The organism is Pararoseomonas baculiformis, from assembly GCF_017813395.1.
Lineage (GTDB): Bacteria > Pseudomonadota > Alphaproteobacteria > Acetobacterales > Acetobacteraceae > Roseomonas > Roseomonas baculiformis.
In genome coordinates, this window is the sequence record NZ_JAGIZB010000016.1 from 1 (window position 1) to 54,324 (window position 54,324).

The following is a 54,324-nucleotide window of genomic DNA, read 5'->3' on the forward strand; positions in this document are numbered from 1 at the left end:
AGCGCACCGTCGATGGCCTCTGGAACACCATCGGCCGCCTCATCCCAACCTTCACCCCAGCCGAATGCACCAACTACTTCGCCGCAGCTGGTTACGACCCAGACTTATGGGAAACCGCTCTAGCAGTCTGAAGCGGTTCGGCTGATGGCGCGCCTCAGGTTCATGGCCTGAGGCGGTCGCCAAGGGCAGGATGGGGATCAAGAGATCCCGTATTCTATCGTATCCGCGGCAGCCAGACGGGATTCTAGGGGCCTCAGGCCCTTGGCGCGCTCACACCGAGAAGATCCGCACCCGCACCGCTTCCGGCTGCCTTTCCCCGAAGCCCACGAACAGGCTTCGCTGCAGCCAGGCATGATCCGGCGCACTGGTCTCGAAGACCGGGGTGGTGCGGAAATACACGCGTTCCGGCGGCACGGGCTCCCCACGCAGCAGCCGGGCCATGTCCTCGGGCGCTGCGTGGCGGATGCCGCGGTTCACAACATAGACCAGCGCGCCATCCGCCAGCCGGATGGTGTAGCGGGCCTCGATCTCGGCGACGCCATCGGGGCGGATGAGCTGGAAATCGGCCCCGCCGGGCAGGATTTCCCCCTGCATCCGTGGGCCGGAAACGGTGCCGCCGAGGATGGGGATGATGCGGCGCTCCCCGGCCGGGGTGGGGCCCACCAGGATGGGGGCGGCCACCGCCACATCCACCTGCCCGACAGCTTCGAGGGCGGGGGCGTTCACGCCGGCGCCTCGGCCCCGGGCATGAGATCCGCGGCGCGAAGGCGATGGGCCTGGCCGAAGCCGAGAACCATCAGCGCCGAGCGGGGCTCGATCCGCCAGAGGGAGAAATCCGCGAAATCGGCATAGGGCGCGGCATAGGGATGGCGCGCCAGCCAGGCCTCCTTCAACGCCGGATCGTCGCTGCGGGCGGCCAGCCCGGCCAGGCTGATGCGCGGGGTGGTCTGGGGGTTCGAATCCTCGGCCGCCCCCAGGAAGAGCAGGGAGCAGCGCCCGTCCCGCGCCAGCTGCCGCGTGTGCTCGGACAGGGTGGAGAGCCAGAGCAGCACCGCCCCGTCCGGCGCGACGGCGGGGGTGACAAGGGCGGCGTGGGGGTGCCCGTCCTTCCCCAGCGTGGCCAGGGTGGCCGAGGAAGCCTCGCGCATCAGCCGCCCCGCCTCAGCGGCCAGCCGGGCCCGCCTTGCCCCGGCCTCCGCCAGGGCGGCATCTTCGGAAGGCTGCTCTCCCCCCTCGGTCTCGGCCATGGCATCCTCCCGCCATAATCGGGTGCGACGCCCCGGCGCTGCCGCCCCCGCAAACGCTTTAGGGACGCCCGATGCCCCATACCATCGCCCTGGTGGATGACGACCGCAACATCCTCACCTCCGTCTCCATGACGCTGGAGGCGGAGGGCTTCACCGTCCGCACCTACACGGATGGGGAGAGTGCGCTGCAGGGCCTCCTGGCCCGGCCGGTGGACCTGGCGGTGCTGGACATCAAGATGCCCCGCATGGACGGGATGGAGCTGCTGCAGCGCCTCCGCCAGCGCAGCGCCATGCCGGTGATCTTCCTCACCAGCAAGGATGACGAGCTGGACGAGCTGATGGGCCTGCGCCTGGGCGCGGATGACTACATCACCAAGCCCTTCTCGCAGCGCCTGCTGCTGGAGCGCATCCGCACCCTGCTGCGCCGGAACGAAACCAGCCGCGCCGAAGGCTCCGGCGCCCCCCAGGGCGGCGTGATCGCCCGCGGCGACCTGGTGCTGGACGAGACGAAGCACACCTGCAGCTGGAAGGGTAAGCCGGTGCAGCTGACCGTCACCGAGTTCCTGCTGGTGAAGGCGCTGGCCATCAGGCCGGGCATGGTGAAGAACCGGGACCAGCTGATCGACGCCGCCTATGGCGAGAACATCTATGTCGATGACCGCACGATCGACAGCCACGTGAAGCGGGTGCGCAAGAAGTTCCGCTCCGTGGATGACAGCTTCGGGCAGATCGAGACGCTCTACGGCATCGGCTACCGCTACAAGGAGAACTAGGGGCGAAGCCCCTCCAGCGCCAACGGGTCGGTCCGGATCCATTCACCGGACGAATGCAAGAAATCCGTCACATCAAGTGGAGTCCCTGAAAGGCGTGGCTCATATAGCCACCAACACCGGCGGCACGCTGCCGGCGCATTCATACGGGATATAGAACAATGTCCACTTTCAAGACCCTTGCCCTCGCCGCCGCCCTGATGGGCGCCGCCGTCACCCCCTCCCTGGCCGAGGGCTTCTACGTCGCCGGCCCGACCGCGCAGCCGCTCTGGACCCAGGCCGGGAGCCGCACCCCGCTGGCCAGCCCGGCCGCGACCCAGGGCAACGCCGCCCTCAACCTCCTCGAGCGCTCCGGCGCCACGGGCAATGGTGGGCAGCACCAGTAATCAGGAACCACGGGCCCCGCGGGGCCCGCCACCCCTGGCCGAAAGGGCCGCCGGCACTGCCGGCGGCCCTTTTTCATGCGCGGCTTGCGGCCTCACGGCCCATTCGCCCCATCATCGCCATCACACGGCCTCACGCCCGGCACGCAATCCGTCCTAGGATGTCCCCATGCCGGATGCCAGCGGCCCTGTTTCGACCGAAATCCTCCCGCCCGTTCCCCTGGAACGGCGCGGAACCAGCCGACGCATCTCGCCTCTCCTGAGGCGGATCCTGCTGGTGAACATGCTGCCGCCCTTCCTTCTCTCGGCCACGCTTCTCTACCTGGACCAGTACCAGGATGGGCTGCTGGCCGCCGAGGTGCAGGGGCTGCGCACCCAGGCCCGCATCTACGCCAACGGCATCGCCGAGGCCGGCGTGCGGATCCAGGACGACCGCGCCACGCTCGTGCCGGATGTCGCCCGCCCCCTGCTCCGCCGGCTGACGGAGCCGAGCCCGGGCACCCAGGCGAAGCTCTTCGACAATAACGGCCTGCTGGTGGCCGATAGCCGCGTGCGCGAAGGCCCTGGCGGCGCCATCGTGGCCGAGCCCCTGCCCCCGCCCAGCCAGCCCGGCCCCGTGGCCGGCACCCTCGGCCGTGCCTATGAAATGGTGCTCGACTGGTTCCCCCGGCCTCGCGTGCACGGCCCCGCCGTGATCGTGGACGAGGCGCCCGACGCCCCCTCCTTCGACTGGCAGCCCGATCTGGGACCCGACCGGCGGGAGGAGCTGCGCCTGGCGCTGGAAGGCGGGGTGAACCCCTATGTCCGCCGCACCGGGGATGGTCGCCTTCTCGTCTCGGTCGCCGAGCCGGCCCGCCGCGCGAACCAGCCCGTGGGCATCGTGCTCCTGACACGCGAGGCGCGGGAGATCGACCAGCGCGTGATGGAGGTGCGCGGCTCCGTCCTCGTCCTCTTCCTCATGGCGCTGGCGCTCACCGTCGCCCTCTCGGTCTATCTCGCCCGCACCCTCGCCTCGCCCATGCTGGAACTCGCCGCCTCCGCCGCCTCGATGCGGGCGGGCAAGGGGCGCGGCGGCTCGGTTCCCGCGCCGCTGATGCAGCGCCAGGACGAGATCGGCATCCTCGCCCGTGCCCTGCAGAGCGGCACCAACGCCCTCTGGGCCCGCGTGGACGCGAATGAGCGCTTCGCGGCCGATGTGGCGCATGAGCTGCGCAACCCCCTCACCTCCGTCCGCTCCGCGATCGAAACCCTGCGCAGGGTCGAGAACCCGGAACAGCAGAAGCGCCTTCTCGCCATCATCGCCGAGGATGCCGTGCGGATGGACCGGCTGATCGGGGACATTTCCGACAGCTCCCGGGTCGATGCCGAGCTCTCCCGCTCCGTCGCCGAGCCGGTGGATATCGGCCCCATCCTCTCCACGCTGGTGGAGCTGCACAACACCACCCATGGCGAGGGCGACCCGCGCATGGAGATCGACGCGCCGGCGCGCCTCGTCGTCCGCGGGGTCGAGGGGCGGCTCGTTCAGGTCTTCCGCAACCTGCTCGGCAACGCCGTCTCCTTCTCCCCACCCGCCGGCTTGGTGCGCGTGCGCGCCAGGCCTACCGGCGGCGTGGCCGAGATCTCCATCGAGGATGAGGGCCCCGGCATCCCCGAGGCGAAGCTCGAAGGCATCTTCGACCGCTTCTACACCGAGCGCCCGAGCGGGGAGCGCTTCGGCCAGCATTCCGGCCTCGGCCTCTCCATCTCCCGCCAGATCGTGGAAGGGCTGGGCGGCCGCATCATGGCGGAGAACCGGCGCAACCCCGATGGCAGCATCGCCGGCGCGCGCTTCGTGGTGCGGCTGCCCCTGACCTAAGCCCCAAGCCTCTTCCGCCGCCCCCTGCCGCATGACAGGCTCCGGACCGTGAAGCGGGACGGAGCCCGGGGATGACCATCGAGTTCCTTCTCACCTCGTTGATCATCGTCGCCTCGCCCGGCACGGGCGTCATCATCACCCTCGCCGCCGGACTTTCCCGCGGAAGCCGGGCCGCCATCGTGGCGGCCCTCGGCTGCACCCTCGGCATCGTGCCGCATATGCTCGCGGCGATCACCGGCCTGGCGGCACTCCTCCACGCCAGCGCCACCGCCTTCGAGGCGATCAGGTACGCGGGCGTGGCCTATCTCCTCTACATGGCCTGGATGACCCTGAAGGAGAGGGGCGCCCTGAGGATCGAGGCGGAGGGCCCTGCACGGCCTGATCGGGAAGTGATCCTCTCGGCCATCCTCGTGAACCTGCTCAACCCCAAGCTCTCGATCTTCTTCTTCGCCTTCCTGCCCCAGTTCGTCGGGCCGGATGAGGCGCGGCCCTTGCCGCGCATGCTGGAGCTCTCGCTCACCTTCATGGCGATGACCTTCGCCGTCTTCGTCCTCTATGGCTGCTTCGCCGCGGCGGTGCGCCACCATGTCACCTCGCGCCCGGCCGTGCTCGCCTGGATGCGCCGGGCCTTCGCCGCGGCCTTTCTCGGGCTCGGGGCCAGGCTCGCCGTCACGGAGCGCTGAGGCCGCGCCCGAGGCCAACACCGCCATCTTCCAGGGCCGCGGCAAGGGGCATCCCGGCCTGGGCCCCATGTGCCAGGCAGGCCAGCGAGGCACCGCGGCAGGCTCGGCCCAGCGCGGCAGGCAAGGCCATTCCCTCGGCCAGGGCGGCGGCAAGCACGCCCACGAAGGTATCGCCCGCCCCGGTGGTATCCACCGGCCGGATCGCCATGGCCGGTGCGCGCCAGGCCTGACCGCCGCCGAAGGCCACGGCGCCTTCAGCGCCGAGGGTGACGATTCCGGTCAGCCCGGCCCGTTCAGCCAGCCGCCGCATCGCGCCCACTGGATCGGCGGCATCCTCTCCCAGCAGGGAGAGGGTGGCGATCGCCTCGTGCTCATTCGCCACCAGAATGGTGGCGGCCGCGAGAAGCGCCGGCAGCAGCGGCGCATCCGCCTCGCCCGGGGCAGGGGCGAGATTCAGCACCACCTCCGCACCGCGCGCCCGGGCACGGCGCGCCATCGCCAGGGCCTCCGCGGCGGGGACCTCCATCTGCAGCACCAGCAGGCGCAGCCCTTCCAGCGCCGCTTCGGGCAGCGCCTCCGCCCGCACGGAGAGGTTCGCCCCGCTGGCGACCGTGATCGCATTCTCCCCATCGGCGCCGACGGTGATGAAGGCGCAACCCGTGGGCTCGGGAACCTCCCGCACCGCTCCCACCTCCACGCCGTTCGCCCGCAGGTTCTCCCGCGCGGCATGCCCGAAATCATCGGCGCCGACCGCGCCGGCCATCCGCACTGGCAGGGCCGCATCGCGCCGCGCCCGTGCCGCCGCCACGGCCTGGTTGGCGCCCTTCCCGCCGAACAGCCTGTCATGGCGCGGGGAGAGCACCGTCTCCCCCGGGCGCGGGATGGCCCGCACGCGGGCCACAAGGTCGAGATTGATCGAACCGAAGACGAGGATCACGCCACATCCCCGGGCGGCAGCGCGGCGAGCTCCCCGACCGTCAGCGGCTTGAAGGGCGCGCGGGGCCGCAGCGCGCCCGCTTCCGCGATGGGAATGCCCCGCTCCTCAGCGATCACGGCCGCGACGGTGCCGCCGCACATCCGGCCCTGGCACGGCCCCATGCCCGCGCGCAGATAGGCCTTGACCTGGTTCGGCCCCGTGGCGCCCAGCCGCGCGGCGAGCCGCACCTGCCCCGCTGTCACCTCCTCGCAGCGGCAGATGATGGTGGCGTCGTCGGGCGGCACCAGCATCTCCGGCGCGGGGGCGTAGAGCCGGTCCAGGAAAGGCCGCAGGGCCAGGGCTGAAGCCAGCCTCGTTTGATAGGGCCGGGCGCGGCGGGCACATTCCGCGGCGGGCAGCCGGTCCATGCGCCGCGCCGCGTCGATGGCAGCCAGATGGCCCGTGGCCACCGCCGCCTCCCAACCGCCAATCCCGCCGCCATCGCCCGCCACGGCCACGAAGCCATGGCTGCTGGCGCCCCATTCATCCAGCACGGGCCGCCAGCAGCGCTGCGCCTCGTCCCAGCGATGCTCCAGCCCCAGCGCGCGGCCGATATGGGTGGAGGGAATCACGCCCTCATGCAGCAGCAGCGTGTCGCAGGCGATCTCGCCGCCATCCCAGCGCACGCGCCGCACGCGGCCCTCGCCCCCGGCCTGCAGGTTCCGCACGCGGCGCACCACGCGCAGCCCGTGCCGCCGCGCCTCCCGCACCAGGGAAAGCCCCTTGCGGAGGAGGCGCCGCCCGGTCCAGAGCCCGCCGGCCCGCAGCGCATCCCACAGCGCGCCCTTCCCGCCTGTTTCCAGCAGCGTCATCGGCCCGGCGCCCGCGCGCAGGAGCTGCACGGCCAGGAGCCAGGCCAGCGGCCCCTGCCCGGCGATCACCACCGGCCCCCGGGGCACCGCGCCCGCCGTCTTCAGCAGGATCTGCGCGGCGCCAGCGCCCATCACGCCCGGCAGCGTCCAGCCCGGGACCGGCACGGGCCGCTCCTGCGCGCCGGTCGCGAGCAGAAGCCGCGTGGCCGCCACCTCCTCCGACACGCCGTCGCGCAGCACGGACAAAACGCCGCCCGCCAGATCCACATGCCAGAGCGTGGCGCGCGGCCAGTAGGCGATGTCCTCCGCTGCGCGGAAGGCGCGCACCAGGGCACCGCCGGCTTCCGGGAACTCTTCGGTCAGGGCCGGATCGCCACCCGCCGCCTCCACCGCGCGGAAGACCTGCCCGCCCGGCGCGGGCTGCTCATCCACCACCAGCACCGAAAGCCCGAGATGCGCCGCCTCGACCGCCGCCGCCATGCCCGCCGGCCCGGCGCCGATCACGGCTAGGTCGAAGCGCCTCATGCGCCCTTCCCCGCCAGCCCGGGCCGCGCCTGCCGCGCGCCGCGCTGGGGCGCGATGCGCATCCCGGGCGTCACCATGACCATGCAGGCCTGGCGGTTCGCCACGCCGTCGATCTCCGCCAGGCAATCGAAGCAGACGCCCATCATGCAATAGGGCAGGCGCGGCGCGCCGCTCACCGGTGTCTCGCGGATCGCGGGAATGCCCGCCAGCAGCACGGCCGCGGCGGCCGAGGCGCCTTCCGGCACCATCACCGGGCGATCCTCCACGAAAACCTCGACGGAGGCGGGACGTGCCTCAGGCCGCGTTGCGAACATGCTCGAAGCGCCTTGCGCTGAAGGGGGCCATCTCGGCCGGCAGCTCGCCGGCGACGATCATCGGGGCGAGGATCTCCGCATGCGCGCCGGCCAGCGTCACGCCCGAATGGCAATTGGCGGTGAAGGCGCCGGGAAAGCGCTCGGCCTGGTCGTAGATCGGCAGCCCATCCGGCGCCATCACGCGCAGCGCGGACCAGGCGCGGACGATGTTCAGCTCCGCGATCCAGGGAAAGGACAGCACGGCGCGCCGCGCCATCGCGCGCATGATCTCCGGCGTCTGGGTCTGCGTGTCGAAGCCCGCCTCCTCCTTGCTGTCCCCGATCATCACGGAACCCTCCCCGGTCTGGCGGATGGTCGTGGTGGGCATGGGCAGCAGCGGGCGCGTGCGCTCCGTCACCAGGATCTGCCCGCGTTCGGGCCGCACGGGCGCGGCAAGGCCGAAGAGCGGCGCCAGGGCGGCATTGCCCAGCCCGGCCGCGAGCACGATGCGCGGCGCATGGTGACGCTGCCCGCCGGCCTCCACGGAAAAGTCGTGCGGCGCGGCGGTGCCCTCCGCAACCCCGGCATTCGGAAGATAGAGCCCGCCCGCCTCGCGGAAGGCCGTGTGCAGGGCGCGCAGGAGGTGAAGCGGGCTGGCATGGCCGTCATAGGGCGTCCAGCTCGCGCCCACCACGGAGCGGCCGATGCCCGGCATCCTCTCCGCCACCTCCGAATGGGTGAGCATGCGGTATTCGAAGCCGAAATTCCCGGCCTCGCGCTGCATCCGCGCCATGGTGGCGGCGCGCCGCTCCAGCTCATCCTCCGAGAGACAGAGATGAAGCCCGCCGGGCTGGTGCAGCCCCGTGCCGATGCCGGTGCGCGCCGAGAGATCCTCCGCCAGCCCCGGCCATGCCGCGGCCGAGCCGCGCGTCCATCGCTGGTAATGCGGTGCGCCCAGCCCCTTCGTCTGCACCCAGACCAGCCCGAAATTGCCCCGGCTGGCGCGGTGCGCCACATCGCCCTCGTCCAGCAGCACGGTGGAAAGCCCGCGCTTCTGCAGCCCATAGGCGATGGCGGTGCCGACCAGCCCGCCCCCCACCACGATGGCGTCCTGCGTCCTGCTCATGCGCGCCGCTGTCCCATCAGCCCCGCCCGTGCCCCGCCTCACCACCCCATGCTAGGCCCGGCGCCGCCGCAGCGGGAGCCCGCGGCACGCCGGAATCGCGCCGCGCCGGCAGGAGGGCGGGGTTGACGCTCCGCCGGACCGGGGGGCAGGCTCCGCGCCGCGGCCGGGACATGACGGAGAGGCCACCGGCACACCCCACCGGCACACCCCACCGGCACACCCAGCCACCGCAGTGCTGAGTGCCCCATCCCCCGGTGCCGGGCCACCGGGCGCGGGCCTTCGCGCCGCTTTCCTTCCCGCCCTGCCCCAGCGCGCCTGACGAGCACAGCCATGACCATGATCCTCTTCCAGAACGCCACCCTGCTGGACGGCAGCGCCGACACCGCGCTTCCCGGCCATCATGTGCTCGTCGAGAACGGCGAGATCCGCGAGGTCTCCGACCGCCCGATCACCGCCGCCTCCGCCCGCGCCGTCGATTTGGCCGGCCGCACCCTGATGCCGGGGCTGATCGACTGCCATGTGCATGTGATCGCCACCATGGCCGACCTGGGCGCGAACGCGGAGCTGCCGAACACCCTCGTCGCGCTTCGCTCGGCGAGGATCATGCGCGAGATGCTGATGCGCGGCTTCACCACCGTGCGCGACCTGGGCGGCGCGGATCACGGCCTGGTCATGGCGATCGAGGAAGGAATGATCGAGGCCCCCCGCCTCGTCATCTGCGGCAAGGCGCTGTCCCAGACCGGCGGCCACACCGATTACCGCGGCCGCTTCCACCACCGGGACGTGGAGTATTACGGCGACAAGGCCGGCACGCTCGGCCGCGTGGTGGATGGGGTGGATGCCGTCCGCCGCGTCGCGCGTGAGGAGATCAAGGCCGGCGCGCAGTTCATCAAGATCATGGCCAATGGCGGCGTTTCCTCCCCCACCGATCCGATTGCCTTCCTCGGCTTCTCGAATGACGAGCTGCGCGCGGCGGTGGAGGAGGCGCGGAATGCCCAGACCTATGTTTCCGCCCATCTCTACACGGATGAGGCGATCCGCCGCGCCGTGGAATGCGGCGTGATCTCGGTGGAGCATGGCAACCTCATCACGCCGGAGACCGCGCGGCTGGTGAAGGAACGCGGCGCCTATGTCGTACCCACCAACGTCACCTTCGACTACCTGGCGAAGGAGGGCGCCTCGCTCGGCCTTCCCCCCGCATCGGTCGAGAAGATCGAGGCGGTTCGGGGCCAGGGCATGGAGGCCCTGCAGATCCTGCGCGATGCCGGGGTGATGATGGCCTATGGCTCCGACCTGCTGGGCGAGATGCACCGCCACCAGTCCGACGAATTCATCCTGCGCGGCCAGGTCCTGCCCGCCATGGAGGTCATCCGCTCCGCCACGGTGAACGCCGCGAAGGTTGTGCGCCAGGAAGGCAGGCTCGGCGTCATCGCGCCCGGCGCCCATGCGGACCTGGTGGTGGTGGATGGCGACCCGCTCGCCGATCTCTCGCTCCTCACCGGCCAGGGCCGCCACATGCCCGCCATCCTGAAGGCCGGGCGCTTCGTGAAGAACGAGCTGAACGCCTGAACCAGAAGGAACCGGCCCCATGCGCCTGTCCGATTTCAAGGCTCTCACCTTCGACTGCTACGGCACGCTGATCGACTGGGAGAGCGGCATGGTCGCCGCGCTGCGCCCCCTGGCACAGCGCGTGGAGCGGCCGCTGACGCGGAACGAGATCCTGCAGGCCCATGCGCGGCACGAATCCGCACAGCAGGCGCAGACACCGGCCAAGCCGTACCGGGACCTCCTGGCCATCGTGTACAAGCGGCTGGCGGAGGAATGGGGCGTGGTGGCCAGCCATGAGGAATGCGTGGCCTATGGCCGTTCGGTCCGCGACTGGCCGGCCTTCCCGGATTCCATGGAGGCGTTGCGCTACCTCAAGCGCTTCTACCGCCTCGTGATCCTCTCCAACGTGGACAACGAGACCTTTGCCTTCAGCAATGCGCGGCTGGGCGTGGACTTCGATGCCGTGGTCACGGCCGAGGATGCCGGGAACTACAAGCCCAGCCTCGTGAACTTCCACTACATGCTGGACCGGCTGGGCAGCATGGGGATCGCGAAGGGCGAGATCCTGCACACCGCCGAAAGCCTGTTCCATGACCACAAGCCGGCGAATGAGATGGGCCTCGCCAGCTGCTGGATCCATCGCCGCCACGCCGATGAGGGCTTCGGCGCCACCATGGATCCCGGCGGCCGCCCGCGCTTCGACTTCCGCTTCACCAGCATGGCCGAATTCGCCGCGGCCCATGCGGCGGAGCAGGCACAGGGCTGAGGCGGGACGAGGCGCCGGGAAAGGCGCCCCGTCCGGGCCGGATCAATCCACCCGCGCGCCGGAGGCCCGCACGATCGCGGGCCAGCGCGCCGCCTCGGCCCGCACCAGCGCCGCGAATTCCTCCCGGCTCCCCGTGGCCATCTCGAAGCCCTGGGCGCGCAGGTTGTCCGCCACCTCCGGCCGGGCCATGGCCGTGCGCGTCTCGGCATGCAGGCGGCCGAGGATGGGCTCGGGCGTGCCTGCCGGGGCCAGAAGGCCCTGCCAGGTTACCACCTCGAAGCCGGGATGGCCGCTCTCCGCCACGGTCGGCACATTCGGCAGGGCCGGGCTGCGGGCCGCACCCGTCACGGCCAGGGCACGGATCCGCCCCTCCCGGATGTACTCGATCGCGGCCGGCAGCGTGACGAGCAGGCTGTCGATATGCCCCGCCACCAGGTCCACCACGGCGGGCCCGCCGCCGCGATAGGGCACATGGGTGGTCTGGATCCCCAGGGCCTGGCCCAGCAGGATGCCGCCCAGATGGCCGATGCTGCCATTGCCCTGGCTGGCCAGCGTGGTGGCGCCCGCCGTCTCCAGCGCCAGGCGCCGGTACTCGCGCAGGCTCTTCGCCTCCAGCCCGTTCTTCACCACCAGCACCTGCGGCGCCCGCACCAGCTCCGCGATCGGGGCGAAGTCGCGCACGGGATCGAAGCCGATCTTCGCGTAGAGCGCGGGGTTGATGGTCAGCGGGTCGGAGCCGATCAGCAGGGTCAGCCCATCCGGCTTGGCGCGCGCCACCAGGTCGAAGGCGATGTTGCTGCCGGCACCCGTGTGGTTTTCCACCACCAGGGACTGGCCCAGCGGGCCGGTCAGCGCCTTGGCCACCGTGCGGCCCAGAATATCCAGGCTGCCGCCCGGCGCCACGGGCACGATCACGCGCAGCGAGCGGTCCGGCCAAGCTGCCTGGGCCGGGGCCTCGCCCTGGGCGAAGGCCGGGCGGGCGGCCGCGGGGCGAGCGCCGATGGCCAGGGGAAGGGGCGAAGCCGCCGCGAGGGCAAGCAGGCGGCGGCGGGAGAGGTCGCGCATGGGGCGGTCCAGAACGGGGATGAGGCAGTTGGAGATGGTTTTTCTCCACTCTCCCCGGTATGGACGCAACAGAAAGATTTTCCTGCTTTTCATGTCCAGAATCAGAGAAGGACTTGTCCCATGCCGAGCCCCCCGGAGTTGGACAGCACGGATCGGGCGATTCTCCGCCTGCTCCAGAAGGACGCCGCCCTCTCCCTCGCCGCCATCGCGGCCGAGGTCGGCCTCACCCCCACCCCCTGCTGGAAGCGCATCCGCCGGATGGAAACCGCCGGCATCATCACCGGCCGGGTCACCCTGCTCGACCCCGCCAAGGTGGGCCTGCCCCTGTCCGTCTTCGTGGCCCTGGAGATCGGCGACCACTCCGCCGGCTGGATTGAGGCCTTCGCGAAAACCGTGTCGGAGATGCCGGAGGTGCTGGAATGCTGGCGCATGGGCGGAGACGTGGACTACCTCCTCCGCGTCGCCGTGGAGGACATGCCGGCCTACGACGCCTTCTACCGCCGCCTCACCGCCACCGTGCCCGGGCTGCGCAACGTCACCAGCCGCTTCGCGATGGAGCGGGTGAAGGCCAGCACGGCGCTGCCGATCTGAACCCGCCGCCCCGGGGCCTTTTCCCTGGACAGCGCGTCAGCCGCCCAGGGCAGCAGCCCGCCCATGCGCGCCCTGCGCCTCCACCCGCCGCAGCAGCACCACCGTCCCCAGCACCGCCGCCCCCGAAAGCGCCGCCGCGATCCCGAACAGTGCCGGATATCCCAGCAGGTCCGCGATCTTCCCAGAGGCAAGCGAGCCGAGGAGATAGACGATGAGCTGGGCACAGGAGAGCACGGTGAAATCCGTGCCCGGCTGCTCGGAGGACGAGACGGCCATGAACAGGCTGTAGAGCGCCACGATCTCCATGTAGCGGATCAGCGTCTGGAAGCCGGCGGCCCCGAAAAGCGGCCACATCCCCGTCACCATCCCCGCCGCATGCAGGGCGAAGAGCAGGAAGCACAGCGTCCGCAGCCCCCCGAGCAGGGACAGCGTGTGGGCCACGCCCTGGCGCTTCACCAGGAGCGCCGCGATGGCCGATCCACCCAGCCCCACCGTGGCGGCTGAGAGGCCGGAGATGTAGCCGATAATCTCCAGCGGAACCCCGGCATCCACCAGGTACGGCCCCTCCATCGCCTTCACCAGCCCTTCGCTGGCCCGGTAGATCAGCGCCACCCACAGGATGGCCCGCGCCTCCGGCCGACGCAGGAAGGCGCGCAGCGAAGGGCGCGGCGCTTCCCCCTGCCTGCCCGGTGGCGGTTCCCGCATGGCGAAGGCGGCCAACAGCGGCAGCACCGAGATGGCGGCCACCACCCCCAGCATCGCGTGCCAGCCGAAGTGGCGGTAGATCACCAGCCCCATCGTGCCGCCGATCACCACCCCCGCCGCGATGGACCCGCCCTGGATGGCGTTGCCGATGCCGCGATCCGCCTCGGGCAGGTGCTTCGCGGCATAGCCATCGGTCGCGATGTCCTGGGTGGAGATCAGCATCGAAGCGACGAAGCCGATCGAGACGATCCCCACCACATCCGATGGCTGCACCAGCATCAGCGCCAGGATGCAGAGCACCGTGCCGCCCTGGGTGATCATCACCCATCCCGCACGATGGGCACGGGCGAAGGGCCGCACCCGGTCCACCCAGGGTGCCCAGAAGAACTTCAGCACCAGCGGCAGGAAGAGAATGCTGAAATAGCCGATGGCGGTGCGGGACACCCCGGCCTCCCGCATGATCGGCGGGATGGCGGCGACCAGCAGGTAGCTCGGGATGGCCTGCGCGACATAGAGCCCGGCCAGGACGGCGAAGAGGCGCATGCGCCCGGGGGCCGGGCCCTGCACAGCCGCGCTCAAGCCTGCCTTCCCGGGACATGCGGCGCGAGGAAGGCCTGCGCCTCCGCCTCATCCTCGAAGACCGCGACGGGGAAGGACCAGAGCTTGCCGAACACCTGGGCCGAACGCGCGGGATCGCCGGGCCGCACGATCGCCAGCGCGCGGCAGGTCTCGTTCAGCCGCGCCCGTGTCGCCTTGAACCACAGCGCCTGGTTCCGGTCCGCCTCCGGGGAGAGCTTGCCGCGCGCGGCGAAGACGGTGATGAGGGCGAAGGGCACGGGCCACTGCGCGATCCGGTCGAGTGCGCGGAAATAATCCACCTCGTCGTCCGGCGCATCGGGCGGCCCGAAGCGCAGCGTGACGACGCCGTCCGGCGCCTCGTCCAGCACCACCATCTAGAAGCTCCGCCGGAAGCCGACCGTCACCGTGCGGCCATAGGCCTCCACGGGCAAGTTCCGGACCGAGGTGGCGGTGGGGTTCTGGTAGGCGGCATCGAACAGGTTCTCCGCCGCCGCATAGAGCTCCCCGCCCAGCAGGGGCGTGGCAACGGCCAGGTTCATCGTCGCCCCGGCGCGGGTCTTGTAGCGCGTGCCGGCCTCGTTGATCGGCTGGTTGCGGCCGGTGAAGCCCACACCTTCCACCCGGAAGCTCGTGCCCTCCTCGAAGCGGTAGGTCGCGCTCAGCACGCCACGAATGGGGGAGGCGATGCGGTTGTTCGGCAGGTAGCTGTCCCGGCTGCCATTCCCGTCCGAATCATAGCGCCCCTCACGCCAGGCGATCAGCCCGGCCAGCACCAGCTGCGGCGTCACCTCGTAGGAACCATTCGCCTCGATGCCGTAGATGACCTCGGGCTGCTGGGAGATGGTGTTGGTCGCGGGCTCGAAGGTCACGCCCTGCTCGGACGTGCTGACAAAGCCCGCCAGCCCGGCCGTGTAGCGCTCCCCCCGGTGGCGGAGGCCCAGCTCGTAGTTGTTCACCACCTGCGCGTCGGGCCCGATCGAGGCGTAGCTGACGCTCGTGCCCGGCCGCAGGCAGTTCGGCGCGGTGGTGGGGCAGGTGAAGCTGGTGGTCAGCCCGGCGCGCCGGGTGAAGGAACCCACATCCGGCAGCGCGAAACCCTGGGAGAAGCCGCCATACAGCTCCGTTGCCTCCGCCAGCCTCAGCGTGGCGCCCAGGTTGAAGGTGACGTTGTCATATTCGAAATCGCCCCCCGTCACGCGCAGCGCGGGCAGCACGAAGCCACGCAGCCCGCCGCCGACGGGAAGGGCGGTGTAGGCGGCGGGGCGGATGAAGTCATCCACGGAAAGATCGAAGCGCTCGTAGCGCAGCCCGCCGCGCAGGGTCAGCGGCCCCAGCGGAACCTGCAACTGCCCGAAGGCCGCGAGCGTCGTCTGCTCCAGCGGCGTGAACACGTCCTGCCCCGTGGCCAGCACCTGCCGCGTGCGCTCATGCCCGACATCGCCGCCCCAGGTGAAGCGCGCGCCGGGCAGCACGTCGCCGACCAGCCCATCCAGCGGCGTGTCGATGGTGATGTTGGCGCCGAAGCGGCGGGAGAGCAGCCGGGTCTGGTTCGCCGGGCTGGTGGGGGAATTGGGGTTACCGGAATAATAGACGATGCTGTTCGCCGGGTAGCTGAACTCCGTGTAGTTAAACCGCTTGTCCACGTCGTTGTAGAAGCCGACGACGGAGAGGCTGCCGAGGGCGAAATCCGTATCGGTGTAGCGGGCGGAGAAGGATTCGGTGCGCTCGCGCACGCTCAGCCCCGTATAGGGGCGGTTGAAGTCCGGCACGGCCTTCCGGCCGGCGTAGTTGGTCAGGTAGTCCGGCTCCTGCTCCAGCCGGATGGCCGTCCCCGTCACCTCCAGGCGCCGCGCAGCATCCAGGTTATAGCCGAAGCGGGCGAAGAAGTTCCCTGTCTCCGTCCGGTCCGCGCCGCCCTGGCCCAGCAGCGCGTCGGAAGGGGATTCACGCCCGTTCCCGTCATAGGCACGCCCGGTAGCGCGGCCACTGATGACGCCACTGACGTCGAAGGGCCCGCTCCGCCCCTGCAGCCCCAGGGAAAGCTCCGGTGAGAGGGAGCGGCCGGGGCGGGCCGTGAAGGCGCGGATGGCGGCATTGGTGGTCACGCGCACCCCGTCCTCGGTGGGGCGGCGCGTGATGATGTTGATCGTGCCGCCCGTGGCGCCCGCCCCATAGAGGCTGGAGGCACCGGCAACCGTCTCGATCCGCTCCACCGCGTTCAGGTCCAGCAGCGCCAGGATCCGGGAGACGTCGCGCAGCGGCGTGTTCAGCGGCACGCCGTCCAGCAGCACCAGCGCATCCCGCCCGCGGAAATTCTCGGACGCGCCGGAGATGGTGCCGTTGGTCACGGAATAACCAGGCACCAGCCGCGCGATGGCATCCGCCGGGCTGGGGCTGAGGGTGATCTGGCGATCGATCTCCTCCCGCTCGATCACCTGGACGGTCTGCGGCACCTCCTCGATCGGGCGTGGGGCGCGGGTGGCCGTGACCGTCACCTCCGGAACCAGCACCGCGCTGCCCGCGCCGGAATCAACCGCCACGGCCGGGGATTGGGCTGTGGCCGCGGCGGGAAGCAGGGCAAGGGCGAGGAATCCCGTCGCGGCGAACGGGCGGGCAGGGCTGGCGGGCACGGAAGGTTCCCTGGCGGAGGCTTCGGCCCAATCTTCGGAAGTTGCAATTAAATCTCAATAGCCAGACGCCGGAACGAAGCTCGAACGGGATGCATCGCGGTCACGCTGTTGCAGTGGCAACACATCTGTTTCGTGACGAGCAAAGGCCATTCTTCTTGCGCCAAGTGGCCTTCTGGTGGCCGCACCGTGTTGATGCCCCAATGCCACTGCCGCATAACCGCCGCGTGACACGCTCAACCTCTCGCCCCGTCCTCATCGCCCCCTCGCTCCTCGCCGCCGACTTCACCCGGCTGGCCGAGGAGGTGGCCGCCATCGAGTCCGCAGGCGCCGACTGGCTGCACCTGGACATCATGGACGGGCATTTCGTGCCCAACATCTCCTTCGGTCCCGCCATCGTGAAGGCGCTGCGCCCCCTCACGCGCATGCCGTTCGACGTGCACCTGATGATCGCGCCGGCAGACCCCTATCTCGCCGCCTTCGCGGAAGCCGGGGCGGACCTCATCTCCCTGCATCCCGAAGCCGGGCCGCATCTCCACCGCTCCCTCCAGACCATCAGGGGCCTGGGGAAGAAGACCGGCGTGGTGCTGAACCCCGGCACTCCGGTGGAGAGCATCGCCCATGTGCTGGACCTCGTGGACCTGATCCTGGTGATGACCGTGAACCCGGGCTTCGGCGGCCAGTCCTTCCTGGAAAGCCAGCTGCCCAAGATGGCCACCCTTCGCCGCATGATCGACGAGAGCGGCCGCGACATCCGCCTGCAGATCGATGGTGGCGTCACCGCCAGGACCGCGCCGCTCTGCCTCGAGGCGGGGGCGGATGTCCTGGTGGCCGGCACGGCGGTCTTCGGCGCGCCGGACCGCGCCGCGGCCATCCGCGCCATCCGCGGGGGGCAGGGCGCATGAGCTGGCTGCGCGGCGCCCGCCGCACCCTGTCCGGCCTCAAGCCCGTCCGGGTGCCGGAATCCCCGTCCCGCGCCTTCCGGGACCTCTGGCCCGGCGATGCGCTGCGTGGCCAGCGGCTCCTGACAGGGGAGCTGGAGGTGTCCGGCACCACGCGCCCCCTGCCGGACGACCCCTCCGCCTTCGGCCCCGCCGCCGGCAGCCCGGCCTGGCGCGCCGCCCTGCACGGCTTCGTCTGGCTGCGGGACCTGCGGGCCCTGGGCACAGACACCGCCCGGATGCATGCGCGGGACATCACCCGCGCCTGGATGGAGGCCCCCGGCGCCGATCCCGTGGCCCATTCCCCGGAGGTGACCGGCGCCCGCCTCTCCGCCTGGCTCGGCCATTGGGACTTCGTCGCCGCCACCGCCGAGGACGGCTTCCGCCGCGCCATGATGGCCCGCCTGGCCGCCGATGCCCGGAACCTCGTGGCCTCCCTTCCCGCCGAATCCCGCCACCGCGGCGCGCTGGTGGCCCTGAAGGGCGCGCTCGCCGCCGCCGTGGCGCTGGAGGAGGAGCCCTGGCTCACCCGCTGCCTCAAGCTCCTGCCAGCCGAGATCGACCGCCAGATCCTGCCCGATGGCGCCCATGTGGAGCGCAGCCCGGGCATCCTGCTCCTGGCCCTGCAGGACCTGATCGAGATCCGGAACCTGCTGCATGGCGCCGGGATCGAGGCACCGCCCCATCTCGCCCATGCGCTGGACCGCGCCGCCCCCGCGCTGCGCCTGTTCCGCCACGGGGATGGCGGGCTGGCCTGCTTCAACAGCACGCGGGAGGAGACGGCGAGCCTGCTGGACCTCGTCCTCACCCAGGCCCAGGCCCGCGGGCGCGCGCCCCTCATCCTCGGCGATGCCGGCTTCCAGCGCCTGCAGGCCGGGCGCACCCTGGTCATCGCCGATTGTGGCCCGCCCCCGCCCAGGGGCGGCGGCACCACCCCCGGCGGCCTGCCCCGCGGCGCGGACCGCCAGCACCATGCCGGCACCCTTTCCTTCGAGATGTCGGTCGGCAGGGACCGGCTGATCATCAATTGCGGCTCGGCTCCCGCCGCCGAGGGCGCCTGGCGCGATGCGCTGCGCGCCACCGCCGCCCATTCCACCCTGACCCTCGCCGATACGAACAGCAGCGAGCTGACCGAGGATGGCCTGGGCCGCCGCCCCGAGCATGTGGAGGCCGAGCGGCACGAGGCCAGCGGCGCCCAGTGGCTGGAAGCCACCCATGACGGTTGGAAGAAAGGCTTCAACGCGATCCACCGCCGCCGCCTCTACCTGGCGGAATCCGGGGATGACCTGCGGGGCGAGGACCTGGTCGAGGCCGAGGAGATCCCGTCCTTCACCGTGCGCTTCCACCTGCACCCGGCCGTGACCGCCACGATGCAGGAGGATGGCAGCTCCGTCCTGCTCCGCCTGCCCTCGGGCGCCGCCTGGCGCCTGCGCGCCCGCGGCGGCCGCATGGCGGTGGAGGACAGCGTGCAGATGTTCGGGGAAGCGAAGCCGACCACCCAGGTCGTGGTCTCGGCGGAAGCCGGCTCCGGCCATGTGCAATGGGCCATCGGCCGGGTGGCGCCGGCGGAGGGCTGATCCTCCGAAGGGCCTGCCCCCAGCCGGCCGCGCCCAGCCGGCAGAGCCTGGTCATCCGATCCCGGCGAGCCGGCGGACCAGCTCGGCCGAGGATACCTCCCCGGCCAGCGCCGCGGCCTGGCCGGACCAGAGGTTGGAAAACTCGCCCGATCCTGCCGCCTCGGCCTTCGCGCGGAGCGGTGCCAGGGCGCCGCCGGCGGTCGGGAAGGCCGGGGCCAGTTCGGAAAGCGGCCCGACCTCCCGCATCACGCGGTTCAGCACGCCCCGGGCCGGCCGCCCGGTGAAGAGATTGGTCAGGGCCGTGTTGTCGTCCCGCGCCTCCCGCAGCGCCGCGCGGTGCACGGCGGGGATCCGCGCCTCGGGCGTGAAGAGAAAGGCGGTGCCCACCTGCACCGCCGCCGCGCCCAGCGCGAAGGCCGCCAGCACCCCGCGCCGGTCCGCGATGCCCCCGGCCGCGATCACGGGCACCCTCACCGCATCCACCACCTGCGGCACCAGCGCCATGGTGCCGACCTGGGTGGCCATGTTGTCCGAGAGGAAGTTGCCGCGATGCCCGCCAGCCTCCAGCCCCTGGGCGATCACGGCATCCACCCCCGCCCGCTCAAGCCACGCCGCCTCGGCAACCGTGGTGGCGGAGGCGATCACCTTGCACCCCGTGGCACGCACCCGCGCCAGCAGGGCGGCGTCCGGCAGGCCGAAATGGAAGCTCACCACCTCCGGACGGAATTCCTCCACCACGGCACAATAGGCCTCGTTGAAGGGCGCGCGGGCCGGGGCGGCACCCGCCTGGGCCGGGTCCAGCCCGGCCTCGGCGTAATAGGGCGCCAGCCGCGCCAGCCAGGCCGCCTGCCGGGCCGCATCCGGCGCGGGCTCCCGATGGGCGAAGAAGTTCATGTTCACCGGCCCGGACGTGCCCGCGCGCACCGCCGCCATGGCATCGCGCAGCCCGTCCGGCGTGTATTGCGCGGCGGGGAGGGAACCGAGGCCGCCCGCCTCGCTGACGGCGATCACCATCTCCGGGGAGGTCGATCCGGCCATCGGCGCCTGGATCACGGGAAGCGCGATCCCGAACAGCTCCTGAATCCGCCGGTCCGCCTGCTCCACCATGCCGTCCTCCATTCGCCCCGGGTGTTCCCCCATATCGCCAGAATGCCGCATCCCTCGCCCACCGGAACCCCCCATGGCCCTCGACAATGATCCCCCGCCGATGGTCGAGCTGATCGAATCCCGGCTCGAACGCCTCGACCTGACGCCCGAGGAGGCCTTCCGCCAGGCGGGCCTGCCGCCGGACCTCCTGCTCCGCCTGCGCGATGGCACCATGCCCGTGCCCCGCGGCGCCCGGCTGGTGCGCCTGGCCGAAGTGCTCGGCACCTCCGTTTCCTGGCTTGTGGGGCTGGATCCCGATGTCGCCCCCCCGCCCGAGATGCTGGAGGAGGAGCAGGGCAGCCTCGGCCTACTGGCGGGCGATGAGGAGGCATTGCTGCGGGCCTACCGGAGCCTCGATTTCCAGACCAAGGCGGCGCTGCTGGCGGTGGTGCGCAAAATGACGGGACCCGAGCCCGTGCCGGAGGTTCCGGCCAGGGGAAAACGCCGCCCAGGTAGCTGAATCTTCAAGAAAAACCGGCATGGCCGGGCCGCGCGACAGCCATGCCGGGGGCAGGGGTGCGGCGGCGTTGCGCCCCACCGGACAATGACCAGATGATACGCATCATGATCACCTTCCTCACCATCCTCGTCGGCCTTGGGATGCTTGCCACCCTCGGCACCCTCTTTGCCGGCATGGTCGGCATGGTGCGCGGCAGCGAAGACCTGCACCGCTCCAATGCCCTGATGCGCTGGCGCACCACGCTCCAGGGCGTGACGCTGGCCCTCTTCGCCCTGCTGCTCTTCATGATGCGGGGCTGATCCCCGCCCGGGGCGCTCCGATTACTCGGAGGCCCCTGCGAAGGACTGTTCGCCTTCCGCCTTCGCGCCTTCGTGGCGGGGTGCCCCCCGCCACGGAACCCAGGCCGCCTCCGCCCGCTTGCCGTGCCAGGGGACGGGGCCTATAGACCCTTTGATTTCGCGGATGCGAAGCCCGGCAACGGGTGGTCGCCCCCGCCTGTCCGGGGCCGTCATCGGTCCCCCAAACGCGCCGGTCCCCGCCTGAAACAGGGCGCCGGCGCCTTCCAGAGGACCCGTCGCGCGGCATGAAGCTCCTCGTCCCCGTCAAGCGTGTTGTCGACTACAACGTGAAGGTCCGGGTGAAGCCGGATGGCACGGGCGTCGAGACCGCGAACGTCAAGATGTCCATGAACCCCTTCGACGAGATCGCCGTCGAGGAGGCCGTGCGCCTGAAGGAGAAGGGCGTCGCGACCGAGATCGTGGCCGTCTCCATCGGCCCGTCCCAGGCCCAGGAGCAGATCCGCACGGCGCTCGCCATGGGCGCCGACCGCGGCATCCTGGTCGAGGCCGAGGGCACGGTCGAGCCGATCGCCGTGGCCAAGCTGCTGAAGGCCATTGTCGAGAAGGAGGGCCCGCAGATGGTCATCCTCGGCAAGCAGGCGATCGATGACGACATGAACGCCACCGGACAGATGCTGGCCGCCCTCCTCGGCTGGGGCCAGGGCACCTTCGCCAGCAAGGTCGAGGTGGCCGACGGCGCCGTGAACGTGACGCGCGAGATCGATGGCGGGCTGGAGACGGTGAAGCTCACCCTCCCGGCCATCGTCACCACCGACCTGCGCCTGAACGAGCCCCGCTATGCCAGCCTTCCGAACATCATGAAGGCCCGCAAGAAGCCCATCGAGACGATGAAGCCGGGCGACCTGGGCGTGGACACCGCGCCGCGCCTGAAGGTCATCAAGGTGGAGGAGCCGGCGAAGCGACAGGCCGGCGTGAAGGTGGCCTCGGCCGCCGAACTCGTCTCCAAGCTCCGCAACGAAGCGAAGGTGATCTGAAGATGACCGTCCTCGTCCTCGCCGACCACGACGGCAGCGCGATCAACCAGCCCACCCGCTCCGCGATCGCCGCCGCCGGCAAGCTCGGCGACGTGCACCTGCTGGTGATGGGCCCCGAGGCCGTGGCCCAGACCGGCGCGAAGATCGCGGGCGTGGCCAAGGTGCTGCACGCCGCGGCCGAGCATGTGCTGGCCGAGCCCGCCGCCGCCCTGATCCAGTCCCTGGCCGGCAACTACACCCACCTCCTCGCCCCGGGCTCCTCCTTCGGCAAGAACGTGATGCCGCGCGTCGCCGCGCTGCTCGACGTGCAGCCGATCAGCGACATCTCCGGCATCGTGGACGCGGACACCTTCGTGCGCCCGATCTATGCGGGCAACGCGCTGGCGACCGTGCAGTCCTCCGATGCGAAGAAGGTGCTGACCGTCCGCGCCGCCTCCTTCGACCCGGCCGCGGCCGAGGGCGGTTCCGCCCCGGTCGAGCCCGCCCAGGGCGCGGCCGATCCGGGCGTCTCCTCCTTCGTCGGCGCCGAGATCGTGAAGAGCGAGCGGCCCGAGCTGACGGCCGCCCGCATCGTCGTCTCCGGCGGCCGCGCCATCGGCTCGGCCGAGAACTTCAAGATCCTGGACGGCATCGCGGACAAGCTCGGCGCCGCCGTCGGCGCCTCCCGCGCCGCGGTGGATGCGGGCTATGCCCCGAACGACCTGCAGGTCGGCCAGACCGGCAAGATCGTCGCCCCCGAACTGTACATGGCCTTCGGCATCTCCGGCGCGATCCAGCACCTGGCAGGCATGAAGGACAGCAAGGTGATCGTGGCCGTGAACAAGGACGAGGAGGCGCCGATCTTCCAGGTGGCCGACTACGGCTTGGTCGGCGACATCTTCAAGATCATCCCCGAGCTTGAGGCGGAGCTCGCCAAGTGAGCGACGCGGCGCCGACCATTCACCATGTCGGCGTCATCGGCGCCGGCCAGATGGGCAACGGCATCGCGCATGTCGCGGCCCAGTCCGGCCTCGCCGTCACCATGGTCGACGTGAACCCGGAGGCGCTGGAGAAAGCCCGCGCCACCATCGCGAAGAACATGGACCGCCAGGTCTCCAAGGGCAGCCTCTCGGCCGAGGACCGCGAGGCGGCCCTCGGCCGCATCAGGACCGGCACCGACATGGCGATGTTCGGAGAGGCCGACATCGTCATCGAGGCGGCGACCGAACGGGAGGAACTGAAGAAGACCATCTTCAAGTCCCTCTGCCCGCATCTGAAGCCCTCGGCGATCATCGCCAGCAACACCTCCTCCATCCCCATCACCCGCCTCGCCGCCGCGACCGACCGCCCGGCGCGCGTCATCGGCATGCACTTCATGAACCCGGTTCCGGTGATGAAGCTGGTGGAGGTGATCCGCGGCATCGCGACGGACGAGCCCACCTACCAGGCCGTCGAGGCGCTGGCCCGCCGCATGGGCAAGACCACGGCGACGAGCGAGGACTTCCCCGGCTTCATCGTCAACCGCATCCTGCTGCCGATGATCAACGAGGCCGTCTACGCCCTGCATGAAGGCGTGGGCGACGTCGTCTCCATCGACACGGGCATGAAGCTCGGCACCAACCAGCCCATGGGCCCGCTTGAACTGGCGGATTTTATCGGCCTGGATACCTGCCTCTCCATCATGCAGGTGCTCCACCAGGGCATGGGCGACAGCAAGTACCGCCCCTGCCCGCTCCTGGTGAAATATGTCGAGGCCGGCTGGTTCGGCCGGAAGACCGGGCGCGGCTTCTACGACTATTCCGGGGACCAGCCCCGGCCGACGCGGTAACGGGTCCCGCAGGGGGAGCGCCGCTCTCCCTGCACCTCCTGTTTCTACCCCCTCACGGCACTTCGGAATGCGGCGGACAGCACCGCCAAGGCGTCACGCGGCCGGTCCCCGGCCAGCCGCGAGTGGATCAGGATGGGCAGCCGGGGCAGGGCGGGAAGTCCAAGCCTCTCCCCCACATCCACTGCGCCGAGCGGGAGCATGCGCGGGGCCAGGGCGGCGACGCCGATCCCGGCCGTCACCGCAGCCACCACCGCGGCCACCCCGCCGCCCACGAAGATCTCTCTCCAGGCTATGCCCGCCGCGTCGAGCACCTGGCCGGCCAGGACCCGCACGCCGCAGGGCTCAGCCAGCGTCGCCACGGGCAGGGGCTCGTCGGCACGGTGCTGCCAGCCGGGTGCCGCGAACCAGCCGAAGCGCTCCTCGGCGATCATCTCCCCATCGTCCCGGCCGGCATGCAGCCGGACGATGGCGGCATCGAGTTCGCGCCGGTCATAGCTCTGCAGCAGGTCGCCCGAGGACCCGATCCGGATCTCCATCAGCAGGTGCGGATCCTGGGCGTTCATGCGGGCGATCAGGGCAGGAAGCTCCGGCCCCGCGACATGCTCGCTGATGCCAATGGTCAGCCGCTGCCGTGCCCCGCCAAGGGCAGTGAGCGCGCGGTCATGCACGGCCCGGAGTGCGCGGGCGTGCTCAAGGAAGGCCATGCCCTGCGCCGAGAGCCGGACATGGCGGGGCGTGCGCTCCACCAGCCGGCAGCCCATCCTGTCCTCCAGCCGCTTGAGCTTGAGGCTGATCGCGGCCTGTGTCGTCCGCATCGCTTCGGCTGCCCGCGTGAAGCTCTCGCATTCGGCGATCAGGATGAAGGCCCAGACGGCATCCAGGTCGAGCGGGCGCTCTGTCATAACGGCACGTTATCTCTGAAATCAGAAACCATATTCTACGAATATGCGTGCGGGGCAATCATCTTCCGGGGCGGACAAGGAAAGGTGCTCACCCATGCCCCTGGCCCATATCGCGATGCGAGCCGGCAAGCCGGAAGCCTACAGGCAGGCGATCTTCGACGGCCTCTACCGCGCCCTGCACGAGACATTCGACGTGCCGGAGGACGACCAGTTCATGGTCATCACGGAGCATGACGCCGCGAGCTTCCGCTACGGCAGGTCCTATCTCGGCATCGCACGAAGCGACGATCTCGTCTTCATACAGATCACCGCTAATAACACCCGCACGCTGGAGCAGAAGAAGGCGCTGTTCCGGCGCGTGGTGCAGCTGCTGGGTGAGAGCCCCGGCCTTCGTGAAGAAGACGTGTTCGTGAGCCTTGTCGAAGTGGCGAAGGAGAACTGGTCCCTTGGCCGCGGCCTTGCGCAATACGCCTGAACCGGAAAGCGCAGCACGGTCGTATCTGCACAGAAATCCCGAAAGCGGGGTCCGGGGAGCCGGATGGCTCCCCGGTGGAGGGCGGCCTGGAGGAAGGCGAAGCCTTTATCCAGCCGGCCGCAGGCTCAGCTCCGCAATCCCCGCCGCCACGTTCACCCCCGTGCTGCTCTCGATCGAGAGCGGCTGCAGCGCCACCTGGTCGCCGCTGCCGCCGATCATCACCGCACTGCCCAGGCCAAGCCCGGCCGCGACGTTGGAGGAGGCACCGGCATAGACGCCGGCCAGGCTGCCCGGCCGGATATCGGGCCCGGTGTTCACCACCGTCCACAGGATCGTGCTGCGCCCGGTCACGCCGATATCCACGCCGAAGCGCCTGATCTCACCGACATAGCGCTCCACCGGCCCGTTGATGGGCTTGAACTCGCAGGACAGGCTCCGGCTGGAGCCGAACACCCAGCCAACGCCCCCGGCCACGTCGCATTGCAGCTGCCCCACCCGGGTATTGCCGCGCGGCTGCTCCTGCGGCTGCACGATCACCATCTGGGGCGGCGCCACGGGCTGGGGCTGGGCGATCGGCGTGCCCGGCGCGGGCGGCACATAGACCACCGGCGGCGGGCCGGACCGGTCCGGATCACCGGCGGGCGCCTGGGCCAGGGCGGGGCCGGCCAGGGCCAGCAGGGCGGCGGCCAGCAGGGGTGCTCGGATCATGCTTTGGTTCCTCGAAGCCTGACGGGCAGGGGCAACCAGGGGCAGATCACCCCGCCTCGCCAGCCGCCCCCGCCGGGTTCGAAGAACGCGTGGCCGGCGCGCGGGCTGCATCCCGCACGGCCCAGCCGGGCTGCGGCACCCGCACGCGCGCCCGCGTTGCCAGAGACCGGGCGGGAAGCCCCCGCACGGGAATGGCACCCTGCACCGTCTTCCGCGCCTCGATCACGGTCACGCCGCCCAGCTGCGGCGCGATCATCCTCCCCCCCGCCTCCCAGATCCGCGCGCCGCGCAGCAGGGGGCGGTAGCCGAAGGGCGGGATGAACAGCGCCGCCTCCCGCCGCTCCACCGTGAACATGGCGCGTTCCAGCAACCGGGCGAGCTGGCCGGGGGAATAGGGATGGCCATGGCCGAAGGGCGTGCGCTCCAGATGCGCCCAGACGGAGCGGCGATTCGGCACCACGGCCAGCATCCGGCCCTCGGGCCGCAGCACGCGCCAGGCCTCGCGCAGCAGGCGCCGGGCGTTCTCCGCCGCCTCCAGCCCATGCACGAGAAGGATGTTGTCGAAGGACATGTCGGGGAAGGGCAGCCGCTCCTCCTCCACCAGGGCAGCGGCGCAGTTCCCGTCCAGCGGCCATGGCGCCATGCCATCCCCGGCCGCGAGCGCCACGGGCGTGGCCGAGACCAGCCGCGCCGCCCCACGCCGCCACAGCCGCAGATAGGGCCCGGCATGGCCCAGCCCCAGCACCTCCTGCCCCGCCAGCTCCGGCCAGATCTGCCGCAGGCGTGCGCGCAGGATGCGCCGGGTCACCGCGCCCAGCGGCGCGTCATAGAAGCCCTGCAATCCCCAGGCGGTGAAGTGGACCTCGGCGCCCATGCCGTGGATATAGGACGTCCGACGCCGCCAAGACACCAGATAGGATGAAAGAGCCGATGAGCTGGACGATCCGGGCCGTGCCCAACCTCTCGGACAACTATGCCTGGCTGCTGCGGGACGAGGCCACGGGCACCGTTGCCCTCTGCGATCCCGGCGAGGCCGCGCCGAACCTCGCCGCCCTGCAGGACATGCCCGAGCCCGGCCGGCTGGACTGGGTGCTGCTCACCCACCATCATCCCGACCATATCGACGGCGTGGCCGAGGTGGTGAAGGCCACCGGCGCCAGGGTGCTCGGCGCCGCCGCCGATGCCCACCGCCTGCCGAAGCTGGACATCGCCGTCCAGCCCGGGGACCACATCCCCCTGGGCAGCGGCAGCATCGAGGTGCTGGACAGCCCCGGCCACACCATCGGCCACATCGCCCTCTACATCGCCGATGCCCATGCCGTGCTCTGCGGCGACACGCTCTTCTCCCTCGGCTGCGGCCGCCTGCTGGAGGGGACGCCCGCGGACATGTACCGCGCCCTGCAGCTGCTGGACGCCCTGCCCGGCGACACCCTCATCCTCTGCGGCCATGAATACACCGAGAGCAACGCCCGCTTCGCCTTGACGGTGGAGCCGGAGAACGCCGCGCTGCAGGCCCGGGCCGAGGAGGTGCGGCAGCTCCGCAAGGCCGGCGAGCCCACCCTGCCCACCACCCTGGACCAGGAGCGCGCCACCAACCCCTTCCTGCGCGCGAAGGATGTCGCCGAGCTGGCCGCGCGCCGGGCCGGCAAGGACGTGTTCAAGGGCTGAGGGGTTGTTCTACGAACCGCGCAACGGCCACGGCCTGCCCTGGGACCCCATGAAGGCGATCGTGGCCCCGCGCCCGATCGGCTGGATCTCCACCATCGATGCCGGGGGGCGGGTGAACCTCGCCCCCTACAGCTACTTCGCCATGGTTCATAACGCGCCGCCGATGATCGCCTTCGGCAGCGAGGGGCTGAAGCATTCGGCGGCCAATGCCCGTGCCACCGGCGAGTTCACCTTCAGCCTCGCCACCCGTGCCCTGTTCGATGCGATGAACGCCTCCTCCGGCAGCCAGCCGGAAGGCGTCAGCGAGTTCGAGGATGCGGCCATCCCGGCCGCCCCCAGCCGCATGGTCCGCCCGCCCCGCGTGGCGGGAAGCCCCGCCGCGCTGGAATGCCGGGTGGTCCATGCGCTGGAACTGCAGGACCAGGACGGACGCCCGAGCAACGGCTTTCTCACCATCGGCCAGGTTGTCGGCGTGCATATCGATGAGCGCTGCCTGAAGGATGGCCGCTTCGACATGGTCGCGGCCGGCACCATCGCCCGCTGCGGCTACCGCGACTACACCCAGGTGACCGAGCTTTTCGAGGCGCTGCGGCCGACCGATGGCGGAGCCTTCCCGCCGGTGCGCTGAATGCGCGCGGGAGGCGGCGCCGCGGCCCCCGGCGCCTTCTTCCCGCGGAAAGGACGATCAGCCGCGCACAGGCGCCGCGCTGCCATAGGTCTTGTAGCGCTCCCGCGTGGCGTCCATCTGGGCCCCGTCCAGCAGGCGCGGCGTGCCGGCGGAACGCGCCAGCAGGTATTGCCGCGCCAGCGTCTCCAACCGCAGGGCAGCGGAAACCGCGCCCTTCACGTCGCGCCCGGTCACGATCATGCCGTGATTGCCCAGCAGGCAGGCCGTGCGCCCGCGCATCGCCTCCACCGCCACATCCGCCAGTTCCGGCGTGCCGAAGGTGACATAGGGCGAGCAGCGCACATCATCCCCGCCGAAGCCCGCGATCATGTAGTGGAAGGCCGGCAGCCCCTCGCCCAGGCAGGCCAGCGCCGTGCAGGCATCCGCATGGGTGTGCACCACGCTTCCGGCCTGCGGAAAGGCCTTCAGGATGGCCGCATGCATCGGCCATTCGCTGGAAGGCGCCACCGCGTCGCGTGCATCGCCGTCCAGCGACATCCACACCGTGTCCCCCTCGGCCGTCGCATCCACGGTGGTGCCGGTGCGGGTGATCACCATCCCGCCCTCCACGCGGCAGGACACATTGCCGGCGCTTCCGAAGTTCAGCCCGAGGCGCCCGAGCTCCCGGTATCCCTGCGCAACCTCGTCCCGCGCCCGTGCCACATCGATCACGCGCGCATCCCCTCCAGCACGGTCGCGAACATGTCCACCGGCCCCAGCTTCCCCGATTTCAGGCACAGGGCCAGCGGCACCGGCGCTTCCGCCGCGCACAAGCCGATCCCCGGCGAGACATAGGGCGCCACCGAAAGCCGCGCGATGCCGAGGGACCGGATCACCGCCCCCGAGCTCTCGCCGCCCGCCACCAGGATCCGCCGCGCGCCCGCATCCACCAGCGCCTTCGCCAGCCCGCCCAGCAGCCCTTCCGCCGCCCGCGCCGCGCCATCGCGCCCGAAGCGCGCCTGCGCCGCGGAAACCGCCTGCGGATCGCCCGCGGTCGTCACGCAGACCGGCCCGCCCTCCAGCTTCGGCAGGGCCCATTCGACGGCCTCGCGCAGCGCCGCCTCCGGCGCTTCCATCCGCGCGAGATCGACCCGCATCACCGGATGCCGCGCGCCGAAGCAATCCACCTGCTCGCGCGTGCGATCCGCGCAGCTTCCCGCCAGCACCACCCCATGCCCGCCCGCGCCCAGCGGCGGCATGGCATCGGCGGGCGCCAGCAACCCCTTCTCCCGCCAGATCGCCGGGTAATGCGAGGCCAGGTTGGAACCACCCGTCGCCAGCCGCCAGTCCCAGCTCGCCCGCGCCAGGGTGGCGAGGTCCTCCTCCTCCCCCGCATCCGCGATGGCATAGGAAATCCCCTCCGCCCGCAGTGCCGCCACGTGCCGCGCGACGGCTTCCGCCCCGCGCAGGATCACCGGCAGGGGCAGCAGCCCCACCCGCCGCGATGTCTGCGGCGCCAGCACCTTCACCAGGTCCGGCTCCGTCATCGGCGTCAGCGGGTCGAAGCGCTTGGGCGAGTTGGAGACGAGCTGCGAGCCGACAAACAGGTGCCCCATGAACACCCGCCGCTCGGCTTCGGGAAAGCTCGGCGCGAAAAGGGTGAAATCCGCCCCCACGCGGTCCATCAGCAGGTCCGCGCAGGGCCCGATATTGCCCGCCGGGGTGGAATCGAAGGTGGCGCAGTACTTGAAGAAAAGCCGCTCCGCCCCGGCGCCAAGCAGCGCATCCGCCGCCCGCCCGAAGGCAGCGACAGCGTCCCCCACCGGCGCCACGCGGGATGGCAGCGCCACCACGACAGCATCCTGCCCGTGCGGGATGGGCGCGTCGTCCAGCACCAGCGCCACCCGCATCCCGCCCGCGGCCAGCATGCCCGCGAACTCCACCGCCCCTGTCAGGTCGTCCGCGATCCCCCCCAGCAGCATGGGCGCGAGCTAGACCTCCACCTGCCAGAACATGGGGAAGCTGGACTGGATCAGGTTCTTCAGCCGCGTCCGGTACCCGGCCGGGCGCGAGAACTGCCCCCAGATCACGCTCGGCGTCAGGTCATAGGCCGCCACCTGGATCTGCTCGGCCACCTGCTTGCGCGCGGCCGCATCCGGCGCCTTCACGAACTCCTGCAGCAGCGTCGTGATCCGCGCATCGCAGCTCCGCCCGGGATAGTCGGAGCAGTTGTTCGCCACATAGAAGTGGGTGAGCGGCGACATCATGTCCACGCCATTGGCATAGACCGGGAACAGCCCCCAACCCTCCGGCCGCGCGCGGCGCGCCAGCACCGTGCCCCAGTCCATCACCTGCTCGTCCACGGTGAAGCCGGCCTTCTTCATGTTCTCGGCCAGCACATGCGCCGCGGTCTGGGAGATGGAGCCGGACACCTCCAGCATGATCACCGGCTCGCCCTTGTAGCCCGTGCGCGCCAGCTCGGCCTTCGCGCCCTCGATATCCAGCCGCGCCACCTCGCCGCCCGCCTTCGTCTCCAGCGGCGTGTCGCACATCCAGAACGATGGGCAGTGCTCCACGCGGAACTGGGCGGGGATGCCGATGGCATCCATCACCTGCTTCTGGTCCACCAGCTTCCACATCACCTTGCGCACGGCAGGATCGGCGAAGGGGCCGCTGGCATGGTTCAGGCGGAAATTGCCCTGGAACATGTCGATGCCCTTCAGCCCCATCAGCCGCACATCGCGGTTGCGGCCGAGCGGCCCAAGGAAGTCGAAGGGCAGGTACTGCATGTAGTCGATCTCGCCGACGCTGAGCGCGTTGGCACCTGTGGAGTCGTCCGGCATGGTCTTCAGCACCAGCTCGTCGATCTTCACCACCTTGCCGCCCGCCAGGAAGTCCGGCGGCTCGGCCCGCGGCACGTAGCGGGCGTTCCGCCGCAGCACCATCCGGTCGCCCGTGCGCCACTGGTCCCGCACGAAGGTGAAGGGGCCGGAGCCGATGATCTCCGTGATGCGCCCATCCCCCTCCGGCAGGATACGCGCGGGCATGATGAAGGGCACGGGCGCGTTCGGCTTGCCCAGCACATCCAGCATCAGCGGGAAGGGTTCCTTCAGCACGATGCTGAAGCTGCGCGCATCCTCCGCCCGCATCTCCTGCATCGCCGCCAGCAGCATCCGCCCCAGGCTGTCGCGCGAAGCCCAGCGCCGCAGGGAGGCAACGCAATCCGCCGCCGTCACCGGAGCGCCGTCATGGAAGGCCAGCCCGTCGCGCAGCGTAAAGCGCCAGTTCAGCCCATCCGCCGAAACCGTGTGCCCCTCGGCCATCTGCGGCCGGATCGTGCCGTTGGAGTCCTGGGCGAAGAGCGTGTCGAAGATCTGGTAGCCGAAGCTGCGCGTGATCGCCGCCGTGGTCGCGTGCGGGTCCAGCACCACCACCTCGGATTCCAGCACCACGGTGATGGAACCCGCCGCGCGCGCCACGCGGGGAAGCCCGGCCAAGGCCGGCAATGCCAGGGCTCCTGTAGACAGCAGCTGACGCTTCGTCAGGCCAAAGCCGCTCATACGATGCTCCTTTCCCGCGCGTCCCCTGCGGTCCGCGACAACGCTCCTCCCGGCCGGCCGCCTGTCATGGGCGGCGCGGTCCTGCCCGGAATCGATATATCAGATATCTCCGCTCCGCCACCGGAACCTGCGGCCCCGCCGCCCGGGCATGAAAAAACCCCGGCAGGGCGGAGCCATGGGCTCCCCCTCCCGGGGTTTCGCAACGCGGCGCGGCGGGAACAGTGCCGCCGGATCAGGCGATCAGGACAGCATGGAGCCCTGCGGCGCGCCGCCCTGCTGCTGCCGGCGGGACTGCCACAGCGCCACGAAGTCGATCGGCGTCAGCGCCACCGGCATGAAGCCGCCATCCCGCGTCACGTCGGAGAGGATGTTGCGCGCGAAGGGGAAGAGCAGCCGCGGGCATTCCACGAGCAGCACCGGCTCCAGCACATCCGGCTGCACGTTCACGGTGAACAGCCCGGCATAGGCCAGCTCGGCGATGAAGGCGGTGGTGCCGTCGCTCGTCTTGGCGTCGCAGCGGATCTGCAGCGTCACCTCGAACATGTTCCCGCCTTCCTGCAGGGCGCGCGCCTGCACGTCCAGCGCCACGTCGATCCGCGGCTGCTCGCGCAGCGAGGTGTAGATCTCCGGCGCGCCCGGCACCTCGAAGGAAAGGTCCTTCACATATTGCAGGTTCACCACCAGCGGCCCCTGGGGCTGGCCATTGGGGGCGCCGGCGGGCGGCTGGTCGGAAGGCGGCGGCAGGTCGGACATGGTTCGGGCCCTGATCGGCAGTGATGGCGGCGCGGGGGTAGCACGGGGCGCGGCGGGTGTCAGGCCGGAAGCACGGCCCACCCCCCGCCCGGCCGTTCCGGCTCAGCGATGGTGCCAGTTGATCTCCTCGGGCCCGTCCTCCGTGGGATCCACCTGCACCCACTGTCCGTTCATCACCGATTGCCCGGTCATCGCCAGGATGAAGCCCCAGTGGCACACCACCACGGTATGGGCCCAGTCCGGCCGCTCGCGCATCTCGCTGCGGAACAACCGGGCGCGGCTCAGCACGCTGTCCCCCGGCTCCTCCTCCTGCGGCCACCACACGGCATCCAGATGCGCGAAGTCATGCTCCGGCCAAGCCTCGGCCAGCTGATCGCGATGCGTCCCCACGTCGCAGGCGAAGGCATAGCGCTCCCGCACCAGCGGCTGCACATGCACCGGCAGGCCCAGCCGGCGGGCGAGAGGAGCCGCCGTCTGCAGCGCCCGCGTATAGGGGCTGGCCAGGATCTGCCGGATTCCCGCCCCGGCCAGGGCCTCGGCGGCCGCCTCCGCCTGCTCATGCCCCAGCGGGGTCAGCTTCGGATCCTCGATCCCCGGGTCCTTGCGGGTGGCGGTGAAATGCAGGTTGAATTCGCTCTGGCCGTGTCGCAGCAGGATCATGGCGGGCCTCCGGTCTTCCGCAGCAGGTAGCGGCGGGGCCGGAAACGCACAATCCTGGCCCCGCGTTGATCCAATGGCCCTGGCCCGCCGCGCGGTGCCGGATGGGCCCGCGCCCCCGGAACCGGCGCGGGGCCAGTTGCGGCGGCGCCCCCGCGCGCCTAACTGTCATGTCATAAAAGGAGACCATGATGCAGGGCGGCGGCTTCCCGATTGATCTGATCCTGTTCGGGATGGTGGCGGCCTTCCTGGTCCTGCGCCTGCGCAGCGTCCTGGGCCGCCGCACCGGCTTCGAGCGCCCGCCGGGCGAACGCGCCCCGGCGCCCGTCTCGCCCTCCACCACGGCCGCGGCCCCCGTGCCGGCGCCCGTCCATCGCGGCGTGCCCGATCCGCGCAGCCCCGCGGGCCAGGCGCTCGTCCGCATCCGCTCGGCCGACCCGAACTTCGACCCCAGCAGCTTCCTCAACGGGGCCGAGGGCGCCTTCCGCATGATCGTGGAGGGCTTCGCCGCCGGGAATCGCGCCCTGCTGCGCGACCTCCTCTCGGACGACACCTATGCCGGCTTCGAGGGCGCGATCACCGATCGTGAATCCCGCGGCGAGGTCCAGCGCACCGAGATCCGCGAGATCCGGGAAGCCGTGATCGACGCCGCGGACCTGCGCGGCAGCATCGCCGAGGTCACCGTCCGCTTCGTCTCCGACCAGGTGAACCTCACCACCGATGCCGCCGGCAAGCCGGTCGCGGGCACCGATGCCGTCACCGAGCTGACGGATATCTGGACCTTCCAGCGCGACATCCGCAGCTCCGACCCGATCTGGAAGCTGGTCGGGACCCGCTCCGCCTGAAGCGGGCCGCCCTTCTTCTTCCCCTGCTGGCCGCCGCCTGCGGCGGCCTGCCAGGCTGGGAACGGGATCGCGTCTCCGAGGCCATCCCCGCCTTCGTCACGGGTTGTGCCACCCTGCGCGACCCCGGCCCCCTCGCCCCCGCCTGTGCCGAAGCCGCCCGCCTCCCGCCCGGGGACGACCGCGCCGCCCGTGCCTTCCTGGACCGCCATTTTGAGCCCGTTCCGGCCGGGGAAGGCCTGGTCACCGGCTATTACGAACCCCTTCTCCGTGTCTCCCCCACCCCGGCCCCCGGCTTCACCGCCCCGCTCCTCGCCCCCGCCCCCGGCGCGCCGGACCTGGACCGCGCGGGCATCGAGGCCGCCGTCGCCCAGGGCCGGTGGCCCGGCCAGGTCCTCGCCTGGGCCGATCCGGTCGATGCCTTCTTCCTGCAGATCCAGGGCTCCGGCCGCGCCGTCTTCCCCGACGGCACCCAGCGCCGCCTGGGCTATGGTGGCAAGAACGGCCATCCCTATGTCCCCATCGGCCGCCTGCTGATCGAACGCGGCGCCATGGCGCGGGAGCAGGTCTCCATGCAGTCCATCCGCGCCTGGCTGCACGCGGCCCCGCCAGGGGAGGCCCGCGTCCTGATGGAAGCGAACCCCTCCTGGGTCTTCTTCCGCTGGCGCGACGACCTGCCGCTGGCGGGCGGCCCTGCCGGCACCCTCGGCGCCCCCCTCACCCCGGGCCGCTCCGTCGCCGTGGACCGGGCTCACACGCCGCTGAATTCCCCGGTCTGGATCGCCACGCGCCATCCCCTGACCGGCGAGCGCCTGGAGCGCCTCGTCATTGCGCAGGACACGGGCGGCGCCATCCGCGGCCCCGCCCGCGCCGACCTCTTCTGGGGATGGGAAGAGAACGCCGCCCTTGCCGCCGGCCGCATGCGGGAAACCGGGCGCGTCTGGGTGCTCAGGCCGCGCGGCTGAGACGAGCCCTCCGCCCGCCCAAGTGCTCAAGTAACAGGGCGGCCGGAATGCCCTCACCCTCACGAAATCGAGTGCTCATTCCAAGCGAAACGAAGCCAACCGGCGGGTTCACCCACGCCTTCTTCCGGCCATTATCCTGCTCTCGTCTTCCGATGCACCAATTTTTGATTGGCCGCGCATAGATCGCGACAGCTACTCGACCTGTGGCTGTTGGGAATGAAAGAATTGAAGCTGGGTCCTTTCGCGCGAAATGCGCTCTCCACGGCATTGTCTGCCAGTGCCGCCCCGAGTTCCCGCTTTCGCAGCCTCACGGGCCTTCTCCTGCTTCTTCCAGGCCTTGCCCTGGCCGACCCGCCCGCCCCGCCCAGCCCGGCCGCGGGCGAGCTCTGCCTGCCGGCCATCGCAGCAGCGGAACGGGACCACAGGATTCCCGCGCATCTCCTGCGCAGCATCGCCTTCGTCGAGAGCGGGCGCACCGATCCCGCGACCGGCCGCAACGTGCCCTGGCCCTGGGCGATCAATGTCGGCGGCCGGGGATATTTCTACGATTCCAAGGAAGAGGTCATCGAGGCCGTGCGCGGCTTCCAGGCCCGCGGCATACGCTCCATCGACGTGGGATGTGCGCAGATCAACCTGATGCACCACGCGTCTGCCTTCGCCTCGCTCGAAGAGGCCTTCGACCCGCAGAGCAACACCAAATACGCGGCCCGTTTCCTGAGCAGCCTTCACCGGACCACGCGGAACTGGCCCATGGCCGCCGCGGGCTACCATTCCCAGACCCCCAATCTCGGCTTCGGCTACGCGCGCAAGGTCATGGCGATCTGGCCGAATTCCGCCCGCTACGGCACCCTGCCGATGCCCATGCCGATCCCTGGCGCCGACGCCGGCATCCAGGCCATCCCGGTTCCCAGCATCTACACGCCCGAATTTGCGGCCGTGTCACGCCGGATCGACGAGAATCTGAGCCGCGGGCGGCGCACCCGGACCGGAACCGGCACTGGCACCCGGCCCAGCGCGGCTCCCAACGTCTACACACCGGAATTCGCGGCCGTGTCGCGCCGGATCGACGAGGATATGAGGCGGCGCGGGCGGCGCACCCGGATCGTCACGGATCTGGAAGGCCTTGACCGCGCGTCCGAGCCGTTGCGCGTGGCGCGGCGCGATTTCCGCCAGGATCCGGGTTAGGACCCGGGCAAACGGGCCGATCCGGAAGCCGCCGGGGCCCAGCTTCGGCGGAACCTCTCCGGCCGCCAGGAAAGACGGGGCCCTGGGGGCACTGCCTTCGCAAGCCCCCCCGGGGAGAGGAAGAAAACCCCTTTGCCCCTCCCCATGACAACAGGCACCCAGGGCCCGGAACGAATACGCCCCGCCCTGAACGCCGCCTAAAACCCCGCCTTGTCCTCGGGCGCCTGCCGCTCCTTGCGCGCCGCGCCGCGCGCCGCGTTGACCCCTTGCGGGAAGCCCGACCGGTCCCGGTAGTCGCGATAGGGCCCGGGCGCCCGCGCATGGCGGCTGGTCAGCCCCTTCTGGCAGATCAGGTCGAGCACGGTGATGCCGGCCACGGCCAGCAGCGCCACCTCCACATTGCCCCGGCGGGGATTGCCGTGGCGCAGCGCGGCCAGCAGCGTCACGATATCGATCGCATCGCCCACGATCCGGCTCTTGATACCCGGGTTCGGGTTCGCGGAAAGGGACATCATCCCCGCCGCGATCTCCCGCGCGCCATAGGCCCGGATGAGCCCTTCCGCGCCGCGCATGCCCAGGAGGCTGGCCAGGCGCCGCGCGCCGACCAGCTCCACCACGCCCAGCCCGATGCTGAACCAGCCCAGGTTGCGGGCCAGGCGGTCTGAGGCACCCAGCGAGCTGGAGGCACCCTTCGACAACACCTTCGGGTCACCCGGGGAACGGGTGATGTCGGCAGCTCTCGCCAGCATATTCATCGCATCACCTCAGGGCTTGAGGACGACCTTCACGCAGTTGTCCTGCTTGTCGCGGAACACCTTGTACATCTCCGGCCCCTCCTCGAGGCCGACCGTGTGGGTGATGACGAAGGAGGGATCGATCTTCCCCTCCTCGATCAGCCGCAGCAGCTCATCCGTCCAGCGGTTCACATGCGTCTGGCCCATCCGGAAGCTCAGGCCCTTGTTCATGGCCATGCCCATCGGAACCTTGTCGATCAGGCCGCTATAGACACCGGGAATGGAGAGGATGCCGGCGGGCCGGCACACATAGATCATCTCCCGCAGCACATGCGGGCGGTCGTTCTCCAGCATCATCATCTGCTTCGCACGGTCGAGCAGCGTGTCGGGCTGGCTGATGGAGACATGCGACTCCATGCCCACCGCATCGATGCATTTCTCCGGCCCCTTGCCGGAGGTGATGTCATCGAGGCGCCCGATGACGCTGTCCTCCTTGAAGTTGATGGTGATCGCGCCGCCCGCCTCCGCCATCGCGAGGCGCTCGGGGATGCAGTCGATCGCCACCACCTGCTTCGCGCCCAGCAGGATGGCGCTGCGGATCGCCATCTGGCCCACGGGGCCGCAGCCCCAGATCGCCACCGTATCCGTCGGCTCGATGTCGCACTGCGCCGCAGCCTGCCAGCCCGTGGGCAGGATATCGCTGAGGAACAGCACCTGCTCGTCCGTCAGGCTGTCCGGCACCTTGATATGCGTCGTATCGGCGAAGGGCACGCGCAGATACTCGGCCTGCCCGCCGGGATAGCCGCCCGTCAGATGCGTGTAGCCGAACAGCCCCGCCGTGGCATGGCCGAACACCTTCTCGGCCAGCTCCTTCTTGCGGTTCGACCGCTCGCAGACGGAGAAGTTCTGGCGCTTGCACTGCTCGCACTCGCCGCAGAAGATCGTGAAGGGCACGACGATCCGGTCGCCTACCTTCAGCTTGCCCTTCGCGGCCGAACCCACCTCCACCACCTCGCCCATGGATTCATGGCCCATGATGTCGCCGGGCAGCATGGCGGGGATGAAGTTGTGGAAGAGATGCAGGTCCGAGCCGCAGATCGCGCAGCTCGTCACCCTGATGATCGCGTCGCGCGAATCCTCGATCTCAGGGTCCGAGACCGTGTCGCAGCGGATGTCCTGCTTGCCGTGCCATACAAGCGCCTTCATCGCATCTTGCTCCGTCGCGGCGAAAAGAGGGGGCGGGCCGTAAACCGGGGGGAAAAGCGGCTCTGAACCTCCGGGGCGATGAACACCCCACCGGACGGGAATAAGGGAGCGCGCCGGGCTTGGTTGCATCGGCACGCATCAGTGGAACGCGGCCCGGGAACGGGATGAACCATCCCCGGGCCGACCGGCCGGTCAGGCCGGGGTGATCTTCCCCGCCTCCACCACGCGCTTCCAGCGCGCGATCTCGCCCTGCTGGAAAGCGGCGAACTGGGCCGGCGTGCTCGCCACCACCTCGAAGCCCAGGTCCTCCATCCGCTTCGCCACATCCGGGGAGCGCAGCGCGGCGGCGGCCTGGGCGTGGATTTTCTCCAGCAGCGCGGGCGCCATGCCCGCCGGCCCGCCCAGCGCCTGCCAGGAATAGACCACGAAGTCCTGCAGCCCCGCCTCCGCGCCCGTGGGCACGTTCGGCAACAGGCGGTGGCGCCCCTCCGCCGTGATCAGGATCGGCTTCACCCGCCCGTCCGAGATCTGCGGCAGGATCGACCCGAGATTCTGGTAGGAGAGCTGCACATTGCCCGCGATCAGGTCCGTCGTCGCGGGCGCGCCGCCGGCATAGGGCACATGGGTGATGTCGGTGCCCGTCAGCTGCTTGAACATCTCCATCGTCAGATGGTCCGAGGACCCGACGCCGGAGGTGGAATAGGAGGCCCGGTTCGCCTTCAGCCAGGCCACGAGGGAGGGCAGGTCATTGGCCGGTACCTGGGCGGGGTTCACCACCAGCACGTTCGGCGTGCGCACGGTCTGGGTGATGCCGGTCAGCTGCTTCACGGGGTCGTAGCCCAGGTTCGGGCGCAGCGCGACATTGATGGCCCAGGTGCTGATCGGCGCATGCATCAGCGTGTGGCCATCGGGCGCGCTGCGGATCACGGCCCGCGCGCCCAGCTCGCCCGTGGCACCCGGACGGTTCTCCACCACCACGGGCTTGCCGATCGCCTGCGACATCGGCCCGCCCAGGGACCGCGCCACGATGTCGGACGAACTGCCCGGCGCGAAGGGAACGATGACGTTCACGGGGCGCGCGGGCCATTCCTCCTGCGCCAGGGCCGGGCCTGCGCCGGGCAGGGCGGAAAGGATGGCGGGGGCGGGAAGCAGGCGCAGCAGGACGCGGCGACGCATGACAGGGTTCCTCCGGGTTGAACTTGTCATACAACTTACGCTGGGGGAGGCCATGCAGGCCAGCCCCGGCCGCGCACATCCTCGCGCCGGCCCCTGGCTACGCTCAGCCCGCCACGCCCAAGGCAAGGAACACCCGCGCCGCCGGTGGCCAGACCTCCACCAGCTCCACCCGCCAGTGCCAGGCCGCCGCGGCCACCCCCGCCAGAAGCAGCAGGGAAAGCGCCCAGCCCAGTCCAGCCCCGCGTGACGGGGGCGAAGCGGGCGGGGGCGGGTCCAGCTCGGGCCACCGGGCGCGCGGCGGCGGCTCGGCCGCGTCGAAGCTGCGCGCCGGCCGGGGCGGCACCTCCAGCATGGGTTCCTCGGGCGTGGCAGCGGGGGCGGGCCCCGCATGCGGGCGGGCCGGGCCAGGCGCCGCAGGCGGGGCAGCGGCGCCCGGCCCCTCGGGCGGCACGGCAGCGCCCGGCCCGGCGGGCAGGGCCGCCACCGCGCCGGGCGCCCAGGCAGTGCCGCACCGGGCACAACGCACAGTCCTTCCCTCCCCCAGCCGCGAGGCCAGGGCAGGGGGAAGCTGGTATTCGGCGGCACATTCAGGGCAGGCGACGCGCATGGCACAGGATGATCGCCCAGCCCCGGTTAAGGCAACGCCCCCGGAACGGTAAAAAATCCCGCTCCCACGCCGCCCCGTGCGGCCCGAAAAACGCGGAAGGGAATCGACATCACGCCGCCGCTATCCCTTGGCGCCCCGGCATGGCACATCGCGGCCATGGTGCGCTTCAGCCAGGTCGGGCTGCGCTACCCCGATCCCACCCGTGGCGCCGCGGGGGAGCGGGACACGCTGCGCGACCTCTCCTTCTTCCTGCCGCAGGGCTCCTTCACCTGGCTCACCGGCCCCTCGGGCGCCGGCAAGACCTCCCTGCTCCGCCTGATGCAGCTCGCCCTCCGCCCCACGCGGGGCGAGGTGGAGGTGCTCGGCGTCCCCCTCTCCCGCGCGAAGCGGGCGGACCTGCCGAAGCTACGCCGCCGCATCGGCGCGGTGTTCCAGGAATTCCGCCTCCTTCCCTACCTCACCGCCTTCGACAACGTGGCCCTGCCCCTCCGCCTCGCCGGCCGCGCGGAGGCCAGCCTGCGCCCGGACGTGGCGGAAATGCTCCGCTGGGTCGGGCTGGAAGGGCGGGCGGATGCCCTCCCGCAGCAGCTCTCGGGCGGCGAGCAGCAGCGCGTCGCGATTGCCCGCGCCGTGGTCACCCGCCCCGCCCTGCTGGTCGCGGACGAGCCCACGGGGAACCTGGATGCCGTCCAGGCCCGCCGCCTGATCGTCCTGCTGGCCGAGATGAACCGGCTGGGCGCCACGGTGGTGGTCGCCACCCATTCCCATGAGCTGATCGCCCAGCATCCGGGCCATGTGATGCATCTGGAAGGCGGCCGGATCGTCTCCCTCACCCCCTGGCCCCATGCCCCGGCCGGGGAAGCCGCCCCGGAAAGCCCGGATCCGGCCCCGGCGGAAACCGCCTGGGAACCCGCCGGGGCCGCCGGCCTCCTGCCGGAAGGCTTCGCCCTGGACCTCAGCGCGCCCGAGCCCGAGGCCGGCTGGGTGGAGGAAGTTCCCCCCTCCGAAGAAGCCGAGGAGGACGCCGCTTCCCTCCCGCCCGAGGAGCACCACATCCCGCCCGCGCCGTCCCGCCCGGCCGGGCGCAGCATCTGGCCCAGCGCCCGGGTCACCCGCCCCTATCCCGAAGCCGACCATGGCTGAACGCCGCCGCCGCATCGCCAGGGATCCGCTCGGCCTCCGCCGTGCCCTGTCGGACCGCCTCCTCCCCGGCCTTGTCGCCGCCATGGCGCTGCTGGCCGCCCTGGCCCTGGCCGGGGCACGGGGCGCGGACCGGCTGGCGGATCGCTGGCAGGCCGGCGCCGCCGCCGCCGTCACCGTCCAGGTGCCGGACCCCACCCGCGCCCGGATGGACCAGGTGCTGGAGCTCCTGCGGGCCGATTCGGTCGTCGCCCAGGCCTCGGAGGTCAGCCCGGAACGGGTCGGGGAACTGCTCCGGCCCTGGCTCGGGGATGCCCCCTCCCTCATCCTCCCCGGCGTGATCGAGCTGCGCCTCGCCGCCGCGCCCCAGGCCCTGCCCCGCCTTGCCGAGCGCCTGGCCGAGGCCATCCCGGGCGCCGAGCTGGAATCCCACGGACTCTGGGTCGCCCGCCTCTCCGCCCTGGCCCGCTCCGTCCAGGGCGTCGCCCTCGGCGTGCTGGCCCTGGTCATGGCCGTGGCGATCGCCGTGGTGGCCGTGGCCACCCATGCCGGCCTCGCTGCCCGGCGGGAGGCGATCGGCGTCCTGCACGACCTCGGCGCGACCGACCGCGCCATCGCCGGCCGCTTTGCCCGCCGCGTCGCCCTGCTCGCCGGCCTCGGGGCGCTGGGCGGGGCCGCGCTCGCCGTGCCCACCCTGGCCGCCCTCTCCGGCCTCGCCCTGCCGCTCTTCGGGGGGGAGATGCCGGCGGCCGGCCTGCTCGCCCAGCTTCCCTGGGTCATGCTCGCCGCCCTGCCGCCCGTGGCCGCCCTGATTGGCTGGGGCACCGCCCAGGCCACCGTTCGCCGCTGGCTCCGGAACCTTCCATGAGGCGCGAGGCATGACGGATGCCCCAGCCCCGCGCCGGCGGCGGCTGCCGCTCCTCTCCGCCACCCTCGCCATGGTGGTGCTGGGCGGGGCGGGCGGCCTCGTCTGGTTCCTCCACCGCGCCGCCACCCCCTGGCCCGAGGCCCCGCCCACCCCCGGCATCGTCGTGCTCACCGGCGGGCCGGACAGGGTGGAGGAAGGCTTCACCCTCCTCGCCCGGCGGCCGGAAGCGCGCCTGCTCATCTCCGGCGTCGGCCCGGAATCCACCCTGGCGGATCTCGTGCGGGCATCCGGCGCGGCCGAGGCTGGGCTGGATCCGGCCTCCCTCTCCCCCCGCGTCAGCCTCGGCCGCGGCGCCACCAGCACGCGCGGCAATGCGCGGGAGGTCGCGGCCTGGGCGGAGGCGAACGGGCTGCGGGAGATCACGGTGATCACCGCCGCCTACCATATGCCGCGCGCCCTGCTGGAACTGCGCCGCGGCATGCCGGAGGCGGAGCTGCACCCGCACCCCGTCTCCCCCTTCCTCGCCCGGCCCATGCCGATGCTGCGGGAATATGTGAAACTTGTCGGCGCCCTGTTCGGCATTTCCGTGCTCACGGAACGCACCCGGCCCGAAGCGACAGGACAAGCCACGCGGTGAACGCCATCCGATCAGCCCTCTTCAACCTTCTCTTCTTCAGCGCCACCGCCCTAACGGTGCTCTTCGGCCTGCCCCTGCTCGCCTTCCCGCCCGCGGTGATGCACCGCTATCTCCGCGGCTGGGCCTGGGCGATGCTGTGGCTGCTGCGTGTGATCTGCGGCATCCGCCTGCGGGTGACGGGGAAGGAGCACCTGCCGGTGAACGGCCCCGCCCTCATCGCCGCCCAGCACCAATCGGCCTTCGACACGGTCGTCTGGCACGCCCTGCTGCCCCGTCCGGCCTATGTGATGAAGGCCGAGCTGATGCGGATCCCGGGCTGGGGAGCCATGGCCCGCCATGTCCACTCCATCCCCGTGGACCGGGAAGGGGGCAGCGCCGCCCTCAAGCGCCTCGTCCGCGCCGCGCGGGACGCCGCCGCCGCCGGCTACCAAGTGGTGATCTTCCCCGAGGGCACCCGCTCCGCCCCGGGGGAAGTGGCCCCCTGGCAGCCCGGCTTCGCCGCCATGGCCGCCACGACCGGCCTCCCGGTTGTTCCGGTGGCCACCGATTCCGGCCGCTTCTGGGGCAAGCGCGCCTTCACCAAGCGCCCGGGCACCCTCACCGTCGCCGTCCTTCCCCCCATCCCCCCGGGCCTGCCCCGCACGGAGCTGACCACGCGCGCCGAGGCCGCCGTCGCCGCCGCCTCGGCAGCCCTCACAGGGGCTGTGGACAAAATGGTGGAATAGCGGGACGCCCTGCTTTCAACGGCGCCGGAAGACTCCCGGGCAAGGCGTTGTGGACTCAGCGTTTTCGAGGAGTCCGAATACCCTGTGGACAGTTATTTCTGATTTTATATCAATCGCTTACAACATTTTGCATGGGAATCCGGGGACTCTGGGGAACAAACGTCGGACTCCTGAGGCCTGGAAGGCCGGTCAATCCCCGGGGCTGTGGATAAACCATGGGAAAACCCAATCGCCCCCAGCCTGTCGCCGCCAAGCCTCACCCCGGTGGCCGGGCCAGCGAGCCGCCCCGCCCTAAGGCCCTGGAATGATGCGGAATCCAAAGGAAGGCAGCCGCTCTCAGCCGCCCGGCGCGGGCTCCAGCAGCGCGGCGATCCGGTCCAGCCCCGCATCCCGCACCCCCAGCGCACGCAGATGCGCCACCGTGTTCAGCAGGTAGTCGCGGTTCGGCCCCATTACCCCATGGCCGCGCGCGATCGCCGCCGCCGCCGCATCCGGCGGCAGTGCACCGCAATAGGACCTGGCCCGCCGGTCCGCCACGAAGGTCACGGCCTGCCGCGTTCCGCCACCATCCAGCAGCCGCACCGGCAGCAGGCGCCGGTGATACACGCCGCCGGACATCTCCCGCTCATCCAGATAGGCCAGCACCTCGGCCGCGGCCCCCGCCGCCACGCGGAAGGCCACCCCCCGGCAGGCCCCGCCGCGATCCAGCCCCAGCACCAACCCCGGCACCTCCGGCGTGCCGCGATACCGGTGGGACAGGATGCAGAAGCGCCGGTGGAAGCCCCGCAACAGCGCCGGATGCACCGATTCGAAGGCAAAGCCCGGCTTCCAAATCAGCGATCCGTAGCCGAACACGTACAGGCAGCCATCCGCATCCAGCAGCGGTGCCGGGTCGAGGCCGGCGGGATCGATCACGGGCGGGTGCGGGGCGGTGCTGGTCATGGGCGGCGCTGCGCAGAAGATAAGGCAAGAAGCCGGCCCGCGCAGCCGGCAGCCCATGCAACAGGCACAGCCCTGCCGCCGCCCCGAAAAGGGTGGCCCTGGGCAAGCCCCCCCGGGCGGCCCCATATGACGGAGCCGTGAGCGACACCCCGCCCCCAATCTCCCGCCCCACCCGCGCCTGGCTGCGCCCCGGCCGCCTGCTGCTGGCCGCCGGCCTGCTGCTCCTGCTCCTGGCCGCCGCGCACAGCGCGATGTGGCACTGGATGGGAACCCGCCTGCAGGCGGGCTACGACGCCTGGGCCACTGCCCGCCGCGCCCAGGGCTGGCGGATCGAGCATGCCCCGCCCACCCGCGGGGGCTGGCCCTTCTCCGCCACGCTTCGCCTGCCGGGCTTCCGCCTTTCTGGCGGAAACGCCACCATCCCCGGCGGGCTGGACTGGTCCACAGGCGCCGTGGTGCTCCGCGTGGCCATGCATAGCCCCGGCGAGCTCCGCATCGCCGCCACCGGCACCCAGCAGCTCCGGATCGACCGCACCGAGATCCCCTTCGCCGCGGACCGGCTGACGGCCAAGCTCCCCCTGCAGGCCCATGTCATTCCCCGCGGGGGCGAGTTCACGGCCCATCGCCTCCGCATCGGCACCCCGGCGGGCGGGGTGGAGATCGGCGCCCTCAACCTCGCCCTGGACAGCCGCATGACCGCCATCGAAGGCGAGCCCGCCTTCACCCTGGAAGGCCAGGCGGAAAACATCACCCTGCCCGGCGCCACCCCGCTGGGCCGCCAGATCCGCAGCCTGGGGCTCGATGCCGCCCTCACCGGCCCCCTCCCCGGCGGCCGCAACCTGACCAACCGTGCCGCCACCTGGCGCGACGCCGGCGGCACGCTGGAACTCCGCCGGCTCGACCTCACCTTCGGCCCCGCCACGGCCCAGGCCACCGCCACCCTGGCACTGGACGACCAGCTCCAACCCATGGGCGCCGGCACGGTGAAGCTCACCGGCGCCGAGGCGGTGCTTGATGCCCTCTCCCAGGCCGGCCTGGTCACGCCCCGCAACGCCGCCCTGGCCCGCCGCGTGGTCGCCCTCCTCGCCCGCCCACCTGCCGAAGGCGAACCGCCCCAGCTCGAAGTGCCCCTCACCCTGGAAGGCCGCAGCCTCGCGGTCGCCCGCATCCCGGTGGCCCGCATGCCGGCCCTGTCCTGGCCGGCGCCGGCGGATGGAAGCGGACCGGGGCCGTGAGCCTCCTGATCCGTCGTCGCTCGTAGCCCCGGGGAGAGGAAGAAGGAATTCTTCCTCTCCCCGGACCCCTCACCATCATCTTTTTCTATCAGTTTGAGCGGTTCGGCTGGTGGTGCGCCTCCGGTCCATGACCGGAGGCGACTGCAAGGGCAGGAGCAGGGGCAGAGACCCCGTGTTGCACCGTATCCGCGGCAGCCAGATGGGGTTCCAAGGGCCTCAGGCCCTTGGCGGGCGAGGCCCGGAGAGGGCAGCGCCCTCTCCGGAAACCGGCAGGATCAGAACAACCGCAGCAGCCGGTCGATATACTCCAGCTCCTGGGACGACCGCTCCCGTTCCGCGTGCCGCCGCCGCAGCTCCTCCTGGAGGCGCCGCGTCCGCAGGATCTCCGCCTCGTCCGGCACGCGGGTATCCCCGCCCTCCTCCGAGGTGCCGGTCCCCTCGCGCAGGCGCCGCCCCAGCGGGTCGCGTCCCTCGCCGTTCTGGGCCAGCTGGTCCTGCCCCTCGCCACCCTGCTCGCCACCCTCGGCCATGGCATCGCCCTGGCCTTCGCCGTCCTGCCCTTCGCCCTCCTGCCCCTGGTCGGGCCGGCCGAACTGGCGCTGCATCCGCTGCGCCATTTGCCGCCCGCCCTCGGAAAGCTCACGGATCGCGCGCTCCTGGTGCGGCCTGGCATCCTCGCCCCGGCCCAGCGCCTCGGCGCTCTCGCGCATGGCCTGGTCGGCCCGGCCCAGCGGCGCGGGCACGTCGCCGGTCAGGTCGCCATGCTGCTGCATCAGCTCGCCCAGGGCCCGGCGCAGGGCGCGCTGGGTGCGGGCATCGGCCGCGGGATCGGGCGGCGCCTCCGCCTGCGGCTCGGGCGGGCGGTTGCGGTTCCAGGGATAGCTCATGCGCCGTTCCCGCTCCTGCCGGGCCGCATCGGCCTCGGCGCGGCGGTGGGAACCGTCCAGCAGCCTGGATTCCCGGCGCACCATGTCCTGGACAACGCCCATCTGCTGCTGGCCGCGCTGGCGCTGCTGGCGGCGCTCCTCGCGCTGGTTCTGGGCCATCTGCCCGTTCTCCAGCTCCTCCAGCATCCGCTCCAGCTCGGCCAGTTCGCGCTCTGCCTCCTCGGGGCGGTCCTGGCGGTTCTGCTCGCGCATGCGCTCGGTCCGCCGCTGGGCCTCGCGCTGGTCCTGCGGGCGCGCGGCGCCCTGGGGCGGCGGCGTCTCGCCGTTCTCGCGCTGCAGCCGCTCGGCCAGCGCGTCCAGGTGCCGGCGCACCGCCTCCCGCAGCTCCTGGATGCGCCGGTCCGTCTCGGCGCGGGCGGCGTCGCGCTCGGCCTCGCGCCGCTCCGCCTCGGCCTGGCGTTGCGCCTGCTCCTGCCGCTCGCGCTCGGCCTGCTCCTGGCGGGCCTGCTCGTTCCGGTTGCTGCCGGGCGGCTGGTTCGGGTCCGCGTCCCGCTGCGCCTGCTGCTGCCGCTCCTGCTCCGCCTGGCGCCGCGCTTCGTCCTGCCGCTGCGCCTCGTTCCCCTCCTGCCGCTCGGCCTCGGCGCGCTGGCGTTCCTGCTCCTGGCGCTCGCGCAGGGCCTCGCGCAGCCGCTCCCGCACCTCGGCCAGGGCGCGTGCCGTGCGGTCGGCACGCCCTTCCTCCAGGGCCAGGGCCGTGTCCCACATGATCTGCTGCGCCTCGCCCACCGCCTCCGGGCGCTGGTCCGCCTCCAGCCGCGCCCGCGCGGAACGGAGAGCAAGGGCCGTGGCCGTATCGCCCTCAAATGCCTCCGGGGCGGCCGCCAGCCGGTCCAGCCCCTCCATCGCGGGGCGCCGCGCCTCCGGGTCCAGCGAAAGCCCCTTGCGCAGCAGGATCAGCCCCCGCGCCACCGGATGGTTGAAGCCCCGTTCCGGCAGGACCATCGCCGCCTCGTCGGAACGCCCCTCCTGCCCCGCGCCATCCCGCGCGATCAGCCGGATGCGCACCGGAAGCCCCGCCCAGGGATGCGCCGACAGATCGGGCTGCGCCACGCCACGCGGCGCCCTGGCCTGCCCGGCAGGAACGGGAAGGTCGATCGGCACCGGCGCGGCACCCGGCCGCGCCTGCAGCCGGATCTCGGCCGCGGCGGCGGCCACGCCCCAGTCATCCTCGGCCCGCCAGGGCAGGCGCGTGGCCAACCCGCGCGCGGATTGGGTGGGCGGTTCGGCGAAGGCAATGCGCGGCGGCGCATCCGCCTGCACGGCGATGGACCAGGCCGCGATCTCGCGCCCGCCCTGGCGGATCACCAGCCGCCCGCCGGCATCCAGCGCCATCTCCGCGCTGTGGCTCCCGGGCCCGAGCGCCTGGAACACCCCCGCCGGCACGTCGTCCCGCAGCAATTCGGGCGTGCCGCTGCCGCCCGAAAGCGCCGCGCGCAGCCGGCTGCCCGCCGGCACGGTCACCCTGCCCCCGGCGGGGTCGAGGAAAACGGGCGGCGCGCCCGTATAGGCAGGCGGCGTTACCCAGGCCTCCAGCCGCGTGGAAAGCCCGGGCGGGGCGCCATGCGTCACGGGCCAGAGCGCCCGGCGCAGCCGCTCCGGCGCCTCCGCCCCCGCCATGGTGACGGCGGCCACCAGCGCCACGGCCAGCCCGGCCCGCAGCGCCCGCGGGTCCCGCGCCGCCAGCCCCGGCCGCGGCACGCCCACGCGCAGCCGGCGGATCCGCGCCGCTTCCCGCGCCTGATGCGCGCGCCACAGCGCCATGGCGGTGGGATCATTCCCCGCCGGGCGGTCCAGCAGGGTTTCCAGTGGCCGGTGCGGCAGGCCCGAGGCCCGCTCCAGCCGCCGGTCCGCCGCCTCGTCCCCCGGCACCGCGAAGCCGCGCACGGCCCGCATCAGCGCCACCACCAGCGCCGCGATCAGCACCGAGAGCAGGATCAGGTGGAACAGCGGGGAGAGAAGAAGGAAGGCCCCCGAAAGGGCGAGGGTCAGGAAGATCCCCAGCACCGCCAGGACGGGCCAGGCCCGGGGCCAGATGGATTCCCAGAGAAGGGCGAGCCGGGCCCTGGCGCGCAGGCGCCCGAGCCGGCGGAGCGCGGGGCGGGCCGGCATCCCGTCCCCGCCCCGGCGGGAGGAGGGGTTGCGGGGGTCCTGCCCCGTCAAGCCCCAGCCCCCAGCCACTCGGGCATGACCTGGTTGGCCAGCAGCGCCTCATGCGTCTGCCTGGGCCGCGTCACCGCCCATCGGTGCCCATCCACCAGCACCTCCGCCGCCAGCGGCCGGGCGTTGTAGGTGGAGGACATGGTGGCGCCGTAGGCCCCGGCATCCAGGAAGGCCACCAGCGCCCCCGGCGGCAGGTCCGGCAGCGCCCGGCCGCGGGTGAAGGTGTCCCCGCTCTCGCAGACCGGCCCCACCACGTCGGCGGGGGAGAGCGGCGCGTGCAGCAGGTCCGGCGCCAGGGGCAGGATGCCGTGCCAGGCATCATACATGGCGGGCCGCACCAGGTCGTTCATCGCGGCGTCCAGCACCACGAAGCGCCGGTTCTGCCCGCGCTTCTGCAGCACCACCGAAGCCAGCAGCACCCCGGCCGGCCCCGCGATCCAGCGCCCAGGCTCCAGCATCACGGGCAGGCCCAGCGGCCCCAGCGTCGCCTTGATGGCCCCGGCCAGCGCGGCGGGGGAAGGCGGCACCTCGTCCCGGTACGGAATGCCCAGCCCGCCGCCGCAATCCAGCCGCTCCACCGGCAGCCCGCGTCCGATCAGCGCCTGCGCCAGCTCCGCCACGCGCGAATAGGCGGCGCGGTACCCCGCCATGCCCTCGGTGATCTGGCTGCCGATATGCACCGCCAGCCCGATCGGCCGGATGCCGGGCAGGGACGCCATGCGCGCATAGAGCGCCGCCGCGTCGGTATAGGCGATGCCGAACTTGTTCTCGGCAAGGCCGGTGGAAATCTTCGCGTGGGTGCGCGCATCCACATCCGGGTTGATGCGCAGCGAAACCGGCGCCACCCGCCCGATGGCGGAGGCCACCTCGGAGATGCGCTCCACCTCCTCCGCGCTCTCGGCATTGATCTGGAGGATGCCCTCCTCCAGGGCCAGCGCGATCTCCCGGTGGGACTTGCCGACGCCCGAGAACACGATGCGCCCCGCCGGGATCCCGGCCGCGCGCGCCGCGCGCAGCTCGCCCTCGCTCACCACATCGGCGCCCGCGCCCTCGGCGGCCAGCACCCGCAGCACCGCCAGGCTGTCATTCGCCTTGGCCGCGAAATGGATGGAGGCATCGAGCCCGGCCTCGGCCAGCGCATCGCGGAGCGCGCCGTAGCGGCGGCGCAGGGTGGCGGCGGAATACACCCAGCTCGGGGTACCCACCGCGCGGGCGATCTGCACCAGCGGCACCTCGTCCATCAGCAGCCCATCCAGCGCATGGGCTTTCAGCTGCGGGCGGCGGGCGAGCAGTTCCGCGAAATCGGGGTCGGGCGTGTCGTGGACAGCGGGAAGCGGGGAAGCCATTCCCCTAGTTTGGGGTCGGAGGGCCGCCGCGGGAAGCGTTACATGCGAATTCTGCCATCGCCCACGCTCATGGCGAAGACCGGGGCCGGTCCAGATCGGGCATGGCCTGCTGGGGAAGGGGGAAGCAGATCTCGCATTCCAACCCTTCGGGCGCGAAGCGCAGCCGCACCGTCCCGCCCAGCTGATAGGCCAACCCCTCCTCCAGCAGCCGGGAACCGAAGCCCTGGCGCTCCGGCGGCGTCACCGGCGGCCCGCCACGCTCCCGCCAGGCGATCCTCAGCCCCCGCTGGCCGTCCAGCCCGCGCTGCAGGTCCCAGCGCACCTCCAGCTGGCCCTCCGGCGTGGAGAGCGCCCCATATTTGGTCGCATTGGTCGCCAGCTCATGAAAGGCGAGGCCCAGGGTGATGGCGGTGGTGGAGGGCAGGCGGAAGGGCAGGCCATGGAGGCTCACGCGGCTCGGCGGGCCGCCATGGGGCGCAAGGCTGCGCCGCAGGATCTCGTCCAGCGGCGCCCCGCTCCACTCATTCGCCGTCAGCACGTCATGCGACCGCGCCAGCGCGACGAGCCGGGCCGTGAAATCGGCCTGGAAGGAGGCCGGCGTCTTCGCGTAGCGCTGCGTCTGCACGGCCAGGGACTGCGCGAGGGTGAGGATGTTCTTCACCCGGTGCTGCATCTCGGCCAGCAGCGTGGCCTTGCGCTGCATCCTGTCATGCAGGTCCGTTCCGTCCCGCAGGATGTTCAGGAAGCCCTGCGGCCTTCCCTCCCTGTCCAGCAGCGGCAGCATCATCCCGCTGGCCCAGAAGCGCGACCCATCCTTGCGGACATGCCACCGCTCATTGATGGCGCGCCCCTCCTCCAGGGCGTTGCAGAGCTCGGCGACGAAGGCCCCCTGCTCGCGATCCTCATGGGTGAAGAAGACCTCGCCCGAACGGCCCAGGATCTCGGCCGCATCATAGCCCAGGATCCGGCGGGCCCCGGTATTCCAGTCCGTGATCCCGCCCGTGAAGTCGAGGCTGAAGATGGCGTACTCGGTCGCGCTCTCCAGAATGCGCCTGGCCTGCTCCGCCTGTCCGCGCAGGCGCAGCACCTCGGCCTCAAGGGCCGCGATCCTCGCCGAAGCCGCTGCGGCATGATCAGGGGAAAATGTTGTCACCTGTTCAAGCCTAGGCCCCCCCTTCCCCCGGGGCTGTCGGCTTCCATACATCAGGAGATCGGCGTGCCGATCACCTCCGCGAAGCGCTGGCGCACCGCGCCATGACACTCGCAGGACGCCGCCTCCAGGCGCTGGCGGTCCAGCACCGTCACGCGCCCCGCGGAATAGCGGATCAGCCCCGCCCGCTGCAGCGCACCCGCCGTGACCGTAACGCTGGGGCGGTGCACGCCCAGCATGGTCGCGATGAAGTCCTGCGTGACCGGGATCTCGTCCCCATCCGTGCGGTCATGCACCATCAGCAGCCACCGGGCGAGCCGCTGCTCCAGCCCGTGATTCCCGTTGCAGGCGGCCGTCTGGATCACCTGCGCCTGATGCGCCTCGCCATAGCGGAGCATGAGCGACCGGAAGACAGGACTCGCAGCCAGCTCCTGGCGGAAGGCGCGCGCCTCCATCCGCAGCGCGCTGCCGGGCGCCTGCACCATCGCCTCGACATAGGAGGTCTCGACATCCGCCAGCAGCGGCGTGCCGACGAGTCCCTCCCGCCCGACCATGCCTACCTCCACCTGCTCCCCCTCGGACAGGATCGAGACCATGGAGACGATGCCAGCTTCGGGAAAATAGGCCGCGTCGATCGCGGCACCGGCGCGGTACAAGGTCTGCCGGATGGGAAGTTCGACCAGGCTGAGCTTCGGCAGGAGCAGCGCCAGCACGTCATGCGGCAGCGCCGCGAGAAGGCGGTTGTGGATCATCGGGCAAGAAGGATCAAAAGGCACTCCTCGCAGCAGCTGGCGGGAGCGCGTGTCTCAGTCGCCGGTCGGAAGCCTATGAAGGATTACGGCCGGTCTGGCGGTCGGCTTCCATACATTCCGGTTCGGTGGGCAACGCTGTGCCGGCTCAAGGAAAACGGGATGCCGACCACCTCGGCGAAGCGGCGGCGCACCGCGCCATAGCATTCGCAGGAGGCGGCCTCGAGGCCGCGGCGGTCCACCACCGTGACACGGCCGGCACCGTGGCGGATCAGCCCGGCCCGTTGCAGGATGCCGGCCGCGACCGTCACGCTGGGGCGATGCACGGACAGCATGTTGGCGATGAACTCCTGCGTCAGCAGGATCTCGTCCCCGTCCACCCGGTCATGGGCCATCAGCAGCCAGCGGCCCAGCCGCTGCTCCAGCAGGTGGTTCCCGTTGCACGCCGCCGTCTGGATCAGCATCGCCTGCTGCGCCTCGTTGTAGCGGAACAGCAGGGAGCGGAACGGGGTACTGGCCTCCATTTCCTGGCGGAAGGCCTTCGCCTCCAGGCGCAGCCCGCTGCCGGCAACCTGCGCGACAGCCTCGACGAAGGAGGTTCCGACATCGGCAAGAAGAGGCGTGCCGATCATGCCTTCCCATCCCACCATGCCGGCCTCGGCGTGTGTTCCCTCTTCCAGAACGGAGGTCATGGAAATGATGCCGTCCTCTGGAAAATACGCCGCATCGATGGGCCCTTCGGCCTCGTAGAGCACCTGACGCAGGGGAAGCGGAACCCGGGAGAGCTTCGGCAGGAGCCGTTCCAGGGCAGCGGGCGGCAGCGCCGCGAGCAGGCGGTTGCGGGTGGAGGAAACCGGAGGGGAAAGGGCCAGGACAAGCTCCTCGCTGGACGTGAGGCGGGAGCACTCGTCTCTCTCGGTCGCCGGCAGCCAAAGGTCGCAGGCAGGCGATAGGGGGAATGTGGGCCCTTGCCCCTGCGGTTCCCAGGCCGTTCCGGGAGAAAACCGGATTTCCCCGCCCGGCCCTCGCGCCGGTCCGCTCAGCCCGCGCCCGGTTCCGGCACCCGCAGCGGTTCCGTGCCCGCCCCGCCCGGGGCGCCCAGGGCCGGCATGATCCCCTCCGCCAGCAGCGCATGCAGGGACGCCATGTGAACCGGGTCGCGCGGCGCCGCGGGGTCCGACAGCATCACCACGCTCAGTCCCATCTCCGGCACCAGGTAGAGCATCTGCCCGCCATAGCCCCAGGCGAAATACACGGGCATTCCCCGCGCCTCGCCGATCCACCAGCCATAGCCATAGAGCTGCCCGCTCCAGGAGGAGCGGGTGCGTGGCACCCAACTCTCCGCGATCCAGCCCGCCGGGATCACCCGCGCCCCGTCCCACAGGCCGCCCAGCCGGTAGCACTCCCCCAGGCGCAGCAGCGCCCTCGGCGTCAGCCGCATGTCGTTCCCGCCATAGTACCGCCCCTGCGGATCGCGCGGCCAGGGCGGGATGGAAATGCCCAGCGGCTCACCCAGCCAGTCCCGCGCCAGTTCCAGCAGCGAACGCCCCGCCGCGCGCGAAAGCGCCGCGCCCAGCATGTGCGTGGATCCGGTGGAATACTGCATCCCGCCCCCCGGCTCATCCACGAAGGGCCGCGCGAGCGCATAGGCCACCGGGTCCCGCGCCGCTGCCCAGCCGCTGTAATTCACGCCCGAGGTCCGCTCCAGCCCCGCCCGCATGGTCAGAAGGTGCCCGATGGTGATCCGCTCCGCCCGCGGGTCCAGCCCCGCCATGCGCCCGCCCAGCAGCGGCAGCACCGGCTGGTCCACCCCGCGCAGCACCCCGCGGGAAATCGCGCAGCCCACCAGGGCGGAGACAACGGTCTTGGAAGCGGATTTGATGTTCTGCGGCACATCCAGCCCCGGCCCGCGGAACCGCCGCTCCGCCAGAACCCGCCCCTCACGGGCCAGGGTCACGCTGTACAGGCGCGGCAGGCCGGCGGCTTCCGCCAGCACGGCATCCAGCGGCGCGGCGCGCACCGGGCGTGCCAGCGCGACGAGGGCAAGGCCGAGCAGGGGACGACGGGGCAGGCGGTTCATCGCCCCGCAGATGGGGCCACATCCCGGCGGCGCCCAGGCGCCGAGACCATCCGTTACCCGAGGGATGCCACGCCGGCCCCGAGAGGAGCCGGCGTGCCCGGAACGCCTGTCAGGACAGAGCGGCGGATCAGATGATCCGCAGCCGCCCGATCAGCCAGCCGATCCCCACGGCCACCGCGGCGGCCGTCAGCGGCTGGTCGCGGATGTAGTCCTCCAGCTGCCCGATCTGGTTCTGCGCCTCGCCACGCAGCTGCCGGCTCTGGCCGCGCGCCTGGGTCCGGCTGTCGCCGATCAGGCCGCCAATGCCCTCCTGAACCTCGCCCGCCGCCTTGTTGCCGGCGCCGATGATGCGATCGCTGTCCATGTCTCTCTCCTCGAATGCCGTTCGGCCGCGACGCCACGCGACGCCCCGCGGCTGGGGAAACGTGGGGAAGGGACCTGGGTTGTGGTGAAAATTCCGGAACAGAAAAGGGACCGGGCGGCCA

General features: G+C 71.4%; 56 protein-coding genes. 25 read left to right on the forward strand and 31 right to left on the reverse strand.

The window, feature by feature from the left end:
- Nucleotides 1–270 precede the first annotated feature (270 nt).
- Nucleotides 271–726, reverse strand: a complete 456-nt coding sequence (locus J8J14_RS16180; RefSeq protein WP_209380579.1) for a DUF3237 domain-containing protein — start codon at nucleotides 724–726, stop codon at nucleotides 271–273.
- Complete coding sequence (locus J8J14_RS16185; RefSeq protein WP_209380580.1) at nucleotides 723–1,247, reverse strand: HugZ family pyridoxamine 5'-phosphate oxidase; 525 nt, start codon at nucleotides 1,245–1,247, stop codon at nucleotides 723–725. The genes J8J14_RS16180 and J8J14_RS16185 overlap by 4 nt, the downstream gene beginning before the upstream one ends.
- Before the next feature lie 71 nt (nucleotides 1,248–1,318).
- Here J8J14_RS16185 and J8J14_RS16190 point away from each other — a divergent pair, with 71 nt between their 5' ends.
- From J8J14_RS16190 to J8J14_RS16205, 4 genes are all read left to right on the forward strand, one after another.
- The gene (locus tag J8J14_RS16190) at nucleotides 1,319–2,020 is read left to right on the forward strand and encodes a response regulator transcription factor (RefSeq protein ID WP_209380581.1); all 702 of its coding nucleotides are present in this window, start codon (nucleotides 1,319–1,321) and stop codon (nucleotides 2,018–2,020) included.
- 158 nt (nucleotides 2,021–2,178) lie between these two features.
- Nucleotides 2,179–2,403 carry a hypothetical protein gene (locus J8J14_RS16195; protein WP_209380582.1) on the forward strand — a complete coding sequence of 75 codons (225 nt, stop codon included), beginning with the start codon at nucleotides 2,179–2,181 and terminating at the stop codon, nucleotides 2,401–2,403.
- A gap of 166 nt (nucleotides 2,404–2,569) precedes the next feature.
- The gene (locus J8J14_RS16200) at nucleotides 2,570–4,255 is read left to right on the forward strand and encodes a stimulus-sensing domain-containing protein (protein WP_209380583.1); all 1,686 of its coding nucleotides are present in this window, start codon (nucleotides 2,570–2,572) and stop codon (nucleotides 4,253–4,255) included.
- Between the two features lie 71 nt (nucleotides 4,256–4,326).
- Complete coding sequence (locus tag J8J14_RS16205; RefSeq protein ID WP_209380584.1) at nucleotides 4,327–4,938, forward strand: LysE family translocator; 612 nt, start codon at nucleotides 4,327–4,329, stop codon at nucleotides 4,936–4,938.
- On the opposite strand, the gene J8J14_RS16210 is transcribed toward J8J14_RS16205, so the two are convergent.
- The 4 genes from J8J14_RS16210 to J8J14_RS16225 are packed head-to-tail and all read right to left on the reverse strand — an operon-like array spanning nucleotide 4,925 to nucleotide 8,670.
- Nucleotides 4,925–5,875 (reverse strand): ribokinase, encoded by a 951-nt coding sequence (locus tag J8J14_RS16210; protein WP_209380585.1) that lies wholly within the window; start codon nucleotides 5,873–5,875, stop codon nucleotides 4,925–4,927. The two genes, J8J14_RS16205 and J8J14_RS16210, sit on opposite strands and share 14 nt — an antisense overlap.
- Complete coding sequence (locus J8J14_RS16215; RefSeq protein WP_209380586.1) at nucleotides 5,872–7,251, reverse strand: FAD/NAD(P)-dependent oxidoreductase; 1,380 nt, start codon at nucleotides 7,249–7,251, stop codon at nucleotides 5,872–5,874. Before J8J14_RS16215 ends, J8J14_RS16210 begins: the two co-directional genes overlap by 4 nt.
- Nucleotides 7,248–7,565, reverse strand: a complete 318-nt coding sequence (locus tag J8J14_RS16220; RefSeq protein WP_209380587.1) for a (2Fe-2S)-binding protein — start codon at nucleotides 7,563–7,565, stop codon at nucleotides 7,248–7,250. Before J8J14_RS16220 ends, J8J14_RS16215 begins: the two co-directional genes overlap by 4 nt.
- Nucleotides 7,546–8,670, reverse strand: a complete 1,125-nt coding sequence (locus tag J8J14_RS16225; RefSeq protein WP_209380588.1) for an NAD(P)/FAD-dependent oxidoreductase — start codon at nucleotides 8,668–8,670, stop codon at nucleotides 7,546–7,548. The genes J8J14_RS16220 and J8J14_RS16225 overlap by 20 nt, the downstream gene beginning before the upstream one ends.
- A 330-nt stretch (nucleotides 8,671–9,000) precedes the next feature.
- On the opposite strand from J8J14_RS16225, the gene J8J14_RS16230 reads away from it, so the two are divergent.
- Together J8J14_RS16230 and J8J14_RS16235 are read left to right on the forward strand one after the other, a co-directional pair.
- Complete coding sequence (locus J8J14_RS16230; protein WP_209380589.1) at nucleotides 9,001–10,239, forward strand: metal-dependent hydrolase family protein; 1,239 nt, start codon at nucleotides 9,001–9,003, stop codon at nucleotides 10,237–10,239.
- A 19-nt stretch (nucleotides 10,240–10,258) separates the two neighbouring features.
- Nucleotides 10,259–10,984 carry a haloacid dehalogenase type II gene (locus tag J8J14_RS16235; protein WP_209380590.1) on the forward strand — a complete coding sequence of 242 codons (726 nt, stop codon included), beginning with the start codon at nucleotides 10,259–10,261 and terminating at the stop codon, nucleotides 10,982–10,984.
- 42 nt (nucleotides 10,985–11,026) lie between these two features.
- Here the strand turns inward: J8J14_RS16235 and J8J14_RS16240 are convergent, their stop codons facing one another.
- Nucleotides 11,027–12,049, reverse strand: a complete 1,023-nt coding sequence (locus J8J14_RS16240) for a tripartite tricarboxylate transporter substrate binding protein (RefSeq protein WP_209380591.1) — start codon at nucleotides 12,047–12,049, stop codon at nucleotides 11,027–11,029.
- 120 nt (nucleotides 12,050–12,169) lie between these two features.
- Between J8J14_RS16240 and J8J14_RS16245 the strand changes: the two genes are divergently transcribed.
- Nucleotides 12,170–12,640 carry an Lrp/AsnC family transcriptional regulator gene (locus J8J14_RS16245; RefSeq protein ID WP_209380592.1) on the forward strand — a complete coding sequence of 157 codons (471 nt, stop codon included), beginning with the start codon at nucleotides 12,170–12,172 and terminating at the stop codon, nucleotides 12,638–12,640.
- Between the two features lie 36 nt (nucleotides 12,641–12,676).
- On the opposite strand, the gene J8J14_RS16250 is transcribed toward J8J14_RS16245, so the two are convergent.
- From J8J14_RS16250 to J8J14_RS16260, 3 genes are read right to left on the reverse strand one after another with little or no spacing between them, the layout of a single operon-like run.
- Nucleotides 12,677–13,924: an MFS transporter gene (locus J8J14_RS16250; RefSeq protein ID WP_209380593.1), complete on the reverse strand. Its 1,248-nt coding sequence runs from the start codon at nucleotides 13,922–13,924 to the stop codon at nucleotides 12,677–12,679.
- Nucleotides 13,921–14,298 (reverse strand): hypothetical protein, encoded by a 378-nt coding sequence (locus J8J14_RS16255; protein WP_209380594.1) that lies wholly within the window; start codon nucleotides 14,296–14,298, stop codon nucleotides 13,921–13,923. The genes J8J14_RS16250 and J8J14_RS16255 overlap by 4 nt, the downstream gene beginning before the upstream one ends.
- Entirely contained in the window at nucleotides 14,299–16,554 is a 2,256-nt protein-coding gene (locus J8J14_RS16260) for a TonB-dependent receptor (RefSeq protein ID WP_209380595.1), read from the reverse strand.
- 224 nt (nucleotides 16,555–16,778) lie between these two features.
- Here J8J14_RS16260 and rpe point away from each other — a divergent pair, with 224 nt between their 5' ends.
- Complete coding sequence (gene rpe / locus J8J14_RS16265; RefSeq protein WP_342452466.1) at nucleotides 16,779–17,456, forward strand: ribulose-phosphate 3-epimerase; 678 nt, start codon at nucleotides 16,779–16,781, stop codon at nucleotides 17,454–17,456.
- Nucleotides 17,453–19,069 carry a heparinase II/III family protein gene (locus tag J8J14_RS16270; RefSeq protein ID WP_209380597.1) on the forward strand — a complete coding sequence of 539 codons (1,617 nt, stop codon included), beginning with the start codon at nucleotides 17,453–17,455 and terminating at the stop codon, nucleotides 19,067–19,069. The genes rpe and J8J14_RS16270 overlap by 4 nt, the downstream gene beginning before the upstream one ends.
- 51 nt (nucleotides 19,070–19,120) lie before the next feature.
- On the opposite strand, the gene J8J14_RS16275 is transcribed toward J8J14_RS16270, so the two are convergent.
- Complete coding sequence (locus J8J14_RS16275) at nucleotides 19,121–20,188, reverse strand: NAD(P)H-dependent flavin oxidoreductase (RefSeq protein WP_209380598.1); 1,068 nt, start codon at nucleotides 20,186–20,188, stop codon at nucleotides 19,121–19,123.
- 61 nt (nucleotides 20,189–20,249) lie between these two features.
- Here J8J14_RS16275 and J8J14_RS16280 point away from each other — a divergent pair, with 61 nt between their 5' ends.
- The 5 genes from J8J14_RS16280 (at nucleotide 20,250) to J8J14_RS16300 (ending at nucleotide 23,815) form a co-directional block, all read left to right on the forward strand.
- Entirely contained in the window at nucleotides 20,250–20,675 is a 426-nt protein-coding gene (locus J8J14_RS16280; RefSeq protein WP_209380599.1) for a hypothetical protein, read from the forward strand.
- A 92-nt stretch (nucleotides 20,676–20,767) separates the two neighbouring features.
- Entirely contained in the window at nucleotides 20,768–20,974 is a 207-nt protein-coding gene (locus J8J14_RS16285; protein WP_245215854.1) for a twin transmembrane helix small protein, read from the forward strand.
- Nucleotides 20,975–21,258: 284 nt separating this feature from the next.
- On the forward strand, nucleotides 21,259–22,008 hold the full coding sequence (locus J8J14_RS16290) for an electron transfer flavoprotein subunit beta/FixA family protein (RefSeq protein WP_209380600.1): 750 nt from the start codon (nucleotides 21,259–21,261) through the stop codon (nucleotides 22,006–22,008).
- Between the two features lie 2 nt (nucleotides 22,009–22,010).
- Entirely contained in the window at nucleotides 22,011–22,928 is a 918-nt protein-coding gene (locus J8J14_RS16295) for an electron transfer flavoprotein subunit alpha/FixB family protein (RefSeq protein WP_209380601.1), read from the forward strand.
- Nucleotides 22,925–23,815: a 3-hydroxybutyryl-CoA dehydrogenase gene (locus J8J14_RS16300; protein ID WP_342452467.1), complete on the forward strand. Its 891-nt coding sequence runs from the start codon at nucleotides 22,925–22,927 to the stop codon at nucleotides 23,813–23,815. Before J8J14_RS16295 ends, J8J14_RS16300 begins: the two co-directional genes overlap by 4 nt.
- Before the next feature lie 44 nt (nucleotides 23,816–23,859).
- Here J8J14_RS16300 and J8J14_RS16305 read toward each other — a convergent pair whose 3' ends face one another.
- The gene (locus tag J8J14_RS16305; protein WP_209380602.1) at nucleotides 23,860–24,717 is read right to left on the reverse strand and encodes a LysR family transcriptional regulator; all 858 of its coding nucleotides are present in this window, start codon (nucleotides 24,715–24,717) and stop codon (nucleotides 23,860–23,862) included.
- 94 nt (nucleotides 24,718–24,811) lie between these two features.
- Between J8J14_RS16305 and J8J14_RS16310 the strand changes: the two genes are divergently transcribed.
- Complete coding sequence (locus J8J14_RS16310) at nucleotides 24,812–25,192, forward strand: tautomerase family protein (RefSeq protein ID WP_209380603.1); 381 nt, start codon at nucleotides 24,812–24,814, stop codon at nucleotides 25,190–25,192.
- Nucleotides 25,193–25,297: 105 nt separating this feature from the next.
- On the opposite strand, the gene J8J14_RS16315 is transcribed toward J8J14_RS16310, so the two are convergent.
- A complete protein-coding gene (locus J8J14_RS16315; protein WP_209380604.1) occupies nucleotides 25,298–25,900 on the reverse strand; it encodes a DUF992 domain-containing protein in 603 nt (200 codons plus the stop codon).
- Between the two features lie 46 nt (nucleotides 25,901–25,946).
- Nucleotides 25,947–26,774, reverse strand: a complete 828-nt coding sequence (locus tag J8J14_RS16320) for a class I SAM-dependent methyltransferase (protein WP_209380605.1) — start codon at nucleotides 26,772–26,774, stop codon at nucleotides 25,947–25,949.
- A 56-nt stretch (nucleotides 26,775–26,830) separates the two neighbouring features.
- On the opposite strand from J8J14_RS16320, the gene gloB reads away from it, so the two are divergent.
- A complete protein-coding gene (gene gloB / locus J8J14_RS16325; protein ID WP_209380606.1) occupies nucleotides 26,831–27,568 on the forward strand; it encodes a hydroxyacylglutathione hydrolase in 738 nt (245 codons plus the stop codon).
- 4 nt (nucleotides 27,569–27,572) lie between these two features.
- On the forward strand, nucleotides 27,573–28,196 hold the full coding sequence (locus J8J14_RS16330) for a flavin reductase family protein (protein ID WP_245215855.1): 624 nt from the start codon (nucleotides 27,573–27,575) through the stop codon (nucleotides 28,194–28,196).
- 57 nt (nucleotides 28,197–28,253) lie between these two features.
- Here the strand turns inward: J8J14_RS16330 and J8J14_RS16335 are convergent, their stop codons facing one another.
- The 5 genes from J8J14_RS16335 to J8J14_RS16355 form a co-directional block, all read right to left on the reverse strand.
- A complete protein-coding gene (locus tag J8J14_RS16335) occupies nucleotides 28,254–28,907 on the reverse strand; it encodes a class II aldolase/adducin family protein (protein ID WP_342452468.1) in 654 nt (217 codons plus the stop codon).
- Nucleotides 28,904–30,157, reverse strand: a complete 1,254-nt coding sequence (otnK, locus tag J8J14_RS16340; RefSeq protein ID WP_209380608.1) for a 3-oxo-tetronate kinase — start codon at nucleotides 30,155–30,157, stop codon at nucleotides 28,904–28,906. The genes J8J14_RS16335 and otnK overlap by 4 nt, the downstream gene beginning before the upstream one ends.
- A 9-nt stretch (nucleotides 30,158–30,166) precedes the next feature.
- A complete protein-coding gene (locus J8J14_RS16345; protein WP_209380609.1) occupies nucleotides 30,167–31,735 on the reverse strand; it encodes an ABC transporter substrate-binding protein in 1,569 nt (522 codons plus the stop codon).
- Nucleotides 31,736–31,975: 240 nt separating this feature from the next.
- Complete coding sequence (gene secB, locus J8J14_RS16350; protein WP_209380610.1) at nucleotides 31,976–32,488, reverse strand: protein-export chaperone SecB; 513 nt, start codon at nucleotides 32,486–32,488, stop codon at nucleotides 31,976–31,978.
- 102 nt (nucleotides 32,489–32,590) lie between these two features.
- The gene (locus J8J14_RS16355) at nucleotides 32,591–33,148 is read right to left on the reverse strand and encodes a histidine phosphatase family protein (RefSeq protein ID WP_209380611.1); all 558 of its coding nucleotides are present in this window, start codon (nucleotides 33,146–33,148) and stop codon (nucleotides 32,591–32,593) included.
- Between the two features lie 185 nt (nucleotides 33,149–33,333).
- Between J8J14_RS16355 and J8J14_RS16360 the strand changes: the two genes are divergently transcribed.
- The 3 genes from J8J14_RS16360 to J8J14_RS16370 all read left to right on the forward strand — a co-directional run bounded on the left by J8J14_RS16360 (nucleotide 33,334) and on the right by J8J14_RS16370 (nucleotide 36,137).
- Entirely contained in the window at nucleotides 33,334–33,990 is a 657-nt protein-coding gene (locus tag J8J14_RS16360) for a Tim44/TimA family putative adaptor protein (RefSeq protein ID WP_245215856.1), read from the forward strand.
- A gap of 236 nt (nucleotides 33,991–34,226) precedes the next feature.
- Nucleotides 34,227–34,952, forward strand: coding sequence for an MltA domain-containing protein (locus J8J14_RS16365; protein WP_342452474.1), 726 nt, complete (start codon nucleotides 34,227–34,229; stop codon nucleotides 34,950–34,952).
- Nucleotides 34,953–35,177: 225 nt separating this feature from the next.
- Nucleotides 35,178–36,137: a transglycosylase SLT domain-containing protein gene (locus J8J14_RS16370; RefSeq protein WP_209380612.1), complete on the forward strand. Its 960-nt coding sequence runs from the start codon at nucleotides 35,178–35,180 to the stop codon at nucleotides 36,135–36,137.
- A 197-nt stretch (nucleotides 36,138–36,334) separates the two neighbouring features.
- Here J8J14_RS16370 and J8J14_RS16375 read toward each other — a convergent pair whose 3' ends face one another.
- The 4 genes from J8J14_RS16375 to J8J14_RS16390 all read right to left on the reverse strand — a co-directional run bounded on the left by J8J14_RS16375 (nucleotide 36,335) and on the right by J8J14_RS16390 (nucleotide 39,860).
- A complete protein-coding gene (locus J8J14_RS16375; RefSeq protein ID WP_209380613.1) occupies nucleotides 36,335–36,886 on the reverse strand; it encodes a hypothetical protein in 552 nt (183 codons plus the stop codon).
- Nucleotides 36,887–36,901: 15 nt separating this feature from the next.
- Nucleotides 36,902–38,077 (reverse strand): zinc-dependent alcohol dehydrogenase, encoded by a 1,176-nt coding sequence (locus J8J14_RS16380; protein WP_209380614.1) that lies wholly within the window; start codon nucleotides 38,075–38,077, stop codon nucleotides 36,902–36,904.
- Nucleotides 38,078–38,269: 192 nt separating this feature from the next.
- Nucleotides 38,270–39,253 carry a Bug family tripartite tricarboxylate transporter substrate binding protein gene (locus J8J14_RS16385; RefSeq protein ID WP_209380615.1) on the reverse strand — a complete coding sequence of 328 codons (984 nt, stop codon included), beginning with the start codon at nucleotides 39,251–39,253 and terminating at the stop codon, nucleotides 38,270–38,272.
- Nucleotides 39,254–39,356: 103 nt separating this feature from the next.
- On the reverse strand, nucleotides 39,357–39,860 hold the full coding sequence (locus J8J14_RS16390; protein WP_209380616.1) for a zinc-ribbon domain-containing protein: 504 nt from the start codon (nucleotides 39,858–39,860) through the stop codon (nucleotides 39,357–39,359).
- A gap of 156 nt (nucleotides 39,861–40,016) precedes the next feature.
- On the opposite strand from J8J14_RS16390, the gene J8J14_RS16395 reads away from it, so the two are divergent.
- From J8J14_RS16395 to J8J14_RS16410, 4 genes are read left to right on the forward strand one after another with little or no spacing between them, the layout of a single operon-like run.
- On the forward strand, nucleotides 40,017–41,003 hold the full coding sequence (locus J8J14_RS16395; protein WP_209380617.1) for a cell division ATP-binding protein FtsE: 987 nt from the start codon (nucleotides 40,017–40,019) through the stop codon (nucleotides 41,001–41,003).
- On the forward strand, nucleotides 40,996–41,868 hold the full coding sequence (locus J8J14_RS16400) for a cell division protein FtsX (protein WP_209380618.1): 873 nt from the start codon (nucleotides 40,996–40,998) through the stop codon (nucleotides 41,866–41,868). Before J8J14_RS16395 ends, J8J14_RS16400 begins: the two co-directional genes overlap by 8 nt.
- Nucleotides 41,869–41,878: 10 nt before the next feature.
- The gene (locus tag J8J14_RS16405; protein ID WP_209380619.1) at nucleotides 41,879–42,505 is read left to right on the forward strand and encodes a YdcF family protein; all 627 of its coding nucleotides are present in this window, start codon (nucleotides 41,879–41,881) and stop codon (nucleotides 42,503–42,505) included.
- Nucleotides 42,502–43,230 (forward strand): lysophospholipid acyltransferase family protein, encoded by a 729-nt coding sequence (locus J8J14_RS16410; RefSeq protein WP_209380620.1) that lies wholly within the window; start codon nucleotides 42,502–42,504, stop codon nucleotides 43,228–43,230. Before J8J14_RS16405 ends, J8J14_RS16410 begins: the two co-directional genes overlap by 4 nt.
- A gap of 336 nt (nucleotides 43,231–43,566) precedes the next feature.
- Here J8J14_RS16410 and J8J14_RS16415 read toward each other — a convergent pair whose 3' ends face one another.
- A complete protein-coding gene (locus tag J8J14_RS16415; RefSeq protein WP_209380621.1) occupies nucleotides 43,567–44,172 on the reverse strand; it encodes a gamma-glutamylcyclotransferase in 606 nt (201 codons plus the stop codon).
- Nucleotides 44,173–44,309: 137 nt separating this feature from the next.
- Here J8J14_RS16415 and J8J14_RS16420 point away from each other — a divergent pair, with 137 nt between their 5' ends.
- Nucleotides 44,310–45,407, forward strand: a complete 1,098-nt coding sequence (locus J8J14_RS16420; RefSeq protein WP_209380622.1) for a DUF2125 domain-containing protein — start codon at nucleotides 44,310–44,312, stop codon at nucleotides 45,405–45,407.
- Nucleotides 45,408–45,682: 275 nt separating this feature from the next.
- On the opposite strand, the gene J8J14_RS16425 is transcribed toward J8J14_RS16420, so the two are convergent.
- The 7 genes from J8J14_RS16425 to J8J14_RS16455 form a co-directional block, all read right to left on the reverse strand.
- Nucleotides 45,683–48,514: a DUF4175 domain-containing protein gene (locus J8J14_RS16425; RefSeq protein WP_209380623.1), complete on the reverse strand. Its 2,832-nt coding sequence runs from the start codon at nucleotides 48,512–48,514 to the stop codon at nucleotides 45,683–45,685.
- Nucleotides 48,511–49,860, reverse strand: a complete 1,350-nt coding sequence (lysA, locus tag J8J14_RS16430; RefSeq protein WP_209380624.1) for a diaminopimelate decarboxylase — start codon at nucleotides 49,858–49,860, stop codon at nucleotides 48,511–48,513. The genes J8J14_RS16425 and lysA overlap by 4 nt, the downstream gene beginning before the upstream one ends.
- A 67-nt stretch (nucleotides 49,861–49,927) precedes the next feature.
- A complete protein-coding gene (locus tag J8J14_RS16435; RefSeq protein WP_209380625.1) occupies nucleotides 49,928–51,013 on the reverse strand; it encodes a sensor histidine kinase in 1,086 nt (361 codons plus the stop codon).
- Between the two features lie 50 nt (nucleotides 51,014–51,063).
- A complete protein-coding gene (locus tag J8J14_RS16440) occupies nucleotides 51,064–51,762 on the reverse strand; it encodes a Crp/Fnr family transcriptional regulator (RefSeq protein ID WP_209380626.1) in 699 nt (232 codons plus the stop codon).
- An 83-nt stretch (nucleotides 51,763–51,845) separates the two neighbouring features.
- A complete protein-coding gene (locus tag J8J14_RS16445; RefSeq protein WP_209380627.1) occupies nucleotides 51,846–52,451 on the reverse strand; it encodes a Crp/Fnr family transcriptional regulator in 606 nt (201 codons plus the stop codon).
- Between the two features lie 347 nt (nucleotides 52,452–52,798).
- Nucleotides 52,799–53,839, reverse strand: coding sequence for a serine hydrolase domain-containing protein (locus J8J14_RS16450; RefSeq protein ID WP_209380628.1), 1,041 nt, complete (start codon nucleotides 53,837–53,839; stop codon nucleotides 52,799–52,801).
- A gap of 127 nt (nucleotides 53,840–53,966) precedes the next feature.
- Nucleotides 53,967–54,203, reverse strand: coding sequence for a CsbD family protein (locus J8J14_RS16455; protein ID WP_209380629.1), 237 nt, complete (start codon nucleotides 54,201–54,203; stop codon nucleotides 53,967–53,969).
- Nucleotides 54,204–54,324: the final 121 nt, after the last annotated feature.

What these genes read in the sequence shown, in the direction of transcription:
- J8J14_RS16185 (WP_209380580.1), bottom strand. Translation starts at nt 1,247, where the DNA reads ATGGCCGAGACCGAGGGGGGAGAGCAGCCTTCCGAAGATGCCGCCCTG.
- J8J14_RS16190 (WP_209380581.1), top strand. Translation starts at nt 1,319, where the DNA reads ATGCCCCATACCATCGCCCTGGTGGATGACGACCGCAACATCCTCACC.
- J8J14_RS16195 (WP_209380582.1), top strand. Translation starts at nt 2,179, where the DNA reads ATGTCCACTTTCAAGACCCTTGCCCTCGCCGCCGCCCTGATGGGCGCC.
- J8J14_RS16200 (WP_209380583.1), top strand. Translation starts at nt 2,570, where the DNA reads ATGCCGGATGCCAGCGGCCCTGTTTCGACCGAAATCCTCCCGCCCGTT.
- J8J14_RS16205 (WP_209380584.1), top strand. Translation starts at nt 4,327, where the DNA reads ATGACCATCGAGTTCCTTCTCACCTCGTTGATCATCGTCGCCTCGCCC.
- J8J14_RS16215 (WP_209380586.1), bottom strand. Translation starts at nt 7,251, where the DNA reads ATGAGGCGCTTCGACCTAGCCGTGATCGGCGCCGGGCCGGCGGGCATG.
- J8J14_RS16220 (WP_209380587.1), bottom strand. Translation starts at nt 7,565, where the DNA reads ATGTTCGCAACGCGGCCTGAGGCACGTCCCGCCTCCGTCGAGGTTTTC.
- J8J14_RS16225 (WP_209380588.1), bottom strand. Translation starts at nt 8,670, where the DNA reads ATGAGCAGGACGCAGGACGCCATCGTGGTGGGGGGCGGGCTGGTCGGC.
- J8J14_RS16230 (WP_209380589.1), top strand. Translation starts at nt 9,001, where the DNA reads ATGACCATGATCCTCTTCCAGAACGCCACCCTGCTGGACGGCAGCGCC.
- J8J14_RS16235 (WP_209380590.1), top strand. Translation starts at nt 10,259, where the DNA reads ATGCGCCTGTCCGATTTCAAGGCTCTCACCTTCGACTGCTACGGCACG.
- J8J14_RS16240 (WP_209380591.1), bottom strand. Translation starts at nt 12,049, where the DNA reads ATGCGCGACCTCTCCCGCCGCCGCCTGCTTGCCCTCGCGGCGGCTTCG.
- J8J14_RS16245 (WP_209380592.1), top strand. Translation starts at nt 12,170, where the DNA reads ATGCCGAGCCCCCCGGAGTTGGACAGCACGGATCGGGCGATTCTCCGC.
- J8J14_RS16255 (WP_209380594.1), bottom strand. Translation starts at nt 14,298, where the DNA reads ATGGTGGTGCTGGACGAGGCGCCGGACGGCGTCGTCACGCTGCGCTTC.
- J8J14_RS16270 (WP_209380597.1), top strand. Translation starts at nt 17,453, where the DNA reads ATGAGCTGGCTGCGCGGCGCCCGCCGCACCCTGTCCGGCCTCAAGCCC.
- J8J14_RS16275 (WP_209380598.1), bottom strand. Translation starts at nt 20,188, where the DNA reads ATGGAGGACGGCATGGTGGAGCAGGCGGACCGGCGGATTCAGGAGCTG.
- J8J14_RS16280 (WP_209380599.1), top strand. Translation starts at nt 20,250, where the DNA reads ATGGCCCTCGACAATGATCCCCCGCCGATGGTCGAGCTGATCGAATCC.
- J8J14_RS16285 (WP_245215854.1), top strand. Translation starts at nt 20,768, where the DNA reads ATGATACGCATCATGATCACCTTCCTCACCATCCTCGTCGGCCTTGGG.
- J8J14_RS16290 (WP_209380600.1), top strand. Translation starts at nt 21,259, where the DNA reads ATGAAGCTCCTCGTCCCCGTCAAGCGTGTTGTCGACTACAACGTGAAG.
- J8J14_RS16295 (WP_209380601.1), top strand. Translation starts at nt 22,011, where the DNA reads ATGACCGTCCTCGTCCTCGCCGACCACGACGGCAGCGCGATCAACCAG.
- J8J14_RS16305 (WP_209380602.1), bottom strand. Translation starts at nt 24,717, where the DNA reads ATGACAGAGCGCCCGCTCGACCTGGATGCCGTCTGGGCCTTCATCCTG.
- J8J14_RS16310 (WP_209380603.1), top strand. Translation starts at nt 24,812, where the DNA reads ATGCCCCTGGCCCATATCGCGATGCGAGCCGGCAAGCCGGAAGCCTAC.
- J8J14_RS16315 (WP_209380604.1), bottom strand. Translation starts at nt 25,900, where the DNA reads ATGATCCGAGCACCCCTGCTGGCCGCCGCCCTGCTGGCCCTGGCCGGC.
- J8J14_RS16320 (WP_209380605.1), bottom strand. Translation starts at nt 26,774, where the DNA reads ATGGGCGCCGAGGTCCACTTCACCGCCTGGGGATTGCAGGGCTTCTAT.
- gloB (WP_209380606.1), top strand. Translation starts at nt 26,831, where the DNA reads ATGAGCTGGACGATCCGGGCCGTGCCCAACCTCTCGGACAACTATGCC.
- otnK (WP_209380608.1), bottom strand. Translation starts at nt 30,157, where the DNA reads ATGCTGCTGGGGGGGATCGCGGACGACCTGACAGGGGCGGTGGAGTTC.
- J8J14_RS16345 (WP_209380609.1), bottom strand. Translation starts at nt 31,735, where the DNA reads ATGAGCGGCTTTGGCCTGACGAAGCGTCAGCTGCTGTCTACAGGAGCC.
- secB (WP_209380610.1), bottom strand. Translation starts at nt 32,488, where the DNA reads ATGTCCGACCTGCCGCCGCCTTCCGACCAGCCGCCCGCCGGCGCCCCC.
- J8J14_RS16355 (WP_209380611.1), bottom strand. Translation starts at nt 33,148, where the DNA reads ATGATCCTGCTGCGACACGGCCAGAGCGAATTCAACCTGCATTTCACC.
- J8J14_RS16360 (WP_245215856.1), top strand. Translation starts at nt 33,334, where the DNA reads ATGATGCAGGGCGGCGGCTTCCCGATTGATCTGATCCTGTTCGGGATG.
- J8J14_RS16375 (WP_209380613.1), bottom strand. Translation starts at nt 36,886, where the DNA reads ATGCTGGCGAGAGCTGCCGACATCACCCGTTCCCCGGGTGACCCGAAG.
- J8J14_RS16380 (WP_209380614.1), bottom strand. Translation starts at nt 38,077, where the DNA reads ATGAAGGCGCTTGTATGGCACGGCAAGCAGGACATCCGCTGCGACACG.
- J8J14_RS16385 (WP_209380615.1), bottom strand. Translation starts at nt 39,253, where the DNA reads ATGCGTCGCCGCGTCCTGCTGCGCCTGCTTCCCGCCCCCGCCATCCTT.
- J8J14_RS16390 (WP_209380616.1), bottom strand. Translation starts at nt 39,860, where the DNA reads ATGCGCGTCGCCTGCCCTGAATGTGCCGCCGAATACCAGCTTCCCCCT.
- J8J14_RS16395 (WP_209380617.1), top strand. Translation starts at nt 40,017, where the DNA reads ATGGTGCGCTTCAGCCAGGTCGGGCTGCGCTACCCCGATCCCACCCGT.
- J8J14_RS16400 (WP_209380618.1), top strand. Translation starts at nt 40,996, where the DNA reads ATGGCTGAACGCCGCCGCCGCATCGCCAGGGATCCGCTCGGCCTCCGC.
- J8J14_RS16405 (WP_209380619.1), top strand. Translation starts at nt 41,879, where the DNA reads ATGACGGATGCCCCAGCCCCGCGCCGGCGGCGGCTGCCGCTCCTCTCC.
- J8J14_RS16415 (WP_209380621.1), bottom strand. Translation starts at nt 44,172, where the DNA reads ATGACCAGCACCGCCCCGCACCCGCCCGTGATCGATCCCGCCGGCCTC.
- lysA (WP_209380624.1), bottom strand. Translation starts at nt 49,860, where the DNA reads ATGGCTTCCCCGCTTCCCGCTGTCCACGACACGCCCGACCCCGATTTC.
- J8J14_RS16440 (WP_209380626.1), bottom strand. Translation starts at nt 51,762, where the DNA reads ATGATCCACAACCGCCTTCTCGCGGCGCTGCCGCATGACGTGCTGGCG.
- J8J14_RS16445 (WP_209380627.1), bottom strand. Translation starts at nt 52,451, where the DNA reads ATGACCTCCGTTCTGGAAGAGGGAACACACGCCGAGGCCGGCATGGTG.
- J8J14_RS16450 (WP_209380628.1), bottom strand. Translation starts at nt 53,839, where the DNA reads ATGAACCGCCTGCCCCGTCGTCCCCTGCTCGGCCTTGCCCTCGTCGCG.
- J8J14_RS16455 (WP_209380629.1), bottom strand. Translation starts at nt 54,203, where the DNA reads ATGGACAGCGATCGCATCATCGGCGCCGGCAACAAGGCGGCGGGCGAG.